This is a genomic window from Phenylobacterium sp. LjRoot225, assembly GCF_964252855.1.
Lineage (GTDB): Bacteria > Pseudomonadota > Alphaproteobacteria > Caulobacterales > Caulobacteraceae > Phenylobacterium.
In genome coordinates this window covers 2,012,075-2,066,902 of the sequence record NZ_CAXUPL020000001.1, presented here as the reverse complement: position 1 = coordinate 2,066,902, position 54,828 = coordinate 2,012,075, and the positions used below count along the sequence as shown (strand labels likewise).

At 68.1% G+C, this 54,828-nt stretch carries 53 protein-coding genes (2 of these 53 only partly in view); 23 read left to right on the top strand and 30 right to left on the bottom strand.

Translation table 11 applies throughout. From position 1 onward, the window contains the following. A protein-coding gene (locus ACSQ2B_RS09675; protein WP_436049312.1) for a PepSY-associated TM helix domain-containing protein crosses the window boundary here: on the top strand, positions 1-1,295 show its 3' portion. The gene continues 325 nt to the left of window position 1, outside the view; 1,295 of the gene's 1,620 nt are visible here — the last part of the coding sequence; its start codon lies off the left edge, out of view; its stop codon occupies positions 1,293-1,295. A 27-nt stretch (positions 1,296-1,322) separates the two neighbouring features. Here ACSQ2B_RS09675 and ACSQ2B_RS09670 read toward each other — a convergent pair whose 3' ends face one another. The 5 genes from ACSQ2B_RS09670 to ACSQ2B_RS09650 form a co-directional block, all read right to left on the bottom strand. After that, on the bottom strand, positions 1,323-2,126 hold the full coding sequence (locus ACSQ2B_RS09670) for an SDR family NAD(P)-dependent oxidoreductase (protein ID WP_436049310.1): 804 nt from the start codon (positions 2,124-2,126) through the stop codon (positions 1,323-1,325). A gap of 232 nt (positions 2,127-2,358) precedes the next feature. After that, complete coding sequence (gene upp / locus ACSQ2B_RS09665) at positions 2,359-2,988, bottom strand: uracil phosphoribosyltransferase (protein ID WP_436049308.1); 630 nt, start codon at positions 2,986-2,988, stop codon at positions 2,359-2,361. Positions 2,989-2,999: 11 nt separating this feature from the next. Then, positions 3,000-4,184: a URC4/urg3 family protein gene (locus ACSQ2B_RS09660; RefSeq protein WP_436049306.1), complete on the bottom strand. Its 1,185-nt coding sequence runs from the start codon at positions 4,182-4,184 to the stop codon at positions 3,000-3,002. A gap of 8 nt (positions 4,185-4,192) precedes the next feature. Then, entirely contained in the window at positions 4,193-5,449 is a 1,257-nt protein-coding gene (locus ACSQ2B_RS09655; protein WP_436049304.1) for a GTP cyclohydrolase II, read from the bottom strand. Between the two features lie 214 nt (positions 5,450-5,663). Continuing rightward, a complete protein-coding gene (locus tag ACSQ2B_RS09650; protein WP_436049614.1) occupies positions 5,664-6,242 on the bottom strand; it encodes an alpha/beta fold hydrolase in 579 nt (192 codons plus the stop codon). Between the two features lie 207 nt (positions 6,243-6,449). On the opposite strand from ACSQ2B_RS09650, the gene ACSQ2B_RS09645 reads away from it, so the two are divergent. Both ACSQ2B_RS09645 and ACSQ2B_RS09640 read left to right on the top strand, forming a co-directional pair. After that, positions 6,450-7,667 (top strand): thiolase family protein, encoded by a 1,218-nt coding sequence (locus ACSQ2B_RS09645; protein WP_436049303.1) that lies wholly within the window; start codon positions 6,450-6,452, stop codon positions 7,665-7,667. A gap of 4 nt (positions 7,668-7,671) precedes the next feature. Beyond that, entirely contained in the window at positions 7,672-8,082 is a 411-nt protein-coding gene (locus ACSQ2B_RS09640) for a Zn-ribbon domain-containing OB-fold protein (RefSeq protein WP_436049301.1), read from the top strand. Position 8,083: 1 nt separating this feature from the next. Here ACSQ2B_RS09640 and ACSQ2B_RS09635 read toward each other — a convergent pair whose 3' ends face one another. Beyond that, positions 8,084-8,845, bottom strand: coding sequence for an SDR family NAD(P)-dependent oxidoreductase (locus ACSQ2B_RS09635; RefSeq protein WP_436049299.1), 762 nt, complete (start codon positions 8,843-8,845; stop codon positions 8,084-8,086). 21 nt (positions 8,846-8,866) lie between these two features. Further along, positions 8,867-10,132 carry a CaiB/BaiF CoA transferase family protein gene (locus ACSQ2B_RS09630; RefSeq protein WP_436049297.1) on the bottom strand — a complete coding sequence of 422 codons (1,266 nt, stop codon included), beginning with the start codon at positions 10,130-10,132 and terminating at the stop codon, positions 8,867-8,869. 266 nt (positions 10,133-10,398) lie between these two features. Between ACSQ2B_RS09630 and ACSQ2B_RS09625 the strand changes: the two genes are divergently transcribed. The 3 genes from ACSQ2B_RS09625 (at position 10,399) to ACSQ2B_RS09615 (ending at position 12,772) form a co-directional block, all read left to right on the top strand. Continuing rightward, positions 10,399-10,923 (top strand): TetR/AcrR family transcriptional regulator, encoded by a 525-nt coding sequence (locus tag ACSQ2B_RS09625; RefSeq protein ID WP_436049295.1) that lies wholly within the window; start codon positions 10,399-10,401, stop codon positions 10,921-10,923. Positions 10,924-11,021: 98 nt separating this feature from the next. Further along, entirely contained in the window at positions 11,022-12,296 is a 1,275-nt protein-coding gene (locus tag ACSQ2B_RS09620; protein ID WP_436049293.1) for a cytochrome P450, read from the top strand. 29 nt (positions 12,297-12,325) lie between these two features. Beyond that, positions 12,326-12,772, top strand: coding sequence for a nitroreductase family deazaflavin-dependent oxidoreductase (locus ACSQ2B_RS09615; protein WP_436049291.1), 447 nt, complete (start codon positions 12,326-12,328; stop codon positions 12,770-12,772). Between the two features lie 21 nt (positions 12,773-12,793). On the opposite strand, the gene ACSQ2B_RS09610 is transcribed toward ACSQ2B_RS09615, so the two are convergent. Both ACSQ2B_RS09610 and ACSQ2B_RS09605 read right to left on the bottom strand, forming a co-directional pair. After that, positions 12,794-13,525, bottom strand: a complete 732-nt coding sequence (locus ACSQ2B_RS09610; RefSeq protein ID WP_436049289.1) for an alpha/beta hydrolase — start codon at positions 13,523-13,525, stop codon at positions 12,794-12,796. A gap of 201 nt (positions 13,526-13,726) precedes the next feature. After that, the gene (locus ACSQ2B_RS09605; protein WP_436049287.1) at positions 13,727-14,191 is read right to left on the bottom strand and encodes a hypothetical protein; all 465 of its coding nucleotides are present in this window, start codon (positions 14,189-14,191) and stop codon (positions 13,727-13,729) included. A 225-nt stretch (positions 14,192-14,416) separates the two neighbouring features. On the opposite strand from ACSQ2B_RS09605, the gene ACSQ2B_RS09600 reads away from it, so the two are divergent. Next, complete coding sequence (locus tag ACSQ2B_RS09600) at positions 14,417-14,905, top strand: VOC family protein (RefSeq protein WP_436049286.1); 489 nt, start codon at positions 14,417-14,419, stop codon at positions 14,903-14,905. A gap of 810 nt (positions 14,906-15,715) precedes the next feature. Further along, positions 15,716-16,798, top strand: a complete 1,083-nt coding sequence (locus ACSQ2B_RS09595) for an NAD(P)H-dependent amine dehydrogenase family protein (RefSeq protein ID WP_436049284.1) — start codon at positions 15,716-15,718, stop codon at positions 16,796-16,798. Between the two features lie 30 nt (positions 16,799-16,828). Here the strand turns inward: ACSQ2B_RS09595 and ACSQ2B_RS09590 are convergent, their stop codons facing one another. Next, on the bottom strand, positions 16,829-17,629 hold the full coding sequence (locus tag ACSQ2B_RS09590; protein ID WP_436049283.1) for an ABC transporter ATP-binding protein: 801 nt from the start codon (positions 17,627-17,629) through the stop codon (positions 16,829-16,831). Then, positions 17,626-18,462, bottom strand: coding sequence for an ABC transporter permease (locus ACSQ2B_RS09585; RefSeq protein WP_436049282.1), 837 nt, complete (start codon positions 18,460-18,462; stop codon positions 17,626-17,628). The genes ACSQ2B_RS09590 and ACSQ2B_RS09585 overlap by 4 nt, the downstream gene beginning before the upstream one ends. A gap of 323 nt (positions 18,463-18,785) precedes the next feature. Here ACSQ2B_RS09585 and ACSQ2B_RS09580 point away from each other — a divergent pair, with 323 nt between their 5' ends. Both ACSQ2B_RS09580 and ACSQ2B_RS09575 read left to right on the top strand, forming a co-directional pair. Continuing rightward, positions 18,786-21,269 carry a glycosyltransferase family 4 protein gene (locus ACSQ2B_RS09580; RefSeq protein ID WP_436049280.1) on the top strand — a complete coding sequence of 828 codons (2,484 nt, stop codon included), beginning with the start codon at positions 18,786-18,788 and terminating at the stop codon, positions 21,267-21,269. An 83-nt stretch (positions 21,270-21,352) separates the two neighbouring features. Continuing rightward, positions 21,353-22,753, top strand: coding sequence for a glycosyltransferase (locus ACSQ2B_RS09575; RefSeq protein WP_436049278.1), 1,401 nt, complete (start codon positions 21,353-21,355; stop codon positions 22,751-22,753). Positions 22,754-22,783: 30 nt separating this feature from the next. On the opposite strand, the gene ACSQ2B_RS09570 is transcribed toward ACSQ2B_RS09575, so the two are convergent. Continuing rightward, on the bottom strand, positions 22,784-24,889 hold the full coding sequence (locus tag ACSQ2B_RS09570) for a DUF6311 domain-containing protein (RefSeq protein ID WP_436049276.1): 2,106 nt from the start codon (positions 24,887-24,889) through the stop codon (positions 22,784-22,786). Between the two features lie 166 nt (positions 24,890-25,055). On the opposite strand from ACSQ2B_RS09570, the gene ACSQ2B_RS09565 reads away from it, so the two are divergent. The 4 genes from ACSQ2B_RS09565 to ACSQ2B_RS09550 all read left to right on the top strand — a co-directional run bounded on the left by ACSQ2B_RS09565 (position 25,056) and on the right by ACSQ2B_RS09550 (position 28,832). Continuing rightward, positions 25,056-26,648 (top strand): hypothetical protein, encoded by a 1,593-nt coding sequence (locus ACSQ2B_RS09565; RefSeq protein WP_436049274.1) that lies wholly within the window; start codon positions 25,056-25,058, stop codon positions 26,646-26,648. A 217-nt stretch (positions 26,649-26,865) separates the two neighbouring features. After that, entirely contained in the window at positions 26,866-28,068 is a 1,203-nt protein-coding gene (locus tag ACSQ2B_RS09560; protein WP_436049272.1) for a PP2C family protein-serine/threonine phosphatase, read from the top strand. Next, the gene (locus ACSQ2B_RS09555) at positions 28,065-28,409 is read left to right on the top strand and encodes an STAS domain-containing protein (protein ID WP_436049271.1); all 345 of its coding nucleotides are present in this window, start codon (positions 28,065-28,067) and stop codon (positions 28,407-28,409) included. Before ACSQ2B_RS09560 ends, ACSQ2B_RS09555 begins: the two co-directional genes overlap by 4 nt. A 45-nt stretch (positions 28,410-28,454) precedes the next feature. After that, positions 28,455-28,832: an ATP-binding protein gene (locus tag ACSQ2B_RS09550; protein WP_436049270.1), complete on the top strand. Its 378-nt coding sequence runs from the start codon at positions 28,455-28,457 to the stop codon at positions 28,830-28,832. On the opposite strand, the gene ACSQ2B_RS09545 is transcribed toward ACSQ2B_RS09550, so the two are convergent. Together ACSQ2B_RS09545 and ACSQ2B_RS09540 are read right to left on the bottom strand one after the other, a co-directional pair. Then, positions 28,819-29,001, bottom strand: a complete 183-nt coding sequence (locus tag ACSQ2B_RS09545) for a hypothetical protein (protein WP_436049268.1) — start codon at positions 28,999-29,001, stop codon at positions 28,819-28,821. The two genes, ACSQ2B_RS09550 and ACSQ2B_RS09545, sit on opposite strands and share 14 nt — an antisense overlap. Beyond that, complete coding sequence (locus ACSQ2B_RS09540) at positions 28,998-30,758, bottom strand: glycosyltransferase family 2 protein (RefSeq protein WP_436049267.1); 1,761 nt, start codon at positions 30,756-30,758, stop codon at positions 28,998-29,000. Before ACSQ2B_RS09540 ends, ACSQ2B_RS09545 begins: the two co-directional genes overlap by 4 nt. 296 nt (positions 30,759-31,054) lie before the next feature. Between ACSQ2B_RS09540 and ACSQ2B_RS09535 the strand changes: the two genes are divergently transcribed. Both ACSQ2B_RS09535 and ACSQ2B_RS09530 read left to right on the top strand, forming a co-directional pair. Continuing rightward, positions 31,055-31,801 (top strand): hypothetical protein, encoded by a 747-nt coding sequence (locus ACSQ2B_RS09535; protein ID WP_436049265.1) that lies wholly within the window; start codon positions 31,055-31,057, stop codon positions 31,799-31,801. 44 nt (positions 31,802-31,845) lie between these two features. Further along, positions 31,846-32,925 (top strand): endo-1,4-beta-xylanase, encoded by a 1,080-nt coding sequence (locus ACSQ2B_RS09530; RefSeq protein WP_436049263.1) that lies wholly within the window; start codon positions 31,846-31,848, stop codon positions 32,923-32,925. A 41-nt stretch (positions 32,926-32,966) separates the two neighbouring features. Here the strand turns inward: ACSQ2B_RS09530 and ACSQ2B_RS09525 are convergent, their stop codons facing one another. From ACSQ2B_RS09525 to ACSQ2B_RS09495, 7 genes are read right to left on the bottom strand one after another with little or no spacing between them, the layout of a single operon-like run. Further along, entirely contained in the window at positions 32,967-35,021 is a 2,055-nt protein-coding gene (locus ACSQ2B_RS09525) for a response regulator (RefSeq protein WP_436049261.1), read from the bottom strand. Next, on the bottom strand, positions 35,018-35,644 hold the full coding sequence (locus ACSQ2B_RS09520) for a chemotaxis protein CheB (RefSeq protein WP_436049260.1): 627 nt from the start codon (positions 35,642-35,644) through the stop codon (positions 35,018-35,020). Before ACSQ2B_RS09520 ends, ACSQ2B_RS09525 begins: the two co-directional genes overlap by 4 nt. Continuing rightward, entirely contained in the window at positions 35,641-37,905 is a 2,265-nt protein-coding gene (locus tag ACSQ2B_RS09515) for a hybrid sensor histidine kinase/response regulator (protein WP_436049258.1), read from the bottom strand. The genes ACSQ2B_RS09520 and ACSQ2B_RS09515 overlap by 4 nt, the downstream gene beginning before the upstream one ends. Next, positions 37,902-38,567: a chemotaxis protein CheW gene (locus ACSQ2B_RS09510; RefSeq protein ID WP_436049256.1), complete on the bottom strand. Its 666-nt coding sequence runs from the start codon at positions 38,565-38,567 to the stop codon at positions 37,902-37,904. The genes ACSQ2B_RS09515 and ACSQ2B_RS09510 overlap by 4 nt, the downstream gene beginning before the upstream one ends. Position 38,568: 1 nt before the next feature. Beyond that, the gene (locus tag ACSQ2B_RS09505; RefSeq protein ID WP_436049255.1) at positions 38,569-39,828 is read right to left on the bottom strand and encodes a CheR family methyltransferase; all 1,260 of its coding nucleotides are present in this window, start codon (positions 39,826-39,828) and stop codon (positions 38,569-38,571) included. Between the two features lie 4 nt (positions 39,829-39,832). After that, positions 39,833-40,276: a chemotaxis protein CheW gene (locus tag ACSQ2B_RS09500; RefSeq protein WP_436049254.1), complete on the bottom strand. Its 444-nt coding sequence runs from the start codon at positions 40,274-40,276 to the stop codon at positions 39,833-39,835. Positions 40,277-40,278: 2 nt separating this feature from the next. Then, positions 40,279-41,844 (bottom strand): methyl-accepting chemotaxis protein, encoded by a 1,566-nt coding sequence (locus ACSQ2B_RS09495; protein WP_436049252.1) that lies wholly within the window; start codon positions 41,842-41,844, stop codon positions 40,279-40,281. Between the two features lie 217 nt (positions 41,845-42,061). On the opposite strand from ACSQ2B_RS09495, the gene ACSQ2B_RS09490 reads away from it, so the two are divergent. Together ACSQ2B_RS09490 and ACSQ2B_RS09485 are read left to right on the top strand one after the other, a co-directional pair. After that, on the top strand, positions 42,062-42,697 hold the full coding sequence (locus ACSQ2B_RS09490; protein WP_436049251.1) for a DUF7700 domain-containing protein: 636 nt from the start codon (positions 42,062-42,064) through the stop codon (positions 42,695-42,697). Between the two features lie 118 nt (positions 42,698-42,815). Next, positions 42,816-43,187: a PRC-barrel domain-containing protein gene (locus ACSQ2B_RS09485; RefSeq protein WP_436049249.1), complete on the top strand. Its 372-nt coding sequence runs from the start codon at positions 42,816-42,818 to the stop codon at positions 43,185-43,187. Between the two features lie 36 nt (positions 43,188-43,223). On the opposite strand, the gene ACSQ2B_RS09480 is transcribed toward ACSQ2B_RS09485, so the two are convergent. After that, positions 43,224-43,442 carry a hypothetical protein gene (locus ACSQ2B_RS09480; RefSeq protein WP_436049247.1) on the bottom strand — a complete coding sequence of 73 codons (219 nt, stop codon included), beginning with the start codon at positions 43,440-43,442 and terminating at the stop codon, positions 43,224-43,226. A gap of 696 nt (positions 43,443-44,138) precedes the next feature. Between ACSQ2B_RS09480 and ACSQ2B_RS09475 the strand changes: the two genes are divergently transcribed. After that, positions 44,139-44,645: a DUF1993 domain-containing protein gene (locus ACSQ2B_RS09475; RefSeq protein ID WP_436049245.1), complete on the top strand. Its 507-nt coding sequence runs from the start codon at positions 44,139-44,141 to the stop codon at positions 44,643-44,645. A 17-nt stretch (positions 44,646-44,662) separates the two neighbouring features. On the opposite strand, the gene ACSQ2B_RS09470 is transcribed toward ACSQ2B_RS09475, so the two are convergent. Further along, positions 44,663-45,079, bottom strand: coding sequence for an EthD domain-containing protein (locus ACSQ2B_RS09470; RefSeq protein WP_436049243.1), 417 nt, complete (start codon positions 45,077-45,079; stop codon positions 44,663-44,665). A gap of 172 nt (positions 45,080-45,251) precedes the next feature. Here ACSQ2B_RS09470 and ACSQ2B_RS09465 point away from each other — a divergent pair, with 172 nt between their 5' ends. After that, complete coding sequence (locus tag ACSQ2B_RS09465; protein WP_436049241.1) at positions 45,252-46,211, top strand: Gfo/Idh/MocA family protein; 960 nt, start codon at positions 45,252-45,254, stop codon at positions 46,209-46,211. A gap of 50 nt (positions 46,212-46,261) precedes the next feature. Here the strand turns inward: ACSQ2B_RS09465 and ACSQ2B_RS09460 are convergent, their stop codons facing one another. Next, positions 46,262-46,465: a hypothetical protein gene (locus ACSQ2B_RS09460; protein WP_436049240.1), complete on the bottom strand. Its 204-nt coding sequence runs from the start codon at positions 46,463-46,465 to the stop codon at positions 46,262-46,264. A gap of 285 nt (positions 46,466-46,750) precedes the next feature. Between ACSQ2B_RS09460 and ACSQ2B_RS09455 the strand changes: the two genes are divergently transcribed. Both ACSQ2B_RS09455 and ACSQ2B_RS09450 read left to right on the top strand, forming a co-directional pair. After that, positions 46,751-47,230: a helix-turn-helix domain-containing protein gene (locus ACSQ2B_RS09455; protein WP_436049239.1), complete on the top strand. Its 480-nt coding sequence runs from the start codon at positions 46,751-46,753 to the stop codon at positions 47,228-47,230. Positions 47,231-47,322: 92 nt separating this feature from the next. Then, positions 47,323-48,192 carry a hypothetical protein gene (locus ACSQ2B_RS09450; protein ID WP_436049238.1) on the top strand — a complete coding sequence of 290 codons (870 nt, stop codon included), beginning with the start codon at positions 47,323-47,325 and terminating at the stop codon, positions 48,190-48,192. Here ACSQ2B_RS09450 and ACSQ2B_RS09445 read toward each other — a convergent pair. Further along, positions 48,164-48,667, bottom strand: a complete 504-nt coding sequence (locus ACSQ2B_RS09445) for a hypothetical protein (protein ID WP_436049236.1) — start codon at positions 48,665-48,667, stop codon at positions 48,164-48,166. The genes ACSQ2B_RS09450 and ACSQ2B_RS09445 overlap by 29 nt on opposite strands. An 826-nt stretch (positions 48,668-49,493) precedes the next feature. Next, positions 49,494-49,925 carry a hypothetical protein gene (locus tag ACSQ2B_RS09440; RefSeq protein WP_436049234.1) on the bottom strand — a complete coding sequence of 144 codons (432 nt, stop codon included), beginning with the start codon at positions 49,923-49,925 and terminating at the stop codon, positions 49,494-49,496. A gap of 206 nt (positions 49,926-50,131) precedes the next feature. Here ACSQ2B_RS09440 and ACSQ2B_RS09435 point away from each other — a divergent pair, with 206 nt between their 5' ends. Continuing rightward, positions 50,132-50,731 carry a YdeI/OmpD-associated family protein gene (locus ACSQ2B_RS09435; protein WP_436049232.1) on the top strand — a complete coding sequence of 200 codons (600 nt, stop codon included), beginning with the start codon at positions 50,132-50,134 and terminating at the stop codon, positions 50,729-50,731. 276 nt (positions 50,732-51,007) lie between these two features. On the opposite strand, the gene ACSQ2B_RS09430 is transcribed toward ACSQ2B_RS09435, so the two are convergent. The 4 genes in view from ACSQ2B_RS09430 to ACSQ2B_RS09415 are tightly spaced (at most 4 nt apart) and all read right to left on the bottom strand, a layout consistent with a single transcriptional unit that may run on beyond the window. Next, positions 51,008-51,397: a response regulator gene (locus ACSQ2B_RS09430; RefSeq protein ID WP_436049230.1), complete on the bottom strand. Its 390-nt coding sequence runs from the start codon at positions 51,395-51,397 to the stop codon at positions 51,008-51,010. A 4-nt stretch (positions 51,398-51,401) separates the two neighbouring features. Beyond that, entirely contained in the window at positions 51,402-53,057 is a 1,656-nt protein-coding gene (locus ACSQ2B_RS09425; protein ID WP_436049228.1) for a sensor histidine kinase, read from the bottom strand. Beyond that, on the bottom strand, positions 53,057-53,620 hold the full coding sequence (locus tag ACSQ2B_RS09420; RefSeq protein WP_436049226.1) for a YfiR family protein: 564 nt from the start codon (positions 53,618-53,620) through the stop codon (positions 53,057-53,059). Before ACSQ2B_RS09420 ends, ACSQ2B_RS09425 begins: the two co-directional genes overlap by 1 nt. Then, positions 53,617-54,828, bottom strand: partial view of a TonB-dependent receptor plug domain-containing protein gene (locus tag ACSQ2B_RS09415; protein ID WP_436049225.1) — the 3' portion only. The gene runs 705 nt beyond the window's last position; 1,212 of the gene's 1,917 nt are visible here — the last part of the coding sequence; the start codon falls outside the window, past its right edge — the gene reads right to left on this strand; it ends in the stop codon at positions 53,617-53,619. Before ACSQ2B_RS09415 ends, ACSQ2B_RS09420 begins: the two co-directional genes overlap by 4 nt.

Genomic DNA, 54,828 nt, shown 5'->3' with positions numbered 1-54,828 from the left:
CCGCGGCCCTGACGCCGTCCGGCGAGCTGGTGGTGGCCCAGGCGACGGCCACGCCGGTCGCAGAGTTCGTCGACGTGCTGCACCGGCAGGTCGGCCTGCCGTTCGACCACGAGGTGGCGATGCCGATCATGGGCGTGGTCGCCCTGCTCTATGGCGTCGCCCTGGTCTCGGGCGTGATCATCCTGCTGCCCAGCCTGGTGAAGGACCTGTTCCTCTTGAGGTTCGGCAAGAACTTCAAGCGCATGTGGCTCGACGTGCACAATGCGCTGGGGATCCTCAGCCTGCCGTTCCATATCATCATGGCGCTGTCGGCGGTGGTCTTCGCCTTTCACGATCAGTTCTACGACACCCAGAACCTGGTCCTCTACGACCGCAAGATCGAGCAGATCTGGAAGCGGGGCGAGCCGCCGACGCCTGCGCCGGCGCCGGGCGCGGCGATCCTGCCGCCGGCCGAGCTCATGAAGCGGGTCCAGGCCGAGGCGCCCAGCTTCCGCATCCAGACGATCGGCTACCGCACCAACGCCGAGGGCGTGACGGTCGCTCGGGTCGAGGGCTTCGATCCGCATTTCATCATGCGCGGCTCGACGTTTGGCTACGCCGTCGTCGATCCCTATTCGGGCGCGATGCTGGAGACCGCCTACATGCCGGGACTGGCCTCCGGCTGGAACGCGGTGGTCACCAGCTTCTTCGCCCTGCACTTCGGCAGTTTCGGCGGCGACGCCGTCCGCTGGGGCTATTTCGCGCTCGGACTGGCCGGGGCCTTCCTCTTCTATTCCGGCAACCTGTTGTGGATCGAGGCGCGGCGAAAGCGGATGAACCGCAAGGCCGGCGAGGTTCCGCAAAGCCGTTCGACACGTGTCCTGGGCGCGCTCACGACCGGGATCAGCCTCGGGTCCATCGCCGGGATCTCGCTGACGATCGCCGCGGCGAAGTGGCTGCCGGGCCGCGTCGCGGATCTTCAAGCCGCTCACAGCCTGATCTACTACGCGGCCTTCCTGGCGGCCGTCGGCTGGGCCTTCTGGCGCGGCGCGGCGCGGTCGGGACCGGAGCTGCTGTTCGCCTGTGCGGCGGCGACCGCGCTCATCCCCCTGTCCAGCCTGCTGGGCGTGGCGGGCCTCACCTGGAACCATGGGGGCGCTGCGCGTCTCGTCGATGTCGTCGCCCTGGTGGGAGTTCCGGCCTTCATCGCCATGGCGCGTCTGTCGCGCCGCCGCGGGCTGGAAGGTCCGCGAGACAGCGTCTGGTCGACCAAGGCGATGACCGCCGCGCCGGTCCGCGTCGGCGCCGACGCGTGAGGCGGTCAGTCTCGACGATCCCGGAGCTCAGGGCATGCTCGCCCCGCCGTTCGGGCGCAACACCTGGCCGGTGACGAACCGGCCGGCGTCCGAGGCGAGATAGAGCATGGCCAACGCGACGTCGCGGGGCACGCCGGTAAGCCCCAGCGGCGAGGCCTGGGCGCGGTCCCGCAAGCCGCGCTCGCGCAGCTCCGGGTCGATCTCGCCGTCCGAATCCCGGAAGCGGGTGTTGGCCATCGGGGTGTCGATCCATCCCGGCGCCACGGCGTTCACGCGGACGCCGAACGACCCGAACTCCTTCGCGCAGGTCCGCGTCAGCGTGTTCACCGCGGCCTTGGTCATGGCGTAGACCGAGAGCCCGGCGCCGGCCGAATCCGCGCCGGTGGACGAGACGTTGATGATCGAGCCCGCGCCTTGCGCCTGCATGGCGCGCGCCGCGGCGGCGCAACCCCAGTAGGTCCCCTTCAGATTGACGTTGGTCAGCCTGTCGAGCTCCGGCTCGGCGGTTTCCAGAACGGCGCCGTAGGTCACGGCCCCGGCGGAATTGACCCAGACGTCGAGACGTCCCATCGCCCGCACCGCCGCCTCGGCGAGCGCGTCCACCTCGGCCCGCTGCGTCACGTCCGTCCGTCGCGCGCTCGCCTCGCCGCCGACCGCTTGCACGGCGGCGACGCTTTCGGCGAGCCCGGCTTCATTGACGTCGCCCAGCACGACGCGGGCGCCGGCCAGGGCGAAGACGCGCGCCGCCTCGCGGCCGATGCCCGATGCGGCGCCCGTCACGACCGCCACCCGGCCGTCGAGACGAAAGGCTTGGTTCAGCTCGTCCTGCATCTTGTCACCTGCCCGTTTCGGTTTCTTGTGCGCGGCCTTGGCGCCGCGTTGGCGAGCCCCGGCTTCGTCGGGAAACGGCGCCTAGCCCGGGCCCAAAACCTATCGGCCGCCCGGCGCAGCGACAACCAAAATTCGGTATTCAGAACTTTAGTTCTCAATTTCCTCGGGAAGGCGAGGCGGCCCGCTCGAACTTCGGGTCACGCCGTCCTGTCGTCGCCGAGGCGCTCGCAGCCTATCGCGTGCCGTACATGCGGTCGCCCGCATCGCCGAGGCCCGGGAGGATGTAGCCGTGGTCGTTCAGCCGCTCGTCGACGGCGGCGACCCAGACCGGCACGTCGGGGTGATGGCTCTGGAAGCTGGACAGTCCCTCGGGGCTGGCGAGCAGGCAGGCGATGCGGATCTGCAGCGCGCCGGCCTCCTTCAGCCGGTCGGCCGCCGCGATCGCGGTGTTGCCGGTGGCCAGCATGGGGTCGATGATCACCACCAACCGCTCGGCGATGTCCCCCGGGGCCTTGAAGTAGTATTCGACGCAGGCGAGCGTGGCGGGATCGCGGTAGAGGCCGACGTGGGCCACCCGCGCGGCCGGAACCAGCTCCAGCATCCCTTCCAGCATCCCCATGCCGGAGCGCAGGACCGGCGCGAACACCAGCTTCTTGCCGGCGAGCGTCGGCGCCTGGATCGTGGCGAGCGGCGTCTCGATCTCGACGTCTTCCAGCGGCAGGTCGCGCGTGACCTCGTAGCAGATAAGGCTGCCGATCTCCTTCAGGAGCTGGCGGAAGCTCTTGGTCGAGGTGTCCTTCTTCCGCATCAAGGTCAGCTTGTGCTGCACCAGCGGATGGTCGATGACCGTGACGCCCTGCATAGAGTCCCCCTTCAGAAGACGGTTCCGTCGCTGATCACGGCGATGGGCGGGCCGCCGTCCGGGCGGCGCTCGCGGGCGATCTTGCGCCCCGCCGCCCAGGTGCCGCCCTCCAGCACGCAGGCCAACGGGAAGTCGGCGGCGGTGACGCCGAGCCGTTCGCGCACCCTGGGGGCCAGCCGATCGAGCAGCGCCACCGTCATCGCGCGCCAGCCCACGACGAGGGGGCTGTCCACGGCGTGGGACCGGCCGGCGTCGGCCGGATCGACCAGGGTCAGCACGCCTGCGTCGACGAAGAGGCCGCCGTTGCGGTACTCGGCCAATCCCGTCAGCCCGTCGATATCGACCACCTCGACGCCCGCGCTCTGCAGCGGTTCGATCAGGGAGTAGGCGAGCCATTGCGAGAGCTTGTGCAGCGGCACGAGGCCGTCCGTGGCGTCCGCCCGCCGAAGCGCTGGGTGCCGCCAGCAGTCGCCGAGTGCGACGCCCTCGAGCTGGAGACGTCCGGACCAGATCGGCCCCAGCCGCTGGAGCAGGACCTCGAGGATGGTCGCGGCCGGAAGCCGTCCCGCTTCGGCCCGCGCCGCCATCTCGTCGAACAGCACGCCCGGCCGACCCACTGCCGCACCCAGCCTTCGCAGCAGGGCGACGCGGCCCTCCAGCCCCACCAGCGGATTGTCGGGATTGACCTGGAAGGCCTGCGCCAGCCGCGCCGCATCCAGCCGGGCGAGCCCGCCGGCTTGTAGCGGCTGGCGCGGATCGGCCGAGAGCACGCCGGCCTCGAAGAGACGCAGCGAGGCCACGGCCAGCCCCTCGGAACGGCTGAGCTCGATGCCGGTCTCCGCATCGCGATAGCGCCAGGCCGCACCGGCGCCGGCGTCGAGCAGGACCGAGACGATGGCGAGATCGAACTCGGCCCGCGCCTTCTGGGCCGGGTCGGCCCAGGGCGTGCGGTCCGCCCGCTCCGACCAGAGATCGCGCCCGGCGGCCGTGAAATGGCGCCAGCGCGCATGGAACGGCACCTTCAGGTCCGGATAGTTGGCGCGGACGACCTCGGCGGTGAGGTCCGCGGCAGGATCGAGCCTGGCAAGATCCACCCGCCATTCGGCGAGCCCTCCGGCGAGGGCGATGTCCAGGAGTTCGTGGGCGCGCTCGCGGACGGCGGCGGCGCTCAGCAGGGAAAGGGCGGCGACGCTCACGCGGGCGATCAGAACTCCTTCAGGTCGCGCCCGACGACACGCGCCAGGTCCGCCTCAGTAGGGGCGGGCTCTGGCGTGAAGTAGCCGGCGGCCTTCTTCGCCTCGATCTCGACGGAGGCGTCCAGCGGGACGAGCCCCGGCGGGATTGGCACGCGCTCGCCGATCTCCACCCCGCTCGCGACCAGGGCCTCGTACTTCATGTTGGACATGGAGACGAAGCGGTCGATGCGCCGGATCCCCAGCCAGTGGATGACGTCGGGCATCAGCTGCTGGAAGCGCGCGTCCTGAACGCCGGCGACGCACTCGGTCCGCTCGAAATAGGTGGCGGCCTGATCGCCGCCCACTTGGCGCTTGCGGGCGTTGTAGACCAGGAACTTGGTGACCTCGCCGAGCGCCCGGCCTTCCTTGCGATTGTAGACGATGAGGCCTGCGCCCCCGGCCTGGGCCTGACGCACACACTCCTCGATCCCGTGGGTCAGGTAGGGGCGGCAGGTGCAGATGTCCGAGCCGAACACATCGGAGCCGTTGCACTCGTCGTGCACCCGGCAGGTGAGCGGGAAGCTGACGTCGCCGAGCTTCGCCGCGTCGCCGAAGATGTAGAGGGTGATGCCGCCGATGGGCGGCAGGAAGACGGAGATGTCCGGCCGCGTCACCAGCTCCGGATACATCCCCCCGGTCTGTTCGAAGAGGGTGCGGCGAAGCTGCTGCTCCTTGACGCCAAACCTGGCCGCCACGCCGGGCAGATGCCAGACCGGGTCGATGGCCGCCTTGGTGACGGCCACGTCGCCGCCCTGCTGCACGACCGCGCCGTCGATCTTCAGGCGGCCCTCGGCGATGGCCTGGCTAAGCTCGGGAAGATTCAGCCGCGCCTTGGTGATCGCGATGGTCGGGCGGATATCCACGCCCTCGGCGATCTCGCGGGCGAAGTCTGCGGCGATCCGATGTCCCCAGGGGTCGAGGGCGACGATCTTGCCGGGCTCGGACCATTGCGGATGCGGGCCGATCGGCACCACCGGATAGGTGTCGGCGAGCTCGGGCCGAACGATCGGGTCGAGAGCGCCCGCCGAAATGGCGAGGGCGCGATAGATGGAATAGGAGCCCCCATGCGCGCCGATCGCGTTGCGATCGGCGCCGGCGTTCGGCGTCGCCACAACCGGCCCGCGCTCATGCGCGGTCGGCGCGTCCCAGTGGATTGGAAACCTGGCCTGCGTCGCACCGCGCGGGTGCGAGGTCAGTCGAATATGCGTCGTCCTATTGGCGGACATGCCGCGGATAACCTCCGCACTGAAAAAAAGCCCTTCGCCTCGCGGGCTCAGGGCCTTTGAGCGACGAGTTTGCGTCCCCCATCCTGCCTTAGCAAGGGTTACGACCTTCCTGCGTCCGCCGCGTCAGCCGCTGACCCCTGCACCGGCGCAATCGGTCGAAATCTTGGCAGTCGGGCCCCCTCGAAGGTGGGCGGCCCTGGAGAGCCTCCGCCGGCTAGGAGCCGAGGATGGCTTTCGTCTCGAGGTATTCCTCCAGGCCGTGCCGTTCCGGAACCTCCGCCTGATCCTGCAGGCAGATGACATAGGTCGCCCGCTTGTCCGCGAGATGGTCGTAGCGCCAGTCGGTCTCGTTCAGCGCCTCGAGCGTCGGCCATTTGTCGAAGCCGAGCTTGGCCATGAAGGCGGCGGAATAGTCTTCGGGCATGTCGTTGCAGAACATGTCCTGCAGGCGGCCGCCCGAGAGGGTGTCGTCCGTTGCGGCGACCGCCCGCCTCTTGGTGATCATGCCGCGGATGCTCTCGCCCGGCGGCGGCGCGATGCAGGATATATAGACGTAGCGCCGGATCAGGTCCGGCCGCATCTCGGCGACCAGCGGCAGGATGGTGCCGGCGTTGGAATGTCCGACGAGCACCATGTCTTTCAGACCTGAATCGGCGAGGTCCGCGACAAAGGCCTCAGCGACCGCGCGCACCGTCAGCTGCGACGTGTCCTGATCGCGTTTGCGCCCGCAGCCCGGCAGGTCGAACGCCACGGCGCGCGCCGCGTCGCCGGCCTGTTGCTCGAGCGCCGCTATCGTTTCGGCCCAAACCTATCCGGCTTGGCCGCCGCCATGCAGGAAGGCGTAGTTGATCGCGTCGGTCATCCAGCGTCACCTTTCCCAATCAGGTTGAGAGGCGTCGATTGCGTAGCAAGCGCTTGTTCTTTAGCCTTCTTGGCGACGCGTCAATCGTCGGCTGCAATCTCTCGCCGCAGACGGCCAGGCTCGGGAGCAGGGAACCTCATGTTTGAAGCCGCAGCGGCAGGAATGCCGCCTCCGTCGCGCGACCTGAGCTGCAAGGCCGCCATCGTCGGCCTGGGGGAGACCGACTACCATCGCGACTACCAGGCGGCGCGGACCAGGGCGCCGGGGTACGAGCTTCCCACGCCGGAGAGCCTGGCCTCGAGCGCCTTCGAACGCGCCCTGGCCGATTCCGGGCTTCGTCGCGAAGACATCGACGGCCTCTCGGTCTCGTTCATCTACGGGGGGCCCAGCGGGGACGAGATGGCCCAGCTTCTGGGCGTGCGGCCGCGCCACGTCATCGAGGGCGGCGGCATCATGGCGGGACCCCTGCCGATCGCCTGCGCCGCCATCGCCGCCGGCAAGTGCGACACCGTGGCCATGATCTACGCCGCAGCCTCGCGGGCGATCGGCCGGCAATACGGCGGCCGCACCTATGACGGCGACGCCGCGCCCTCGTCCTACTACTACTATCACCCTTGGGGCTGGAGCTCGCAGGCCGCCCACTGGGCGTTCGTCTGGAGTCATTACCAGGCGACCTACGGCGCGAGCGAGGCGGACCTGGGCGCCGTGGCGGTGCAGCTGCGCAAGCACGCCCAGGCCAATCCCAACGCGGTCATGCAGGCGCCGCTGTCGATCCAGAGCTATCTCGACTCCCGCTACATCGTGCGGCCGCTGCACCTGTTCGACCTCTGCCTGGTCAACGACGGCGCGGTCTGCCTGATCGTCCGCCGCGCCGACATGGCGCGCAACCTGCCGCACGCGCCGGTGCTGGTGGCCGGCTGGGGCGAGGCGATCGCCAAGGGCGACAAGCTGCACAACCTGGTGCGCGAGCGGCTGCGGCCGCAGTTGCAGGAGGCTGGCGACCAGGCCTTCCGCATGGCGGGCTTGACGGCGTCCGACGTCCAGCACTTCGAAGGCTATGACGCCTCCACCATCCACCTGATCAGCCAGCTCGAAGGCCACGGCTTCGTCGAGCCGGGCGCCGGGCTGGAGTTCTGCAAGAGCGGCGGGATGGCGGTGGACGGCGCCCTGCCGGTCAACACTGGAGGCGGCATGCTCTCGGCGTCCTACATGCACGGCTGGAACCACGTCGCCGAGATCACCCGGCAATTGCGCCACGAGGCGGGGCCGCAGCAGGTCAAGGACGTCGAGGTCTCGATGTTCTCGCTGGCCCAGACGGACCGCTCCCATCCGATCGTCTTCGTTCGGGGAGGCTGAGAGCATGGCGCAAAGACGACCCGACCGGACGCGCGGACCCGAGCACGACGCCTTCTGGGCCTGGTGCGAGACGGGGGAGCTGCGCCTGCAAGGCTGTGCAGCCTGTCGCAGGATCGCTTGGCCGCCCGTCCAGGCCTGCGAGTCCTGCGGCGGCGGCGAATTCACCTGGGAGCGGATGTCCGGCCGCGGCAAGGTCGTGAGCTGGTGCACCTTCGAGCGCGACTACTACAACGGCGCGCTGCCGATCCCCTGGGACACCATCCTCGTGGAGCTGGAGGAAGGCCCGCTGTTCGTCAGCAACCCCAGCGGCTTCAGCTGGAAAGACATCGCGCCGAACATGCCGGTGAAGCTGGCCTTCCTCGACTGCGAGGACCAGGCCGGCCGCTTCAGCCTGCCGGTGTTCCAACAGGCCTAGATCAGGCGTTCAGCCCGCCGTTGACGCTGATGATCTGGCCGGTGATCTTGCTGGCGTCGGGCCCGCAGAGAAACAGCGCCAGGGGCGCGATATCCTTCGGCGTGGGCAGGCCGAGGCCGGCCCGCTGTGACGCTGTCTCGCCGCGTCCGCTGGCGGCGTGCCGCTCGAAGACCGGCGTGTCGGCGACGTAGCTCGGCGATATGCAGTGCACGCGCACGCCGTCCCGGGCCGCCTCCATCGCCAGGTTCCGCACGAAGGCCATGATGCCCCCGAAGACGCCGGCCAGGATCGATTGGCGCGGGGCCGCGAAACGGCCGGCGTCCGAGGCGAAGGCGACGATGGCGCCGCCCTGCTTGGCGAGGTGGGGCAGGGCCGCGGCGCAGAGCTGTTCGAAGACGCCCAGCACGTACTGGGCCATCAGCCCGAAATTCTGCGGGTCGGTCTTGCTGAAGACGCCGGTGGTGCCCGGCGCACCGGTGATGGCGCAGTGCACGACGGCGTCGAGCCGGCCCGCCGCGCCGGTGACCTTCTGCACCACGGACTCGATCACGCCCGCCACGCGGAAGTCGCCGGGCGCGGCGATCAGCTTCGCCTCTGGCGCCAGCGCTTGCAGCCGCTGGATCGCATTGGCCACGGTCTCGGGCCGGGAGCCGTGCACCGCCACGACGGCGCCGCCGGCGGCCGCCTGGCTGGCGATCTCGAAGCCGATGCCTCCGGTCGCGCCGGTGACCAGGATCACCGCGCCAGGCGTCAGATAGGGCATGAGACTGTCTCCATGCAGGCGCTATCGCGCAGCGGTTTCCGTTCGCCCCAGCGCGATGGCGCCGCTCGCCGCCAGCTCCGCGACATGGGAATCCTCATAGCCGAGAAGCGCTTGCAGCACCTGTTTCGTGTGCTGGCCGAGAAGCGGCGGGACCTCATATCGCACGGGTGTTTCGCTGAACTGGAAGGGTTGGGCGATCACCGGGGCGACGCCCGCCGTCGGGTGCGGAAGGCCGAAGACCAGGCCGCGTTCGCTCGCCTCTGGCGAGAGGAGGGCTTCGCCGGGCGTGCGAACCGCGCCGCAGGGAATGCCGGCCCGCTTGCAGCGCTCGGACCAGACCGCGCTCGGCTGGGTCCGGAAGATGGCTCCGATGTCCGCGAGGAAGGCCGCTTCGTTGCGCATCCGCTCGGCGAGGGTCGCGTATTGGGGATCGTCGAGCCACTCCGGCCGCTCCAGGACGTGCGCGCACAGGGCGCGGAACATCTTGTCCTTGCCGCAGCTGATGGTGATCTCGCCGTCGGCCGTGTCGAACTGGCCGCGAGGGCCGGCGGACTGGCGCTCATACAAGGCCGTCTCGCGGCCCGAGGTGAGAAACTCGCAGCCGACGTACGAGAGATTGGCCAGGGTGCTGTCGAACATGGCGATGTCGACATGCTGGCCCTTCCCATCGCGCGTCCGGGCCTGCAGGGCCGCCAGTATGCCGATGGTCGCGTTCAGCGCGGTGCTGATGTCCGTGTAGGGGATGCCGCCCAGCACGGCCGGCTGTCCGGCGTAGGCGTTGAGGGCGAGGGCGCCCGCCTCGGCGCTCAGGGGTGAATCGTAGCCCGCGGCGTCGGCGTTGCGGCCGGTCCGCCCATAGCCCGAGACCGAGCAGTATATTAGCTTCGGAAACCGTTCGCGCAGGCTGGCGTAGTCGAGCTGGAAGCGGCGCATCACCGCGCCTGTGAAGTTTTCCACCAGCACATCCGCCGTGGCGATGAGGTCCGGGACAATCTCCCGTCCCGCCTCGCTCTTCAGGTCGATGGCGACGCTCTGCTTGCTGCGGTTCAGCGACAGGAAGAAGGCCGTCTCGCCGCCGAGCTCGGCGCTGGGGCGAATCGCGCGGGTGTCATCTCCGCCCAGCGGATTCTCGATCTTGATCACCTCGGCTCCGAGGTCGCCCAGGATCTGGGTCGCGAACGGGCCCGCCAGAACCCGCGTGAAGTCTATGAGCCGCACCCCTGTGAGCGGGCCAGGTCCGGACGGCTGTTCAAGCCGCATCGGCAGAGTGGGTGCGGATGGGGTCACAGGCTGCTCCTCCGGTCAGTAGGTCACCAAGCGCTTGCTAAGGCAATGAGGCGGCTGTGGAGGGCCCGGGCGCCAGTGGCCCGGAGCTTGGGCGGGCTTGGTCATGGCGGTCGATCCGACAGCAGCAAGGCTTGCGCTCATCCGCACAAGCAAAGTAACTGACGTCTACGGCAATTATGGAACAGCACATTCCACAAAGTAAACCCAGTTCGTCGCCGCCGACGGACGCGCGCGTCCGCCGGAACAGGGCGGCGCTGCGCCATTCCATGCTGGAGCTTCTGCAAGCCAGGCCTCTGGAACAGATCACGATCGGCGACATCGTCGCGGCCGCGGGCATCGGCTACACGACCTTTTTCCGGCATTACCCTAGCAAGGACGCCCTGCTGGAGGATCTGGCGGCGGAAGAGATTGGCTGCCTGTTCGATCTCACACTGCCGCTCTTCGATCCGGCGGACTCGCTGGAGGCTTGTCTGGCCGTCTGCACCTATCTCGACCAGCGCCGTCCGCTGTGGCGGGCCCTGCTCACGGGCGGGGCGGCGGGGACCGTGCGCGAGGAATTCCTGCGCCGGGCCCGCGAGGCCGCCGTCGGCCGACCGCAAGGGGGGCGGCTCCCGGTGGATCTGGCGCTCGTGCTCGCCGTCACCATCACCATCCAGGTCCTCGACTGGTGGCTTCGCCAGGCCGAGCCGTGGCCCGCCGCAAGGGTCGCCGAGATCATCAGCCGGTTTAACCGCGAGCTGGAGTCGTCCGACGGCCTGGCGGGCGCGGACCCGACCGAGGCCGGTCCGTAGCGCCCGCCGGCCGGCTCACGACGAGGCGGCGCGGACCGATTGGACTTCCGTTATGGAATACATTATTCCATAAATCGCCGCGCGCGATGAGGAACGCCATGACCGATGTGCTGATCGCCGACGATCCGCTCTACGAGGAGCTCTACGACATCCGCCGTGAAGCGGCGGAAATGGGCAATCTGGTCGAGGAGGACATGAACCCGGCCATGGGCGCGCTGCGCGATCGCGGGGCGGTGCAAAAGGGCTTCCTGCGCGACCTTCTGGGCCTGGAGCGTTACCAACGGCACGCCGCGGCCCAGGGCGGAGAGGGCTACACCTGCCTGAGCTTTGAGCTCTGCGACGCCGCCTTCCGCGACTACGACCGGTTCTCGTCGAAGGTCTACGCCCGACAGGCCGACGAGGGCGGCCTCGGCGTCCTGGAGATGGACGAGCCGGCTCACCGCGCCTACCGCGCGACGATCCAGCCGATGTTCCTGAAGCCGAAGACGCTGACCTGGTGGCGGGAACGCTGGATCAACGACGTCGTCGGCGCGCTGATCGAGAAGCTGAAGGCGCACGATCGCGCAGACCTGAACTTCCAGCTCTGCGCCCGAGTCCCGGTCCACACCATCACCCGCGCGATCGGCATGGACGGCGACGACTCCCTGGTGTTCCGCAACGCCCTGCTGAAAAGCGGCGCCCCGCGAATTCCGGCGGCGGAACGGCGGGCGGCCGGCGAGTCCGTCGAGCGCATGCTGCTCGAGCTGATCGCCCAGCGCAGAGCCGAGCCGGCGGACGATGTGGTCAGCGGGCTGGTCCAGGCGGAGCTGGAGCTTCCGGACGGCGCCAGGCGGCCCCTGACCGACAGGGAGGTCATGGTCAACGCGCGGGTCCTGATGCTGGCCGGCGGCGGCACGACCTGGCGGCAGCTCGGCATCACGCTGTGGGCGCTGCTCAGCCGCCGCGACCAGCTCGAGGCGATGAAGGCCGACCGCAGCCTGGTGGACCGGGCGATCGAGGAGTCCCTGCGCTGGAACCCGACCGACCCGGTGTTCAGCCGTTTCGTCGCCGAAGACGCTGAGCTGGGCGGCGTCTTCATGCCGAAAGGCTCGGTGCTGGAGATCTGCCTGGGCGCGGCGAACCGCGATCCGGCCCGGTGGGACCATCCCGACGACTACGACCTGCACCGCACGCCGAAGGGGCACATCGGCTTCGGGATCGGCGCCCACCAGTGCCTGGGCATGAATGTGGCCCGCAGCGAGATGCACGTGGCCCTCAATGCGCTGGCGGACGCCTTCCCGAACCTGCGTCTCGATCCCGATGCGCCGGCGCCCTACCTGACCGGCGGCCTGGAGCAGCGGGGCGTTTCCGCGATACCGGTTCTCCTGACGTGACGACGGACCCATCCGGAGGTGACAAAGAGATGAGCGATCCGAGACCCCCGTCGGCCTTCCCGCCGATCGACGTCAGCCTTCGCGGCGAAGACCATGTCCGCCTCTACCGGGAAACCCAAGGCGAGCAGGGCTATATCTGGAACGGCGCGCCGATCCTGCTGCTGACCACCCGGGGCCGCAAATCGGGCGAGGCCCGGACGATCCCGATCATCTACACGCCCCACGGCGCCGGCCATGTGATCATCGCCTCGAAGGGCGGTTCGCCGACCCATCCGCTCTGGTACATGAACGTGCTGGAGGATCCGCACGTCCAGGTGCAGGTGAAGGCGGACGTCTTCGACGCCGTCGCCCGCACCGCAGAGCCGCCTGAGCGCGAGCGGATCTGGGCCGAGGCGGTCAAGACCTGGCCGAGATATGACGAGTATCAGTCCCGCACCTCACGCCAGATCCCGGTCGTCGTGCTCGATCGCGCTTAAAGCTCGTCCCGGACCGCGGCGTCAGTTCGGCAGGAGGGGGCCGATCGGCGGTCGGGTCGCCGCCTCAATGACCCGTTCCGCACATTCGGCCGGCTGGCTGAGGAAGGGCGAGTGCGAGCTGTCCATCCACAGGGGCTCCACCCCGAACCTGGTGATCGACCGCGCCACCTTGGCCTCGCCGCCGCCGGCGCGGTCCTGCCGGCAAAGAATGAGGCTGCGCGGCGGCTGGGCCTGCCAGAAGCGCGGGACAGAGATGGGCTCCAGCATGGGCCCGAGCGGCTGCGGGGTGAGCTTGCTGCAGGCCCACTGGGCCAACTCCGGCGCACAATCGTGGAAGAAGAAATTGATCGCCGCCTCGTCGGAGACGAATCTCATCGCTCGCCTGTCCTCGGTCGGCGCCACCATGGAGGCGTGTGTCGAAATATCGCCGGCGCCCGCGGAGGTCATCGGCAGGCCTTCGAGCGGCAGACCCGCGGCGAGGTAGACGATGTGCCGGACCCGATCGATCGCCGCATCGGCGGCCACGGTGGCGATGAAGCCTCCCATCGAGTGCGGGACGAGAACGTCGCCGGGCTCGATGAGCTCGACCACCGCGTCGCGATAGCCGGCGAGGCTGGCCTCTTCGTGGGCGCGGGTCCCGTGGCCGGGAAGCTCGACCGCTACGGCTTGATGGCCGCGCGCCTCCAGCTCCGGGATCAGCCGTTCCCAGCACCATGCGCCGTGAAAGCCGCCGTTGATCAAGACGAAGCGCATCCCCGTTTCCCCTCCAGCTTGTCTGTCGCTTCGGTTGGCCCGAACGGAGCCGCGCCTTGCAGCCTGGTCAAACTATGGAATATGTTATTCCATAACCCATGTCTATTTCGCCAGTTCGGCGCACTGAAGCTGCAAGGGCGCGCCCTGAATTCCGCCGGCGGGCGGCTGGGCTTCCGGCGGGTTCGGTCCCGGCCGAACGCCTTAGCCGCGCTCGCCGATCAGGTCGGCGAGCCACTCCTGGAAGGTCGGCCACAGCGGCGGCCGGCTCACCGGGATCGGTGTGGGAACGACGCGCGGCACGACCACCGGCGGGCGGTGGGCGATCGGCGTCACCGGCTTGAGCCGCGGGGCGACGCGCTCGACGCGGCACCACACCTTCTGCTGCTGGGACGGGAACGCCCGGTAGTCACTGCCCCCCCGCGTCCAGGTGTGGTTGTCAGTCGCGCCGCTCGTGTAGACGTCGAAAGTCCCGACGTCGCGGCAGCGCGCGGTGTCGACGAACTGGCTGGAGCCGGAGTGGGCCGGGCTCGCCGCGGCCAGGGCGGCGATGAGGATGGCGGCGGCGCGTCCCAGGCCGAGCCATCGCTGCTTGTCTGGATGAAAGCTGACCGTCTTGGCCAGGCCCCCGGTCGCTTCAGCCTTGCAAATGGGTTGCTGTCGAGCCATGCCCCAGATCCCCCGGCGCCTGCGATTGGCAGGGTCCATGGGCGGAACTGGTAGCGGCCTCGCATCCCGGCCAACTGCTCGAAAGACATGTCATCCGCGGAGTCGCGCTGGGTCATCTGGTCGCAGATGGGGCCAAGCTGGAGGTTCAAGGCTTAAGCCCATCACGGCGTGAACCGGGGACCCAGGAACACGTTTCGAGACGGACCAAGGCAAGGGAGAAGGACGATGGCCGGCAAGATGACGAACTGCCTGTGGTTCGACCATGGCGAGGCGCGCAAGGCGGCGGAATTCTATGCGAGCGTCTTCCCTGACAGCCATGTCGGCGCGGCGATGGCGGCGCCCAGCGACTTCCCCGGCGGCGCAGAAGGGCTGGAGCTGACGGTGGAGTTCACCGTGCTCGGCACGCCTTTCATGGGGCTCAACGGCGGTCCAGAATTCAAGCCGAACGAGTCCGTTTCGTTCGTGGTCGAGACGCAGGACCAAGCCGAGACCGACCGGTACTGGGACGCCATTGTCGGCAACGGCGGCGCGGAGAGCGCGTGCGGCTGGTGCAAGGACCGCTGGGGCTATTCATGGCAGATCACACCCCGTCAGCTGACGGAGGGGGTCACCGATCCGGACAAGGCGGTCGCCAAGCGGGTGTTCGAGGCGATGATGACGATGGGGAAGATCGACGTGGCGAAGATCGAGGCCGCGCGGCGGGGCGAGGGCTGATCGAGCATCCACAGAGCGGCGGGCGGCTTCACTTCGGGGTGGAAGGCGGACGTTGACAGGAACGGCTCACGGCTCAACCTCAACCTGGGCCGCAAGCGGCGGCCGTTCCCTTGAGGCTCGGATGAGCGGAGAACACGAAGACGCTCGACCCGAATGGAACGAGGACAAAGCTGCGGACATGATAGATCGCGTCGTTCTAATCGGATTGACGCGTCTGTCGCCGGATGGCTCCGAGCAGGAACAGATGTTTGGAACTGTAAGCTCTGCAGATCGAACACAGGGCTTCTGCGTCGAGCTCTCGGGCTCGCGTTCTGGTGAGAGGTATTGGCTGCCGCCTGACTTGCGCGCCTTTTGCGAGGCGCCGCCTGGAGAATACCGGCTCCGCAGCACTGGCGAGATCGTTGTCGACCCGGATTACACCTGTACCTGGACGATTGAGCCACCAAGCCAGTGATGTCCGGGTTGGGTCCCCTAGCCGAACTTCCGAACTCTGCTTGTCGGGGGTGGGCGACGGCCTGGCGTTCACTCGCCCGCGCCATGTGGACGCGCCTCTCGACGAAATCTGCTGCATTTGATGGCTCGGAAGCCAAGTCGTAACGGCTGGCCAGCGCCAGAAGCATCTCAAACCCCGCCCTCCGAACTCCCGATATTCGGCTCACTCTGGCGGCGCCCGACGCACCAAGTGAATTGACGCATAGGCTCATCGAATTGCAGCTTGGCGTCTGGGGCGACGACGGTCGGTCTCACCTCGATAGAGCGCGCTCGGTCGGTTATCCCGGCGCGGAAAAAAACGACAGGGAGAGGAAGACTATGAGCGCAGAGGCGAAATCAGTGCGGCTGCCCAGTCCGGACCGCGTCTACCGGGTCGCCCAATGGGCGACCGGGCGGATCGGGGTGATGAGCCTGCGCGAGTTGATCCGCAGCCCGCAGTTCGACCTAGTCGGAGTCTACGTCCATTCCGAGGCCAAGGACGGCAAGGACGCCGGCGAATTGTGCGGCCTGCCCCCTGTCGGCGTAAAGGCTACGCGGGACATCGAGCAGATCATCGCCCAGAAGCCCGACTGCGTGGTGGCCGTCCAGGACGGGTGCAATCTCGACGACGTCTGCCGCTTCCTCGAGGCCGGGATCAACGTCGCGACATCGCGAGTGGACTTCCTTGAACCCGAGCGCATGGACCCGGAGGTCCGTCGCCGCACTGAAGAGGCCTGCCGCAAGGGTCGATCCTCGATCCACGCCACCGGCTCCAGCCCAGGCTTCAGCTCGGAGGCGCTCCCCTTGGTCGCGGTCTCGATGTCGCGCCGCATGGCGTGCATGACGATCGACGAGTTCGCCGATATTCCGCTGAGCTGCCCCGACGTCCAAGTGGTCGAGGGCATGGGCTTCGGACGGGCGGCGGACGGGGCCTTCGACCCGGACCTCCTGCACCATCACGCCCATGGCTTCGAGCAGTCGGTGAACGTCGTCGCCAAAGCCCTTGGGATCACGCTCGACGGCATCGAAGTGTTCGGCGAGATGGCCGGCGCAAACGAGCGCTTCCTGCTGCCCGGCGGCACGCCGATCGAAAAGGGCGCGTTGGCGGCGCAGCGCGTCACGATCGCCGGGATGCGCGACGGCCGGCCGATCATCCGCTTCCGGGTCAACTGGTACTGCACGACAGACATCGACCGGGACTGGGCACTGCGTGAGAACGGTTGGCGTCTGGTCGTGGAGGGCGACACGCCGATCGAGATCAACGTCACCTTCCCGATGCCAGTGTCCGATCCACAGTTCTCTCCGGCGATGGCGGGCATCACCGCCTATAGCGTGGTCAACACGGTGCCCTTCATCGTCGAAGCTGATCCAGGCGTCCGCACAACAGCGGAGCTGCCGGCCATCATCCCCCGGATGATCTGAGGGGGCCATTGAGTCCACCGGGCGCCGGCCTCAGGCGGCGAGCAGCTCGTCGAGCTTGCGGATGTCGGTGACGGGGGAGGCGACGCCGCCGTCGAGCCGCATGACCTTGTTGCAGTAGAGCCGCAGCAGGTCACGGTCGTGGGAGGCGAGCACCAGGATGCCGGCCCGTTCCACCAGCTTCAGCAGGCGCTTGTGGGCGAGCTGCTGGAACTCGGCGTCGCCGACGGCGATCCACTCGTCCATCAAGAGCACGTCGGCCTCGACGGCGGTGGCCGCGGCGAAGGCCAGCCGGGCCTTCATGCCGGCCGAATAGGTCTTCACCGGCATGGCCAGGAAGGCGCCCAGGCCGGTGAAGTCGGCGATCTCCTCCAGCCGCGCCTCGATCTCGCGCGAGGTGAGGCCGGCGATGCGGCCGCGCAGGCGGATGTTGTCGAACCCGGTGGCCGAGGGGTCGACGCCGAGCGAGAGGTCGAGCAGGGCGGCGATGCGGCCCTGCACCTCGACCTGGCCCTTGTCGGGTTCATAGGCGCCGGACAGCGCCCGCAGCAGGGTGGTCTTGCCTGAGCCGTTGTGGCCGACCAGGCCCAGCCGGTCGCCGGCCTTCAGCTCGAGGTTCACCCTCGTCAGGGCGGTGACGTCGGTGACGCCGGCGTGGGAGCCCAGCCGGCCGCCGACGGTCACCGCCGCCAGCCGCTTCTTCAGCGACTTGGCGTCGACCCCGTAGACCGGGAAGCGCAGGGTCAGGTCGCGGCAGGAGATGGAGACCGGCGGCGCCTTGCCGGGGCCCGGCGTCCAGGCCTTCAGCGGCGCGGTCTTCAGGGCGGGCTTCATAGGAAGTGGACGATCCGGCGGCGGGTGACGGCGAACAGGCTGAACGTCAGGCCCCAGCCGACCAGGGCCATGACCGCCAGGAAGGAATAGGTGTGCGGCGCGATCGGGACGCCCAGCAGCGGCGCGCGGACGGCTTCGAGCATGTGGTAGAAGGGATTGAAGGCGAGCACCGCATGCTTGGCGCCCGCCAGCCGCTCCGCCGGCCAGAACACCGGCGTCACGAACATCGCGAACTGCATGACCGAGACCACCAGCTGGGGAATGTCGCGAAAGCGCGCCGAAGCGATGGCGATCAGCATGCTGATCCAGGCGGCGTTGGCGACCAGGAAGACCAGGCCGATGGCGGCGCCGGGCAGGTTGGTGTGGCGCCAGTAGCCGTAGAAGACCAGCACCGCGACCACGATCACCAGGTGGTGGGCGAGGTTGATCAGGTTCCTGAGCACCGTGCGCCAGACGAAGGTGAACATCGGCAGATTGGTCTGCGACAGCATGCTGGAGGCGGAGACGAAGGTGTCGCAGCCCTCGGTGATGATGCTGCTGATCGTGCCGAAGAAGACGATGCCCAGGGCCACCAGCGGCAGGAACTCGCCGAGCGTGACGCCGAACAGCTGGGCGTAGACCACGCCGATGCCCAGCACCATCAGCCCCATGGACAGGGTGATCCAGAACGGTCCGAGGATCGAGCCGCGGTAGCGCGACACCACGTCGTGCGAGGCCAGCGACCAGGCCAGACCCAGCCGGCGGGCGGAGTTCCTGAGGTCCTGAAACGCCATGTTGAACTCGAACAGCGCGCCGCGCCGCCCGGTCCGCAACATGTGAGTCGCCGTGTCCATCTGCTCTCCGAAGCGGCCGCTGGTAACAGCTGCCCTATGTCCGTGCAAGGACGCCCCGGTCCGCCGCAAGCGGCAGGCTGCTTGAAGGCGCGGCTGTCCGCCTCGGGTGTCGCGGTCGAAAACCGCCTATGCTAGAGGGGCGCCGCAAGACCTTTGCGAACCTATCTCGGTGACGACGGCGTCTCATTTGGCAAGTGCATCTCCAGGGCTTCACGCGATCGCCGCCCCGTCAGCGTCACCGGACCGGCGCTTCCATCGACACGCGATCAGCCAATGGCGCGCTCGAGAGACGGCGAGCGCACGCCGCCGCGTCCGGAGCTGATATGGCGAAACACCCGGCGGAGACCGTCTCGCGGATGCTGGCCGCCTTGCGCGCCTTGATTTTGAAGATTCGCGTCTGGTTCCGCACTCTGGGCCCGTCGCGGATCATCGGCAGGTCGCGACTGTTCGACGCCGACTGGTATCGCGCCGCCAATCAGATGGCTCCGACGCAGGACGCGCTGCGCCATTACCTGGCGGGGCCGCGGGATCGCCGCCCGAGCCCGTGGTTCGACGCCTCCTGGTACCTGCAGACCTATCCCGACGTCGCGTGCAACGAGATCCATCCGCTGGTGCACTACATCAGCTTTGGCTGGCGGGAGGGACGCAATCCCAATCCGTCGTTCGCTACGAGCTGGTATCTGCAACGGCGTCCCGAAGCGGCGGCGGGGCCCACGCCGCTGGACCAGTATCTCGCCTCCGGCGTCGCCCAGTTCGACGACCCCAACCCTGACTTTGACGCGGCCTGGTATGCGGCCAATTTCATGCAGGGCGACGACCGCGGACTCGACCCGCTCGGACATTTTCTGCTGATCGGGCAGCAGGCCGGCGCGCCGACCCAGCCCGCCTGGCGAGACAGCCTTGGCGCGCCGGTCGAGCTCGCGCGGCTGGAGACCTTCAAATCTCTCGGCCCGGCAGACCGCCGGATCGTCGTGCTGCTTACCGCGCAGGCTGTTCAGGGGCGTCTCGCCGACTGGGTCCGTCCCTTCGTCGAGGCCCTGAACCAGGCCGGCGCCCAGGTGGTCCTGCTGGTGGAGACGGACACCGTCTTCACGCCGGAGCCGGATCTCGTCGCGGGGCTGGCGGGGGGATATGTGCGTGAGGCGCGGGGGTATCACTATTCCGCATGGGCGCACCTGCTGCGAGCTGAGCCGCTGCTGTTCTCGGGCAGTGCGCTCCTGCTGTGGGACGAGGCCCTCGCCGCGCGGGTCGAGGTCGCCGCGCTGAGCGGGTTTCTGCGGCGCGTGGAGACCAGCGGCGCCGACGTCCTGAGCCCGGAGGACCTCGGTGGCGTTCCAGGGCGCCTCGACGGGCGCCTGCTGGCGCTCAAGGCGCGGGTCCTGGCGTCGGCCGCCCTGCATCGCTTCCTGGGCGCGTGGACCTGCCAGGAGGCCGGCGAGGCCGCCATCCGCACCGATTTCGAAACCCGGATGGCGCTCATGTTCCGATCGGCGGGCCTGCGCCTGGAGGGGTTGAGCGAGGATTCGACGCCGGAGGCGCTGAGCTTGCTTGGCGGCCCGTCGAGGGCGGACGACGTCGGCGCGACGCCGTGTGGTCTGGCGGCGCGGTCATCGGCGACTTCGGCAGGTCTGCTTCCCGTCCATTCGATCGGCGCGCCGCAGCGGCCATGGAAGGTCGCCTTCATCGGTCCGTGGAACTTCGCCACCGGCCTGTCCCAGGCCAGTCGGGGATATATCTCGGCCCTGTGGCGGACGGACGCCCGGCTCAATCTGCTGCCGGTCGAGACCGCCTTCCATGTGCATACGCGCGTGACGCCGACGCTTTCCGTGCGTGACTTCGAGGGCGCGCCGGACGCGGTGATCGTTCATCTCAACCCCGACGCCTGGGGCGCGCTCACGCCGCTGCAGCGAAACGTCATCGACCAGGCCCGCGTGCGCATCGGCCTGTGGGTGTGGGAGATGGGGCATGTGCCGTCCGCCTGGCGGCCGGAATTTGATGCGGTCGACGAAATCTGGACGCCGAGCCGTTACTGCGCGGAGGTCTTCGCCGCGCAGACGGACCGTCCGGTGTCCGTCATCCCGCACGTCGTTCCGGCGCCGCCGCCTGCCGAGCGGGCGGGTCGCAGCGGCGTGCTGCACGATCTCGACTTGCCGGCTGACGCCCGGATCATCCTCTACGTCTTCGATGGCGCCAGCTATATCGAGCGGAAGAATCCGCAGGCGCTCGTGCGGGCGTTCGCCGCCACGGATCTGGCGGCGCGAGGATGGCGTCTGGTGCTGAAGACCAAGAATCTGATGGATCAACCCAAGGCCGGGGCCGCTCTCGCCCAGCTGGTGGCCCAGACCCCCGGCGTGTCGATGGTCGAGAAACAGCTCAGCCAGGATGCGTTGGCCGCGCTTTTCGAGGCGGCGGACATCTTCGCCTCTCCCCATCGGTCGGAAGGATTCGGCCTGACCGTCGCCGAGGCGATGGCGCGCGGGAAAAGCGTCGTCGCCTCCGACTACGGCGGCGTTCGCGACTTCCTCGACTCCGACTGCGGCTTTCCGGTCCCGGTTCGCACGGTGCAGCTCGGCGAAGAGCTGGGCGCCTATCCCAAGGGCGGATTTTGGGGCGAGGTCGATGAGGCGGCGTTCGCCGCGGCGCTCAGCGACTGCGCGCGGCGTCTCGAGGCCGGCGACAACCAGCTGGGGGAGCGCGCCCGTTCACGGATCGGGGACCTGCTCTCTGCGCAAGCGGTCGCCGGCGCCATGACGAGCGCTCTGGAGGCGGCGCTGTCCCGGCGCGCCTCGCGCGTGGCCGCCCAATGAACACGCGCTTCTCGCCCACAGCGCCGCGGAGCCTCGGCCCTCCGCCGCCGATCCCCTTTAGCCAGGCCAGGTGGTCCGGGCGGTTGAGACCGGGTCTGCTGGCGCCCGCCGCCGCCGCGGGGGCGGAGACCGACCTGCTCAGCCTCGTGCCGGACGATCGCGATCACTGGCTGGTCCTGGCCCAGGCGGACGCGCTCATGCCGCACCGGTTCCACAGCTTCGTCGAGGCCCAGATCCCGAGCCGGCTCGACGTCGACATCTTCTACGGCGATGACGTGGCGCTCGGCGAGGTCTCGCTGGATCGGCGCGTGCGCCTGAAGCCGGCCTTCGACATCACCCAGCTGGTCAGCCACGACTACATCGGGGCGCCGCTGATCGTCCGCGGATCGGCGTTCCACCGGCTGGGCGGCCTGCGCCCGCAAATGGGCGAGGCGGCGCTCTATGACCTGCTGCTCCGGGCGCAGGCGCTCGGCCTGGGCGTCGAGCGCATCCCCCACGTACTGCTGGCCTGGCCGGGCGCGCGGCCGGAGATCTCCATCGCCGACCGCCGCCGCGCTGTGCAGTCCTGGCTCGCCGGCCGGCCCCTGGAGATCGCGCCGGGACGCACCGCCGACAGCCTGAGCGTTCGCCGACGGTTTGACGCCTACCCGGCGGTGAGCCTGATCGTGCCCACCCGGCAGTCCGGGCCCGAGGGCGGAAAGCCCTTCGTCGTCGAACTGCTCGACAGCCTGGCCTTGACGGACTGGCCGATGGAGAAGCTGACGGTCCTCATCGGCGACGACAGCGCCGACGCCGAGGTTCTGACGCCGTCCCGCTGGCCGTTCGCCGTGACCCGCATTCCCACGCCGAGGCTGGCCGGAGAGCCCTTCAACTACGCGGCCAAGATGAACCGGCTTTGGCGCCTGGCGCAGACCGAACACATGGTCCTGATGAACGACGATGTGACCATCTGCTCGCCCGACTGGCTGAAGGCGCTGATGACCTTCGCCATGGATCGCGATGTCGGCGGGGTCGGCGCGCGGCTGCTGTTTCCAGACGGGCGCCTGCAGCATGCCGGCGTGGCCGGCGGCCTGTTTGATGTGGCGGCCCATCCCTGGTTCGGGGCGCCGGGGGCGGAAGCGGGATACCAGGACTGGACCCTCGTGCAGCGCGAATGGTCGATGGTCACGGGCGCCGTCTTCGCGACGCGGCGCGCGGTCATGGAGGAGGTGAACGGCTTCGATGAGCGCTTCACCCTGGAGTTCAACGACCTCGACCTGTGTCTGCGCCTTCGGCTGATGGCCTATCGCATCGTCTACACACCGTTCGCGGAGCTGACGCATCGCGAGAAGGCGTCGCGCGGTGAAACCCTGCCGGCGGGCGCGGACGTCGCCTTGTTCTGCAATCGCTGGCGCGAACTGCTGGACGGCGATCCGGCATATCATCCGGCCCTGGCCCGTGACCGGATGGCGCCGTCGCCCTGCGAGGGCAGCGACACGCTGTAGAGACGTTCGGCGCTTCGAGGCCCAACCTCCCTACGGCGCGAGATCCAGTCGTACGGAGTGCAGTCCGACGCCCAACAGGCGACTGTCCGTGGAGTTTCCCAGGGCCCTCGGCGCGAGAGGGTGGTCGACCTTCAGAACGACGTGCAGCAGCGGTCCGGGCGTCAGCTCGCGCGGGACGCTGACGCTGTGCTCGGCGGGCTCTGCGGTCAGGGCCCAGCGCCCGAGCGTGCGCCCGCCCGCGATCACCGACACCGTCTGGCCTTCGGCGGGAAAGGCCTGGGCAAGGACCGTCAGCCTAAGGTCGCGTTCCGGCCGCTCCGCCAGCCGGACGATCAGCTCCGGGGCGGCGCCGTCCGACCAGACGCCCCAGCCTTCCGGCCGGCTCCAGTCGCGGCCCAGCATGCATTGGAACTTGCGCGGCTGGGCGATGGAGATCGTCGTGCCGATCGGGAAGGGCTGAGGCGTCGGCGCAGGACGCAGGAGGAAAGGATAATGGGCGTCGGCCGGCGGGATCACCATGACCTTGTTCACCAGCTTGAGGCGGGCTCCGTCCGGGCCGGCCGGAATGCACCTGCCGGTCAGCACATAGAGATGCCGCGGATCGAGCTCGCCCCGCAGGAACCGGCTGCGCGCGGCGGTCTCGAACGCCTTCTGTTCGGGATTCACCCGGGCGGTGTACATCACGTTGATCGGCCGCTTCAGCGATGTGGCGCGCCAGGCGATTTCGTAAAATAGCGTCTGGTCGGCGTGCGGGTCGGGAGGCTGGAACTCCACGACGTCGGCGCTGGCGATCAGCTGCTCCCACTTGTGGCTTGTCGTGCGCTGCCAGGGCTGAGGCGCGGCCGCCGCAGCTGTCAGCGTCCGCATGGCGACCGCGAATCCGGTCAGGTCGAAAGCCTGCAGGACCAGGGCCGCAAGGCCTATGCCGAGGGGCAGGGCCTTGGGCAGGGCGAAGACCAGCTCCAGCGCGATCAGCATGAGGACGTAGGCGCACGGCCAGAACAGCCGGCCGGAGGCGCGGAAGGTGCTGGTCAGATGGAAGGGGATCCAGTCGTAGGACAGGTCCGCCACCACACGCCCGTGAAACTGGATCTGGTCGGAGAGAGCCAGCGCCAGAAGCACGAACAGCGCCGGCGCGAGCCAGGCGGCCCAGCTCATCCGCCGCAGCCGCTCGCGGGCCGCCGGCGACGCCAGGGCCCCGAGCGCAGCGGCGACCACCAGCAGGAGCAATCCGGCGCCGAGGTACTGGAACCCCTCGAAGATCTGTCCGTCGCCTTGCGGCGCCACGGGCAGGAAGCGCGAGAACCCTAGCCTGCCAGGGTTGAACAGGGCGTCCAGCGGCATCGAGAAGAAGCCGAAGCCGTCGGCGTCGCCCTGGTAGCCCCCCAGGCCGGCCGTCGCCCAGATCGCCGCGACCGGCGCGACCGCGACCGCCGCCGACCGGACCGCCAGCACGCCGAGCCCGGCGAGGGCGCGGCGGCGCAACAGGGAGTAGGCGCGCCGCAGCAGGTCAGAGCCCCAGATGCCCGCATTCATCAGCAGCAGGTAGGGGTGGACCAGCGCCGAAATCACCAGGATCGCGCCGTACCAGAGGTCGCGGCGGCCTACGCGCTCGACGTTGAGGAAGACGTGCAGCGACAGCAGGATCGTCCAGTGAGCGCATAGGTTCGCGTGGCCCATGCGGTTGAACAGCGTCGGCATGAGCGTGAGCAGGGTGGCTCCGAGCAGGCGAAGCCATCTGTCCTTCGTCGCGTGCTGTAGCAGGAGGTAGCCGACGGCGAACTGCAGGAGGATGCAGCTGAGGAGCCACGCGCCGGTGAACTGGAAGGGCGTCGGCAGCACGGCCGAGAACGGTTTGAGCAGCAGGGACAGCAAGGGGTTCGAGTCGGTGAAGGTCACCGCCACCCCCGAAGGCCAACTCAGCAGTTTTGTGGCGGCCAGCGGCCAGCGCCAGTCGTCATGGCGAAGTGCGTTCCAGCCGATCACGTGGGCGCCCCAGTCGCCATCCAGCAACCAGACGGCATTTGTCGGGATCAGGATCTGCCAGTGGAAAAAGCACAGGAAGATCCCCAGCGGGATCGTCACCGCCGCCACGTAGAATAGAAGGTCGCCGGATTTACGCCCCAGTCCGTTCATAGGGTCCAATCGCCAGAGGTTGCGCCGTCGTAAAGCTCTAATGTGGTCCGCCGCCCCGACTGGACCTGCGAGACGTCCTCCAAGCTCACCGTGTTGTGCCGCGGCGGCGGGGCTCGGCTTGAGGTGGGGCGCGGCGCGCCATAGTTGAGTTCGGTGATATTTGCTCGTGAATTTTGCAACGCCCGGCGGCCGCGCTGTCGCTCTGATGCTCGCCGTGCCGGTCCTGGCCCTGGGCCTGTGGACGTCATGGCATTTCACCTTCGGCGTCTGGCGGGCTGACGCCGACGTCTTCGTCACGGTCCAGCTTTGGAAGGGCGTCCGCGAGTTCGGCCTCGGCTTCGTGCGCACCTGGTCCTACACCCAGGACAACTGGCTCTTTTCGCTAATTCCCCTGTCGTCCCTGCTGTTCGAAGCCTTCGGCGCCGATCTGAGGACGGCCGTGCTGATCGGCTGGCTGATCTTCGTGGCCTCCGTGGCGATGACCGCTTGGCTCGCGTGGCGGCTGGCGGGCGTTCGCGCCGGCCTGGTGATCGCCTGCATCTTGATGTTCGCCAGCCTGCCGGCCCTCGGTCAGGCCGGATACTTCGCCTATCCCATCAGTCACAACCTCTCGATGGCGTGGGGTCTGCTGACGCTGATCCTGGCGCTGCGCGCGCTCGAGCGCAGCGCCATCGCTCCGGCCCTGGCCGCCGCCGTCGCGGTCTTTATCAACGTCGTCTCTGATCCCTGGGCCGCGGTCGCCGTGGCCGGGCCGTTGATCATCGCCAGCGGCGTGATCGCCTGGCGAAACTGGAACAGCCCCGTCGGCCGCACGGCCTTTGTCCTCGCGGCGGCCTCGGCCGTGGCGCTGCTGCTGGTCCAGACCCGACTGTTCGGCCTGCTCTCCTTCCTGCCGAAGAGCCACTTTGCGTTCGCCGACCTCGCCACCATGCGGCTGAACATCGGCTGGGCGCAGCGCTCGCTCGGGACTGTTTTCAACATCATTCCCGGCGCGAACCTCGCCACCACGCCGCCGCGCCTGTTCGGCGCGACAATGGCGCTCCTGCTCTTCGGCTGGGCCATGGCGGCGACGACGTTCGGCCTGGCGCGCGCCTCCGTGGGCCGCCAGCTGGTCGGGGCGGTCGCCGTGCTCTCCATCGCGGGCATGACCGCGCTCTTTGTGCTCAGCCGCTTTCCGCCGACCCTCGCCGTCGGTCGCTTCTTCCCGAACCTCTACTTTCTGGGCTCCCTGCTGGTGGTTCTGCTTGCGGCCGAGCACTGGCGGCGTTGGCCGGTCCTGCTGAAGGCGGGTCTCGTCGCCTACGCCGTCCTGTTCGCCGTCTCAGGCATCGTCAGCGCGCCGGGCCTCTTGAACGGCAAGCGCAAGCCCGCCGGGTACGAGCACGCCCTCGACCTCGCGGCGGTTCTCAGTTCGCGAGGGCTTGCCCTGGGCTACGGCCCGTTCTGGGGGACCAACAGCCTGTTGATGGACACTCTGACGGAAGGACGGGTGACGATCCGTCCGGTCAGCTTCATGTCGGGACGTATCGACCGTCGCCCCATCCAAACCTCCAGCCTGTGGTTCACGCCGGCTGCTGAGCCGAAGGGCGATCCGCGTCGCTTCCTGGTGATCCTGAACGACGGCGAGGAATGCCCCGTCGTCGAGACCTGCGTTCAAATGGCGCTCCGCCAGTTCGGCCCGCCGTCCGAGCGCTTCCCCTACGGCGAGGGCGTCATCCTGGTCTGGCCCCGGCCGATCGCGCCGCAAATCGGCAAATAGTCAAAGGGCGCGCGAGAGCGTCGGCCGCGACGCTTCCGCGACCTTCTGCGCCAATGTCTTGGGGCGAAATTGAGACTACAGATTATCCACCTGGGGTAGCGATCTTCGCCGCCGCCCTCGCATTCCGTGCGAAGGAAGCATGTCCAGACGCGATGGTCTCATTGCCGACGTGACCCTATCCTCATCCGGCGGGACCGAGGCCGGTGGAGCCGCGCGCTTGAACACGGACTGGTTGAGACCGTCGCCGTCGAGCCGGCCCTCGCCCTCACCCGTGTCCGTCCTGGTGGCCGACGACGATCCGATCGTGCGCGAGCTGATCGCCGCCCAGATCGAAGCCCTGGGATATGAGGTGCGAACGGCTGAGGACGGCCGGGCGGCGGCGGCGGCGGCTGAGTTGAATTGGCCAGACGTGCTCGTGACGGACTGGTCCATGCCCGGCATGGACGGGATCGAGCTGATCCGTCACCTCCGCGCCCGCAGCGCGCCTGGGCGCTACCTGCACGTGATCCTCATGACGACCAGTTCGGCGGCGGAAGCCATTGGCGCGGGGCTCGAAGCTGGGGCTGACGACTATGTTCCCAAGCCCCTCGATATGATGCGGCTGCGGCTCGGGCTCGCCTCTGCGGGGCGGCTGGTGCACTTGCAACGCCAACTGCAGCGGAAAAACCAGCGGCTCGGGCGGGCGCACAGCCGGCTCCGCGACGCCTTCCGCATGACCCGGCGCGACCTCCAGGCGGCCGCCGCGTCGCAAAGACGCCTGCTGCCAAACCCTCGGCACGAGGGACCGATCCGCTTCGATTGGCTGTTCCTGCCATCGAACGTGATCGGCGGGGATCTGTTCGACGTCGCCCCGCGGCCGGGCGGCGGCGCCTTCGCCTTCCACATCGACGTCGCGGGCCACGGCGTGCCGGCGGCTCTGCGCTCGACCTTTCTGCACGACCGCCTGTTGCGAGGGGCCGGTTCGGGCGACCTCCGCTCGACCGCCAAGGAGATCTCCGACGCCCTCCTGGAGGATGCGGCGGACGACAGCTACTGCACAGCCGCCCTGGCGCTCTTCGATCCGGAAGGCGCGCTGGCCCTGCTGCTGGCAGGCCACCCGGCGCCACGCCTCCTGCGGCGAAACGGCGGGATCACTGCGCTGGAGGAGGGTGGGTTCCCGCTCGGACTCATCGACGCGCCGGTCCCGGAGCCGATGACTCTCGCCTTCGAGTCCGGCGATCGCCTCTTCCTCTATTCCGACGGCCTCGTCGACTGCGGGAGCGAACCCCTTGGCGAGGAAGGGCTCGACGCTCTGATCGAAGAGACTGCGGGGCTGGAGCTTTCGGTTGTGATTTCGCGTTTCCAATCCGCTATGGTTGAGCGCAAGGGCGCGGCCTTCTCCGATGACGTTTCGCTGTTGGTGATCGAGAACTCCAGATGAAAGCTCCAGTTTTGGCCGCCGAACGGCATGACGAGGTCGCCGTTCTTTCGGTGCTTGCGTCTCGCCTCGACGCCGCCGCGGCGCCGCGCTTCCGCACCGAGGCGACGGAGGCGACGGGGAACGCCAGCCGGGTCGTGCTGGACCTCGCCCTGGTGGAGTTTGTCGACAGCACCGGGCTTGGCGCTCTGATCGGCCTGATGAAGAGCGTGGCCCCGACCGGCGTGTTCGTGCTGGCGGGCGCCGGGCGTCAGGTCATGAAGCTGCTGAGCGCGACCAAGCTGGATCGTGTGTTCAACATCGAACCCGATCTCAGCCAGGCGCTGAGCAGGGCCAGGCGCTAGAACCACTTGCGCCGCCATTTCGCCATCCGCTCCGACGTCACGGCGGTGACCGAGCTGGCGGCGAAATTGCGCGCAGCCTGCGCCGATTTCGGTCTGGATGAAGTTGCGGCGGGCGATCTGGAGCTGGCGGTCGTTGAAGCGGCCACCAACGTCATCGTCCACGGCTATGGCGGCGCTGACGACGGAATCCTCAAGGTCGGCGTGCGCCGGGACGACGGCGAGGTGCATGTCGAGCTCACCGACGCGGGCGCGCCCATCCCGCCCGGCGCGCTCGAAAACGCCGAGCTCCCCGACTTCGACGACGATGTCTCGGCCATTCCGACCTCGGGTCGAGGCCTCGCCTTGATCAAGGCCAGCGTCGACGCGTGGCGCTATCTGCCGTCGGCGGGACGCAACCGGCTGATCCTCATCAAGCGGGGTTGATCGACGCCGCGCCGACATGCGTGGTCGCCGGGCGCCCGCAGGCCTTCGGATCGAGACGCTCCAGCCCCATGGCGATCGCCGCCGCGACGATGAGGCCGAGGATGAGCATGATGTGGCTGCGGGCCTTGCTGAAGCCGCCGGTGTTGGTCTCGTAGTGGTCGTCGCTCATCGCGCTTCCTCGAGCTTGGCTGGGGTGCGAACAGGTTCGTCTTCGGCCGGGGGTTTCCAGAAGGCGGCGCTCACCATCACGCTCATGATCAGGCAGTTGTAGAGGGCCCAGATCGCGTTCGCGAGCAGGCCGCCCAAGGTGAAGCCTTGGTGGCCGAGCGCCAGGCGAACGGCGCAGACGGCAATCGCGACGAAGCTCGCGACCATCACCGCCGTCTGCGGCCAGACCAGCGCCAGATGGTTGCCTTCCTGCCGGTCCTTGGGCGTCACCGGGAACTTGATGGTCTGCTTGCTCAGCACGGCCCAGAGCGCGCGCAGGGAGATGGGAAAGGAGGCGAGATAGGAGGTCTTTCCCTTGTATCCCGCGACCCCCCAGGTGCCGAACATGAACGCCAGCTCGTTGGTGATCAGGAACGGAAGAAGATGAATGAAGAAGTCGCCGGTGTAGGCCGCGACCGGCGCGATCCCGAAGCAGAGGTAGACGATCGGCGCGGCGAGAAAGGCGAGGTTCCAGACGGCGCCCAGGTAGCCCCAGAAGGTCGCGCCGTACATCACCCGCTGCCAGAAGGTGAGGCCGGGCCCGAACATGACGTCAGAGTGGAAGAGGATGTCGAGGCTTCCCCCGGCATATTTGAACCTCTGGATGGTCCAGCTGAGCAGATCCTGCGGCGACAGCATCTTCGACTCCACCTGCGGATGGAGCAGCGACTTCCAGCCGCGCTCGCGATCCTGGTGCAGGACGAGCGAGGTGTAGATGTCCTCGGAGACGTGAAACTTGTAGGGCGTCAGCTCGGTCGCGACGGCGGCGTCGATCCCGAGATAATCGCTCAGCTCGGGGGCGAGCCGGGCCTCGCCGGTCAGGCGCCGCGTGACCTTGTTCGCCCGATCCGTCTCGCGATGAACGGCGGCCGCGTAGGCGCGCACCGCTGCGTACATCACCGCTTCACGACGATGGATCGAGGCGGCGCCGCAGCAGAAGACGGCGTTCGCCCAGTTCCGCCGCCGCATGATTACGTCGTAGAACATCTTGGGATCATTGGCGAAAGGATCCTCGCCGACCCGGATCTCGCCGACGAGCCGCTCGATCAGTCCGCCTGAAATCCGCCCGATAGCCCCGGCCTTGCGCCCCCAGTGGTCACGCAGCCTCACGCCCTCCGGAATGTCGTAGAACCATTGCGGCGTCTGGACGAAGGCGACCTGGGGGTCCCGGAAGTAACCCAAGGTATGCTCGACGAAGCCGGGGAACAGGCGGGTGTCGGCGTCGCAGATGACGATGAAGTCGCCGCTGGTCAGCTCCATGGCGTTGCGCAGGTTGCCGGCCTTGTAGCCAAGGTTGTTGGTGCGGGTGATGTAGCCGACCCCCTCCTCATCGCAGACCTTGCGCATGGTCTGCCGGCGCCCGTCGTCCAGGACATGGACCTGCAGATCGATGGGGTGGGGATAGCGCAGCCGCTTGGCGTCGCGGATGCTGAGGCGGACCAGCTCCTCGTCCTCGTTGTAGGTGGCGATGAAGACGTCCACCGAGATCGGCCGGTCCGCCGGCGCCTCCGGGTCGCAATTCTGGATTGTGATCGGCGGTGAACCCGCGCAAGGTTCCCCGCTCTTCCAAAGGTTGGCCGTAAAAAGAAACAACCCGAAGTAGGCCAGCGTCTCGCACGCGGCCATCGGAATCGAGAACCAGGGAGCGTCCAGATTGAGGGAATGCGTCCAGCGCCAGGCGATATACCAGCCGCCGAACGTCAGGTTGGCCGCAGCCAAGAACTGCCAGAGGGCCTCTCGCGCAGCCGAGTTCGGTAGGGGCGCCGGCGGTCGCCGATGCTCGAACTTTTCGAAATAGAAGCGGCCCAACCCAAACCCCCCAGGCGAGCGATCCGATGACCTTTGCGCCCCCACCGCCCCGACGCCTTGCGCCAGGCCTCGCCGCGATCGCGATTTCGACGCTGGGGTCACCCACGTTAGCTCAGGACACGGAAAACGCGACTATATTGCAAGTCGCACACGCGTCGGTTGGTTCCGTGCCGGCTCCGCCATCGTCGGATAGCCCGGCGCTGCAGGTGGAGCCTGAACCGGGCGAGCACTTCTATGTCACCCCGGGATTCCGCATACCCTTTCGGCGCGGCGGGGCCGGGGCGGTCGCCGAGGGCGATCGGAGCGGATCGAGCCCAGCCGGCTTCATCGATTTCCGCTTCTCGCCAAAGGAGAACTGGTTCGCCAACGTCACCCTCAACGCCTACCCGGATGGGCGCAAGCGGTGGGAGCCGGACTTCACCTACAGCTTCGGCTACGACGACTGGCGGCCAAATACGTTCAGCCTGGTCTACGCCAACTACACCAACAGTCGCTTCGACCCGCAGCCAGGCGAGAAGGTCACCCGGGTCGAATACGGCACCATCTCGGCCAGCTACAAGTTTCGCCTGCCCGACTCCCTGCGTTTGCCGACCGCCGACGTCGGCGACGAGGGGCGTATCAACTGTCGCGTCGGGTACCACTTCACGCCGCGCTATGAGCTGGAGACCGGCCCCGACCGTTGGGGGCGCCATACTTCCAGCATCGGCTGCCGAACACCGATCTGGCGCCGCCTGTTCGCGGACGTGACCTCCTACCAGAAACTGGGCGGCCGTCGGCGGCCCTGGGACCCGGATTTCACCTACAGCTTCGGCTGGTTCGACTGGCGTCCGAACCGGATCTCGGTCGAGTACAGCAACTATTCCGGCAACCGCTATCCAGGACGAAACCATGCTCCGGACACCGGCCGCCTTAAGGATGGGTCAGTTGTTGTGAGCTACAAGCTTGCATTCTGACGCGCGAAACCGGCGGTGACAGTCGATGGCGCATCGAGCGTGTGGTGGGTCAAATTAACAGGCGCTCTTTCCTCGCCGTCTCGGCGGCGGCGCTGACGCTGCCGGATCACGCAAGCTCCACCGAGCTTCCGGCGCTGGGTCCGCTCGCCCGCGCTGCAGGCCTGGAATTCGGCTCCGCCGTTGGCCCTTGGCTCTGGCGCGAGGCGGACTTCCGCGCCGCCGTCCTGCGGGACTGCACGGCGATCGTCCCGGAATACGAATGGAAGTGGGACTACCTGACGCGCGCCGGCCGCAGGACCGACCTTGAACCCATTCGCCGCTATCTCGCCTTCGCCGAGAAGAACGGCCTCGCCCTGCGCGGCCATACCCTCGTCTGGCACGGCGCCATGCCGCATTGGTATCCGGCCGCTGCGGACCGGCAGGAAGCTCTGACGTTGATGACCGGCCACGTCACCGACCTGGTCGGAAGCGCCCGCGGCCGGGTCCGCCGCTGGGACGTGGTCAACGAGGCGATCGAGCCGGCGGACGGCGAGCCGGACGGGCTGCGCCGCACTCCGCTGCTGGCCCAGATCGGACGGGACTATATCGAGATCGCCTTCCGCGCCGCGGCCGCGGCCGATCCCACGGCGCGGCTCGTCTACAACGACTACGGACTCGGCGCATCCTGGGGCGCGGCGCGTCGCGACGCCGTCCTGCGGCTGGTCGAGCATCTCGTCGAGCGTGGGGCGCCGATCCATGGCGTGGGCGTGCAGTCGCACCTCGCCGCCGGCGACGGCTACGACGGCGACGGGCTCGCCGTCTTTGCGGCGCGGCTCCGGGAGATGGGGCTGGAGATCCTGGTCAGCGAGCTCGACGTCTCCGACACGGCCCGGCGCGGCGCGCCAGACCGCGAGGTTGCGGCCATCTACGCCCACTATCTTGCCACGGTGGTCGAGATTCCGAACCTGACGGCGATCCACACTTGGGGCCTCAGCGATCGTCACAGCTGGATCAGGGCCAAAGCGGGGGCTGAGAACGAGCGGCCACTGCCGTATGACCGCGCGATGCGGCCGAAACCCGCTTGGGAGGCGATCGCCGGCGCGCTCAGGCGGCGTGCGGCCGAGCACGGTCGCCTGACCTCGTGATCGCCGTCGCGACCGAGGCGCGCGGCGGCTGGAAGCGGATTCTACGCCGCTCGGTGGGCGCCGACGTCCTTCGGTCCCCGGCCGGCGGTGTGCAAGGAAACCGCCGCGATCAGGTCGGCCGGCATCAGCGGCTTCGGCAGGTCGCCGGTGAAGCCCGCCTGCAATCGCGCCGCGGCGCTTGAGGCGTCGATCCCGGCCGAGAAGGCGAGGATCGGGACATTGGCGTTGGGACCGCCGCCCTCCCGGATTGCACGCATGGCGCCAAGGCCGTCGAGCTCGGGCATGCGCAGGTCCATCAGGATGAGGTCGAAGCGCGTATGGCTCGCGGCGGCCACGGCGTCGAGGCCGTTGGTGACCTCCCTGACCTCCCCGACGACCGGGTCGAGCACCGCTCGGACCAGCTCGCGATTCATCGCATGGTCGTCGGCTACAAGGACCCGCGCCTCAGACCGGACCATCGGAATGACCGGCCTGTCTTCGACGTTCGACGCGACGGACGGCGACGCCGGGATCTCAAAGAAGAAGCGCGCCCCCTTTCCGAGCTCGCTTTCCACCCCGATGCGCCCGCCCATGGCTTCCACGAGCCCCATGCAGATCGCCAGACCCAGGCCGGTGCCCCCATGGCGGCGTGTGTCGCTGCTGCCGACCTGGGAGAAGCGCTGGAAGAGCAGGGTTTGCTGGTCTGGCGAAATGCCGGGGCCCTGGTCCTTCACCGAGACGGTAAGCCGCTGGTCGGCGGCCCGCCAGGCGGCGGCGAGGACGATCTCGCCGTCGTCGCTGAATTTCACCGCATTGCCGACCAGGTTCAGCAGCAGCTGCCGCAGACGGTTCGGGTCCAGCGACAGGCTCGGCGGCAGGTCGGAGGTCGTGAACCGCAGCGCTACACCCTTGGCGGCCGAGGCCTCGGAAAACAGCTCCAGGGTCTCGCGGCAGACCTCGGCGGCGTCGGAGGGTTCGGGGCGGATCTCAAGTTGGCCGGATTCCAGCTTCGAGAAGTCGAGGATGTCGTTGACCGTCGCCAGCAGGGCCGCGCCCGCATTGGACGCCTTGCGGATATAGGTCCGGCTCGCCTCGGTGAGGTCTGGCTGGTCCATGGCCAGTCGCGTGAAGCCCAGCACGCTGGTGAGCGGCGTGCGCAGTTCATGGCTCATGTTGGCCAGGAATTCGCCCTTTACCGCAGCGGCGGCCTCGGCCTCTTGGCGGGCGACGCGCAACTCCGTCTCCAGTGTCTTGCGAAGGGTGTCGTCGCGGGACACGTCCACGAAACCGAGGGCGCGGCCGTCGTCCCCGCGAACCAGGGTCGGGTTGCCTTCGATACAGATCCACCGCCCGTCCTTGTGACGGATCCGGTATTCGACCGGCTTGCCGTCGGCCTGGTCGCCCTTAATCATCCGTGCGTATCGCGCGAAATATGGACCAGCGTCGTCGGGGTGGAGGAGATCGGCGATGTTGCGGCCAACCAGCTCCGGGGCCGCGTAACCCGTAACCCGCTCAACGGCGGGCGACAGATAGAGCATGGTCCCTTCAAGGTCGGATCGCGAGATGATGTCGGTCGCGGTGTCGGCGAGCAGGCGATAGCTGGCTTCGTTCTCCGCCAGCGCGATCCCGGCGGCCATGAGCCGCCGCTGGCTGTCGCGCAGGGCGCGATAGGCCTCGTCGCGCTGAATCTGGGCCTGATAGGCCATCGAGTGGTAGCGGATGCGGGCGACCAGCTCGATGGGGTCGGGCAGCTTGACCAGATAGTCGTTGGCGCCCAGCTTGAACGCCTCGCTCTTCACCAGGGGCTCCTCGCGGCTCGACAGCACCACGATGGGGGCGCCGGCGGTCGCAGGATCGGCGCGATACTGGCGCACGAGATCCAAGCCGCTGACATTGGGCATGATCAGGTCCTGCAGAATGACGGTCGGCCGGAAGTCCCGGGCGACGGCCAGCGCCTGCCGCGGATCGGCGCAGTAGTGGAACTCGGCGTCCGCCTCGTGCAGCAGGACGCGGCGGACGGCCTCGCCGACCATGGGCTGATCGTCGACCAGCAGCACCCGGATGGTGGAGGCGGTCGCAACGGCCAGATGATCGGCCATCGAATTGGCGGTCGTCACGGTTCGTCTCCTGTCGCCATCATGGGAAAGGCCCTGGCCAGCCTCGCGGCGATGCGGTCGAGCGGCAGTATGTCCACCGCCGCGTGCGCGGCCGCTGCGGCCTTGGGCATGCCGTAGACCGCGCTCGTCGCTTGGTCCTGGGCGATCGTATGAAGGCCCTTGAGCCGCAGGGCCTTCAGACCCAGCGCGCCGTCGGCGCCCATGCCGGTGAGCAGAACGCCCACGGCCTTGCCTGACCATCGCTGGCAGACGCTTTCAAAGAAGACGTCGATCGAGGGGCAAAAGGCGAGGGTGCGGGGCTCGGCGGCATAGGCCAGCCGGCCGTCCGCCCGCATGGTCAAATGCCCGCCGTGGCCGGCCACCAGGACGGCGCCGACTTCGGGCCGCTCGCCCTCCTGCGCCAGGCGCACGGGCAGGTTGGATTGCTCGCCAAGCCAGGTCGCAAGACCGTCGACGAATCGCTCGTCGACGTGCTGGACGATGACAATCGCGGCCGGAAACTTGGCCGGCAGTCCCTTCAGCAGCACCGCCAGGGCCGCAGGTCCGCCCGCCGAAGCCCCGATCACCACCAGCGGCGGCCGCTCGGCCGCGCCAGGCGCCTTTTGGGCGACACCGATCCTCATGCCGCAGCCTCGCCGATCAGGTCGACGACCGCATGCAGCAGGGCGTCGTTTTGGAAGCTGCCCTTGGTCAGGTAGTAGTCCGCGCCCGCTTCCAGGCCGCGGCGGCGGTCCTCCTCGCGATCCTTGTAGGACAGGATGACGACCGGCAGGGACCTGAGCGCGGGATCGCCGCGCATCAGCCGGACCAGCTCCACGCCGTCCATGCGGGGCATGTCGACGTCGGTGACGACCAGGTCGAAACCGCCGCCCCGCACGGTGGCCCAGGCGTCCATCCCATCCACGGCGACCTCGATCTCGTAGCCGTGATGGTCCAGCAGCTTGCGCTGCAGTTCGCGCACGACGAGGGAATCGTCCGCCACCAGGATGCGTTTTCGGAGGGTCTGGCCGGCGACGTCCGCCTCGCCGCGCACCTTGTTCAACCGGTCCGAGGCCGCCAGCTTCTCCATCGAGCGGACCATGTCCTGGACGTCGACAATCAGGACGGGATCGCCGTCAGGTGTCAGGGCCGCGGCGCTGATGTCGCGGATCTTGCCGAGTCGGGGGTCGAGCGGCTGGACGACCAGCTCGCGGCCGCCGAGGAAATTGTCGACCACCAGCCCGTAAAGGTCGTGCTGGTCGCCGAGCACGATGACCGAGAACTCATCGCCCGTCGGTTGGCCGGCGAGACCCAAAACCTGATGGGCGCTGACCAACCCGACCTGGCGTCCGTCGAAATCGAAGTGCTGACGGCCCTCCAGTATCTTGATCTCCGCACGCCGCGCCGTCACCGCGCGGACCACGTGGGCCAGCGGGAAGGCGTAGGGTTCGCCGCCGATGTCCGCCAGCAGGGCGCGCACCACCGAGAGGGTCAGAGGCAGCTGCAGATGAAAGCGGGTTCCGGCCCCTGGCGTGGTCGAGACGCGGATCGTGCCGCGGACCTGTTTCAACATGTCCTGGACAGCGTCGAGGCCGACGCCGCGCCCGGAGATTTCCGTCACCGCCTGCTTGAGGGTGAAGCCGGGCAGGAACAGGAACTCCAGGAGCTCGGGTTCGCTCAGCTTCGCGGCCGTCTCGACGCCGGCCAGACCGCGGCTCACCACCGTCTCGCGCAGGCGGTCCAGGTCCACCCCGCGCCCGTCATCCGAGACCACGATCTGCAGCGCGCCGGCGCTGTGGTGGGCCTCCAGGCGCACGACGCCCTCGGCGGGCTTGCCCGCCGCCAACCGCTCGGCAGGCGTCTCCAGGCCGTGGTCGACGGCGTTGCGAAGCAGGTGGACGAGCGGCGCCTCCAGCCGTTCCAGGATGTCTCGGTCGATCCTGGTGGTCGAGCCGTCGAGCTCCAGCCTTGCCTGCTTGCCCAGGGACCGCGCCAGGTCGCGCACCATCCGCGGCAGGCCGAGGAGCCCATCTCCGAGCGGCTGCATGCGGCAGGCGAGGGCGTGGTCGTATAGCCTGTGAGCGACGCCGGTGGCCTGCCGGTCGGAGGCTTCCAGCTCCGCCAGGCGTTCGGCCAGGAAGCTCTCGCATTCCCGGATGCGGTCGCGAGCCTCTGTCACGGCGCCTTGGATGCGGGCGTCCAGGGACTGCGGCGGCAGCGCTTCCGCCAGGCTTTCGATGGCGCGGCCGGCGTCGCGCTGCAGGCGCTTCAGACGCAGCATCGACTGGCCGAAGGGATGCAGGCGCCGCGACCCCACCAGACTCTCGCCGGCCAGGCCGACCAGGCGATTGAGGTTGTCCACCGTGACCCGCAGCGCGCGATCCGGGCCGTCCTTTTCGATCGCACCTTCCCTTTCAATCGGGTTGAGGTCGCGCGGCCTGGGGCTCGGGGACGGCGCCCAAGCATCGTCGGATGGCTTTCCCGGCGGCGGGCGCGGCGCCTCCAGGACGTGGGCCAGTTCGGCCACGAAACCGGCGACAGACTGGCCGCGACGTTCGCCCAACGGATCGGCGGAGAGATTGGGCGACGCGGCGATGCTCAGCATCAGGTCGACGCCGCGCAGCAGCAGGTCGATCGAATCCTGGTCGAGCGCGATCCGCGCCTCCTGGGCGCCGACGAAGATGTCCTCCATGGCATGGGCCAGGCTCACGGCGGCGTCGATGTCGACGATCCTGGCGGCCCCCTTTAGCGAGTGCGCGGCGCGCATGCAGGCCTCGAGGTGGTCGGCGGATGTCGGATCGCGCTCCAGTGCGAGCAGGCCGTCCGTGAGGACCTGGGTCTGGCTCTCGGCTTCCACGCGGAACAGGTCGTGCATCGAGCACTGGCTGAGGTCTGCGCCGATCATGTCACGCCTCGATTCAAGGCTTCGAGAACCCGGCGACTGTCCAGGCAGCCGACAACCCGATCGGACCAGGCGAAGACGCCCGTGGTGTAGCTCGCTGCGGCCTTGGCGACGGTCGCTGGAACGGCCCGCAGGTCGGCGGGGTCATAGCTGTGGATGCTCTGGACCTCGTCCACCGGAAAAGCCAGCCGGCCTGCGGCATGGCGCAGGATGATCAGCCGGCGGCAGGCCAGGCGATCCTCCGCCGGGCCGGATGCGGCGGCCTCCTCGAGGCCCATGATCTTGGCCAGCGACAGGCAGATCAGGAGCTCGCCGCGAATGTTGACCAGGCCGAGGACCCCGCCGCCCCGCCGGTGCGGCAGGGTATGGATGGCGCGTTGATCCGCGACTTCGTCGAAGGCCAGGGTCGACAGAGCGAACCATTCCGGCCCGATGCGGAAGACGATCGCCGACCTTGTCTCGCTCTTGCCGACCGCGTCGGCCTGCTCGAAATGGCGGGTGCGGTCCGTCAGGTAGCCGGGCGGCGGGTCCCGGTTCAGAAGGTCGGCCGCGGCCGCCGAATAGACCGGGCAGTTACGGCAATGGGCGTGCTGGGTGAGTTCGGGACAGGAGGAGTCCCCATGCACGCCGATCCGGTTCCAGCAGTCGTCGATCTGCGGACCCATGCTACAGCGCCTCCTTCCGCTTGAGGCGCAGAGCGCGAGCGCCGACCAGCTTGGCGCCGGCCAGATCGCCCTGGCGTTGCAGCAGGAGGGCGAGGTGGTCCAGGGTCTCGCCGTCGGCCGGATCGAGGTAGAGCGCTTTGCGGTAGCAGTCGGCGGCCCCGGTCAGTTCACCGGAGGCGTCACGCAGGACGCCGAGCAGACGCCAGGCCTCGGCTGAGGGCGCTTCGCCCCGCAGGTGTTCCTCGCAGGCCTTGGCGGCGTCGATCAGGCGGCCCTGGTCGGCGAGACGGCGGATGTCGGCGATGGCCGGCCGCGTCGCCGACGCCGCGGTTGACGCCGGACGGGGCTGCGCGGGACGGGGCGGCGCGCCGGCGAACGGCCCCCGCCGCGACGAGGCTAGCGCGGGCGCGCTGACCGCGCGCGGCGCTGCGGGGCGCGGTGCGGAGCCTTTGAGAGCCGGGGCGGCGGGAACAGCCTTCCTGAAGGCGAAGGCTAGCGGTATCCGCGCCGAGACGAATGCGGCGCCGAGCAGCAGGTTCGCCTCGCCCGGCCCCACGAACAGCACGCCTTCCGGCGTCACGAGGCGCCGCAGGATTTCAATCGCACGCCGCTGGGTGTCGGCGTCGAAATAGATCAGCAGATTGCGGCAAAAGACGACGTCATAGCCTTCCGCGGCCCCGACGCCGTCGTCCGTCAGAAGATTGGCCTGCTTGAATCGAACCGAGGCGCGCGCGGCGTCTCCGATCCGGAAGCCGCCCGGCGCCGGCGCGAAGTGGCGGTCGCGGAAGCCGAGATCGGCGCCGCGGAAGGAGTTCTTGCCATAGACGCCCTCCCGCGCCTGCCCCAGGGCCTGGCCGCTGATGTCCAGGGCGTCGATGACGAACCGCTCCACCGGCAACCCCGCGTCAATCAGGGCCATGGCCATCGAGTAAGGTTCTTCGCCGGTCGAGCACGGCGCGCTCAGGAGCCGCATGGGGGGCTTGGCCGGATTGGCGATCCAGTCCTTGGCGGCCAGGGCGGCGACGGTGACGAAAGCCTCGCGGTCGCGGAAAAACCAGGTCTCGGGGACGACGACGGTCTCCACCAGCGCCTGCAGTTCCAAGGGCGAGACGCGCAACTGCTCAAGATAGGCGGCCGGCTGAACCAGTTGGCGCGCCGACATCCGGGTCTGGACCGCGCGCGCCACGGCAGGCGCGCCGATGGAGGCGACGTCGAGCCCCATGCTGCGGTTCAGGATCTGCTCGATGGACTTGAGGGGCATGGCCTCAGGCCAACAGCAGTTGCGACGGATCACGGTGGCGGGGCAGCAGGTGATCGAGCTCGATCCGCTGGATCGCGCCGCGCGGCCCGAGGGCGATGGGACCCAGATAGTTTGCGCTCTGATCCGCCCGGTTGTTCGCGATGAAGTCGTCGGGCTCGATCCGTTGAATCTCGGTGGCGTTCTCAGCGATCAAGCCGACCAGCTCGTCGGACTGTGCGCATCGCGCCAGGATGATCCGCGTGCTAAGCCGCCGTTGGGAGGCCCTGCCCAGGGTCATGGCCGCCAAGTCGAGGACGGGCACGATCTGGCCGCGATAGTTGATCGCGCCGGCGTCTCGCGCCGACGCGGACGCGGTCCGCAGGGCGTCCACCAGCGGCAGGATCTCGATGATCCGCGCCGCCTCCAAGGCATAGGCCTCGCCATCCAGGCGGAAGATCAGGTGCAGCATGGTCAGGCCGCCTCGAGCTTGAACTTCGCAACGCTGCTGCGCAGTCCGCTGGATACCGTGTTGAGGTCGTCGATCGCCGAGCTCGACTGCTGGAGCGATTCCACCGTCTGCTGGGCGGCTTCCGTCAACTGCAGCAGGGCCTGGCTGATCTGCTCGGCGCCGGTGGCCTGGGCCTGCATACCGTCGTTGACCGTCTCGAACTCCGGCGCCAGCGCCTGGACCTGCTGGATGATCTGCGACAGCTGAGCGCCGACCTGCTCGACGTTCTGCATGCCGTGGCGGACCTCCTCGGAGAACTTGTCCATGCCCATCACCCCGGCCGAGATTGCGGTCTGGATCTCCTTGACCATTTGCTCGATGTCGTAGGTCGCCACCGCCGTCTGGTCCGCCAGCCGGCGGATCTCGGTCGCCACGACTGCGAAGCCGCGGCCGTATTCGCCGGCCTTCTCCGCCTCGATGGCGGCGTTCAGCGAGAGCAGGTTGGTCTGGTCGGCGACCTTGGTGATGGTGGTCACCACCTGGTTGATGTTGCTGGCCCGGTCGTTCAGGACCGCCAGCTTGGCGCTGATGGATGCGGCCGCCTCGGTGACCTGGTGCATGGTCTCCTCCATCTTGACCAGGCCGCTCTGGCCGGCGCCGGCCAGGCTCGCGGTCTGTTCGGCGACGGTGGAGACCTCGCCCATGGTCCTGACCAGTTCGCGCGAGGTGGCCGAGATTTCCTTGGAGGTGGCGCCGATCTGGATCGTGGTCGCGGCGATCTCGCTGGCCGTGGCCTGTTGCTGCTTCGAGGTGGCGGCGATCTCGGTCAGCGAGGTGTTCACCTGTATCCCGGAGGCCTGCACCTGTCCGACCAGGCCGGTCACCTCGTCGACCATCCGGTTGAAGCCCTCGGCCAGCTGGCCGAACTCGTCGCGCCGCTCGACCGCCATGCGCTGGCTGAAATCGCCCTGGCGCAGGAGGTCCATCACCCCGAGCAGGCGCTGCAGCGGCCCATTGATCGCCCGTTGCAGGAAGTAGGCGCAGGCGAAGGCGGCGACCAGCGCCGCGCCGAAGACCAGCACCACGTTCCGCTGCGTCGCTGCGACCTCGGCCACGACCTCGCCGACCTTCGCCTTGGCGTGCTCGTTGTTCCAATCGGCCACCACGCGGACGGCGTCCCTGGCCTTGAGATAGGTCTCATCCCGCTCTGCTGGGCTCGCATCTTGGGGAACCGACAGATGGGCCGCGATCGCTGTCTTCGCCGCCTCCAGGTTGCGACGATCCGCATCGGTGAAGACCGTCGCCTGGTAGGCCCCCAACAGGCGCTGGAGATCCGCCGTGCTCGCGGCCAGGCGCGCACCGTCTTCGTTGCGCAGCCGCGACCGCTCCGCGTGGGTGTAGTTGTCCGCCAACGCGCCCTTGAGCTCGCCGCTGACCTGGAGGCCCGCGATGGAGTCGGAGAGCAGAGCCGCGGCGTGCCGCTCGATCTGCTCCAGGCGAACATAGGTCAGCGCGCCCATTACGGCGACGAGCCCGATGATCAGGCCGAAACTCCCAAGGATGCGGTGGCGGATGGTCAGGTTCTTCACGGGCCAGCTTCCCAATTGGCGGGGAGCCCGGGCGAGATCGCCGAGGCGCCTCGGCGTCCTTGCGTGGAAGGCCGCCAAGTCTCCGCACAAGTTGCCAAGATAAGGGTAATTTCGCCTCGCCGTAAGCGGGTGTGTCAGCGAGCCGCAACTCCCGGTTTCGGTCGGTGGTGTCGCCGGCGCAGTCAAACCTCTTTGAGCAGCGTGCACGTCGGTGCGATTGACAGACTTCCTCCATCGGCACGCAATGGCGCGACCGGAACAGGAAGCATCGGAGCGCGGCATGTCAGACGTTCTTGCCCCCGCTGAGCCGCGGCGGGCGACCCCAACCCCCTTAGGGAACCTGCAAAAATTCTTGCCGCTTCCGGTGATGCCGCATCATGCGCAATGGTTCGAGGCCGGCCCGGTGACCTTCGGCGTCGAGGCGCGTGTGCTGGACAATAAGCAAGGCGAGGTCGGCGAAAAGAGCGCCAGCATTCATATCTTCAATGCGGATCGTTCCGAGGAATATGTCCGCTTCGACTGTTTCCAGCGCTTTCCGCACTATCACTACATCCTGAACGCCGAGCAGCATAACATCGCCTGGGGCTACGATACCGAGGCGAACGGTCCGATGCTTCCCTGGGCGCTGAGCACGATCCGCAACCGCCTGCCGATCCTTCTGCGCCGGGCCGGCGCCGTCGAACTCGCCGAGCGGCTGGAGCGGGAGGGGTTCGACACCTCTGTCGTCGACAGGATCGAACGGGCGATCGCCGATTGGGAGCCCGCCCTTCCGGGCCCCGAAATGCTGCAGGAAACCCTCGACTGGTACGCGCGCTGGAAGAGGATCCATCCACAGTTCAACACCGAGACCTAGGCGGCGGCTGTCCGTCGCTGAACCGCAAGGCGCTTTATCGGTTTCCGAGGGAGCAGCACTCGCTGCGGGCCGCGATCCTGCCGCCCGATGGGAGCGCCGCTGCACCTGGAGCAGCGCCATGGGCGTCAAATCTCCCCACGAACTTATCATGTCGAGCCGGGTGACCGGCACGCCGGTGCTGAACCGCGAGGGCGAGCGCATTGGCCATGTGGAGGACCTTTCCATTCACAAGGTCTCCGGCCACGTGATCTACGCGATCCTGTCCTTCGGCGGCTTCCTGGGCATCGGGGAGCGGTTCCACCCGCTGCCCTGGTCGGTGCTCGACTACGACCCCGACCGCAACGGCTTCGTCGTCTCCCTGGAGAAGAAGATCCTCGAGGATGCGCCTTCCCTGACCCGGGAGGAACTGGAGGCGCTCGGGGCGGGCGACACCTGGCGCACGCGCCTGTTCGACTACTACGGGCGTTACGGCGCCGTACCCTACATCTGAGCGGCGAGGCGAAGATCAGCTCAGCAGGAGCCCAACCTAGATGGCCGTTGCAGGGGCGAGCAGCGCCGCCAGCGCGGCGGCGGCCGCGACGATGGCGGCGGCGCGACGACTGTCTCGTCGGCTCAGCACCTTGCGAGCCTTCTCGTGCGCCGCGTTACGGCGCTCCGACGAGAGCGGAAACAGGCGATCACTCGCCTTGGCCACGTCATGTCGGGAGACGTTTAGATCTCCCCGAGGGGTCGGAACCTGGAACATCGGCATTCCTCGGCCTGGACACGGTCGACTCGCCGCAATGGGTGGCCGGGACGCGCTAGCGGGAGCGTGCGCGTGCTCGGGCTCTGAGCGCGAGGCCGATGACGACCCCGGCAGCCGCGGCCAATCCGGTCACGGCCAGGGGACGACGCCGAGCCTGTGTCGAGACGAAGCTTTGCGCGCGCTCTACCTGCGCCCGGCCGGTGCTCGCGGCTATCGCCGTGCGGTCGCGGAGCGTCCGGGTCGCGTCTATCCGAGCCACCTCAGCCCGATCTTTCAACCGCCTGAGGCGCTGCGCCCAGATCGACCCTTTCGGGGCGGCGGCGCCGTCATACATCTCCTGTGGAAGGCGCGCGTCTTCGTGCATGAACCACCTCTTGCCTGCGAGAGATGGAAAACGGACCAAGGTCGGCTGTCGTTCCCCCGCCGATGGGAAACGCCCCCCGCGCCGCGTCGCGCGGAGGGCGTCCCTTGAGGCGGCGGTGCGCCGCCGCTGGCGCGCGGGGCGATGTGGGGGCTCGTTGCCAGCGCGCCACCTGTTTGATGGACCTGTTGCGGCGGTCTGACTCTGGCGAATGATCATAAGGCCACGCTTTCGGACAGTCGCGTTCGCGCTCACCGCGCGCTTTCGAGATCCGGAGACGGGACGCAGTGCTGTCTGTAGAAGGCAGGCATCTTTGACGCGCCACGGGAGTCGCAATGTCGCTTTCAATGTACCAAGCCTCGGCGCCGGTCTTCACCCAAGCCCTGAAGGGGCTTCTCACAGGACTGGATAAGGCGGCCGACTACGTCGAGCAGCGGAAGATAGATCCCGCTGCGCTGCTCCAGGCTCGGCTGTACCCGGACATGTTTCCCTTCCAGCGCCAGGTGCAGATTGCGACTGACTTCGCGAGGGGCGGGACGGCTCGCCTCGCCGGGATCGAGCCGCCGCCCTATGAGGATGTGGAGACGTCCTTCGCGGAGCTCCGGGCTCGCGTCGAGGCCACGTCGGCCTTCCTTGCGACCTTCGAGCCGTCACAGATCGACGGCTCAGAGGACAGGGACATCACGCTCACGCGCCGGGGCGAGACCAGCGTTGTGAAGGGTCAGCCCTACCTGCTGCTGCAGGTGATGCCGAACTTCTATTTCCATGTGACGACCGCCTACGCGATCCTGCGCCACAACGGAGTAGAGCTCGGCAAGCGGGATTTCCTCGGCGTGTCTTAGAGCGTGACAGCTGACGCTCAGGCCCGCTGCAGCCTGAGCGTCTCCGCGCCGTCGCCCGGTCCGGTGTCCCGGGCGTCGCATTTGATCAGCAGGGTGGCGTCGCGATCGAGGAAATGCTCCTCGTCCTCGTAGAAGACCTTGCTGATGACAGGATCCGCCAGCAGCCGGATGATCTCGTCGTAGGCCGCCTCGTCGGGCATGACCCACTCGGTGACGCAGTCGTAGTCCCAGGGCTTCGGCCCGAAGCCATGGCCGCCGTCCTCCCCGGTGACGCCCCCGCCCCAGGTCTCGACCTTGTAGTTGCGCTTGTACTCGAGCAGCCTGTGCCCGAAATACTTCTGTCCGAGGACGGAGTGGCTCGTCTCGTAATGGTCTTGGAACTGCTCGAACGTGATCCCGGCCTTGCGCTTCAGAAACCAGAGCACCTTGTACATGCGATCCTCCCCATCTTGCCCCGGAAGGCGTCGGCAAATTTTGTGCGGCGCAGCGGCCGGGCAGGGGGCGTCGCCCGCGCGCGCCCGCAGAAATTAGAAGCGGGTCCGATGGATATGACAATACGCTTGGCGTGGCCTGGGCGAGCCGGGCGTTACAAGGGAGGTCGGCGCCATGGAGGTCCTCGTTATCGGCGCGGGGTTCGGCGCCCATGTCATGGCGCCCGCCTATGCCCGGGTCGGGATGAGCCCCAGGGTCGTCTCGCCACGTGACGGCGAGGCCTTGAGCCAGGCCCTGGCCGGGAGGCTCGACCTGGTCTCGGTCCACTCCCCGCCGTTCCTGCACCACGAGCACGTCATGATGGCGCTGGACCGGGGCTGCGCGGTGCTCTGCGACAAGCCGTTTGGCCGCAACGCCGAGGAGGCGCGGCGGATGCGCGACCGCGCGCATGACCTCGGCCTGCTGCATTTCGTCAATTTCGAGCTCCGCTGGAAGCGCACTCATCTCAGGCTCAGGCAGCTGCTGGACGAGGGCGCCATCGGCGCGCTGCAGCACGTGAGCTGGACCATGTTCGGCGACGGCCTGCGCGGCCAGAAGTACGGCTGGCTGTTCGACGCCGATCGCGCCGGGGGTTGGATCGGGGCGTACGGCGCCCATGCCATCGACACCCTGAGATGGCTGACAGGACGCGAGATCGTCCAGTGTGGCGGCGTCGCCAGAACTGAGATCCCCTCGCGGCTGGACCAGGACGGCGTCGCGCACCCCGCCACGGCGGAAGACGCCTTTTCCGCCTGGTTCGTGATGGATGACGGCTGCACCTTCAATTTCGACACGGCCTACGCCGCCGCGGTGACGATGCCGGAACGCCTGGTCCTGCTGGGCGCCGAAGGCGCGATCGAGGTGGTCGACGATCAGGTCCTGACGCTGCGGCGGCCTGGCGGGGCGGCGGAGACCTTCGATCTCGGGGCGCCGGCCGGGAACGCCTACGCTCAGACCATCGATCCCTGGCTGGCGTCGGTGCGCGACGCGCTTCGCGACGGCCGGCAGATCGTCCCCAGCTTCGACGACGGCGTGGCCACGACCGAGGTCCTGGACCAGCTGCGCGCGGCGGTCTGGATCGCGCGGCGAAGCTAGGTCTGACCCTGCCCATCGCCCTTCCAAAGTCCGAGGCGGAACATCAACGACTAGCCGCCGGCGAGCGTCTGCAGTTCGCTCAGCAACTGTTCGAGACCGCTGATCAGCATCTGGCACCGGTTATGAGCCTCGGGGTTCATCTCGAGGAGGTAGCCCGAAATGCCGAAGACGCTGAGCTTGAGCAGTTCGGTGTAGATCCGGACCTCCTCCTCTCCGTCCCCGTGGTGCGGATGTACGAGCCGGTCGACAGCCATCCTGACTAGCACGCGCCGATTATGGTCCTCGATTGTGCCCATCTGTCTCCACTCTCTCGGCCCCAGCCCTGCCAGGCTAGCGGTGGTCAGCTCGCTGTCACGGCTCCGCTTGCCTGACCCCAGCGCAAAAGTGAGCCCTTCTGAAGGCGTTCGTTGGCGATGCTCCATCTGAACCGTAGTGGCAACCTGCCGCGGCTCTTGGACAGCACGCCGCAGGGTTGCGCCTTATTACTTGAAGTAGAAGAGGGGGGTGCAAAGCCCTGAAGCCGGAACCGGAACGGAACCATGCAGACGCTCGCAGTGATTGAACAAGCACGTCCCGCCCCGCGGTCGGCAAATCCGATCGGGCTCACCCTGGCGGATCTCAACCATGCACGGCCCTCGGAACTGCTCGCCTTCCTGAAGCGCGAAGTCGCCGACCTGACCGCCTATTGCGCCACCCTGAAGGGCGCGCTCTCCGCGGCGGGCATGACGTCCACCCCAGCGCGCCATCCCCTGCTGGCGAAGTTGAAGCCGCAGGAGGCCGCGCTCGTCGGCATCCTCTTCTCGGCCTATCCGAAGGTCCTGCATCGCTACGACATCCTGGAGGCGCTGCCCGGGCGCGATCAGGTCGAGGAGCGCGTCGCCAGCCTCGTCGGCTGCAAGGTGGCTCACGTTCGCAAAGCGCTCGGCCACGACGTGATCGAGAACGTCCGCGGCGAAGGCTACCGGCTGGGCGCAGCCTTCCATCGCGAACTCGCCGCGACGGAGCGAGCCGCCGCCTGACATCCGATCTCCGGGGCGAGCGATTGTGGTGCGCCTCGGCGGCATCTCATGACACCGTCAGGCGTCTCCCGACCAGCGTTCGGACCCGACGGATGAAAAGGCTGATCGACGGTTTCGCCTTGTGGGCGTTTCGAGCGCTCGCCAACGCCATGTTGCTCGCCGGCATGGCCGTGTTCGTGGCCGGTTTCGCTGCTCACGGACTTTCGACTGGCTGGCCGGCGATCGCCAATTTTCTCGCCATGCTGTTTCAGGTCGGCGGCGTCTTCATTGTCGCCGGAGCCTTGGCGATCTACCTCACAGCCTCACGTCGCACCCTGCTGCCGAACGAGGGCGGCCAGCCGCGCCCCGGCGGAACGGAGCCCGGTGGCTGGATCTTCGGACTGGCCGCAGCCCTTGCGGCGCTCCCGTTCTGGCTGCTTCTCGCCCTTCGCCCATTCCTCGCCGAGTGGGCCCGACTGATCGACCTCATGGAACGGTCGGGGATCTGGGAAGGCACCAACGCCAATGGTTCGGGCCTGATCCTGGTTCCCATCGCCGCTGCGCTGACGCCGCCGTTTTTCGAGCTGGCGGCCATGGCCCTGTTCGTTGCGGCCTCATCGCTCTTGCTCGCCCTGCTCGTCACCCGCAGCCGCCGCTTCCCCCGCCTATATCTGGTGAGCGCCATCCTGCTGTCGGCCCTGGTGTTCGCGAGCATGCGCGGCGCGGCGGAGGCGACGTCGATGGCGGCGGCTCTGCGTCCCCTGTTCGACGGAGCGACCGAAGTCGCGATGTTGAGCGATGGTCTCGACCGCTATGTCGCATTCGTGAACGCGCCAATCCCGATCCTGCTCGGAGCCTTGGGCGGCTATCTGGTCTGGACGCCTGCGATGGTCCTGTCAGCGCGGGTGCGGACGACGTTCGCCCCGGTCGTGCAGGCGCCGGACATCGTGTCGATCACCCACCATCCGCGTCATGACGGCTGACGCCCGTGTCCGAGCCGAGCGAACTCGCGATCGTCGCCATCGCCTCCAACACCTGCGTCCAGGTTTCGGCTGAAAAGCGACCGGGGAAAATCACGAACCCCTGCGGCTGCCACAGCACCTTCAGCCACTCCCCCTCGACGCTGAGCTCCAGGTTGCGGTCGTCGAGCCATGATCGCGCCTGTCCCGCCGCGCCTTGCCAGGTTTGGGCGAGGAAGGCCGCGGCGCCGAGGCCGCCCTGCGCGGACGTCCGCACAGCCAAGACGAGGTAGCCCGGTGAGTAGCGGCTGCGTTTGAGCTGCAGCCGGACCGCAACCTCGCGGCCGCGAAACAGCCCGCTGGCGTAGGAGCGGCCCGAAAGAAGGCTGAATGGCCCGCGCCGGACGCGCGCCTCCGAAAGCAGATGGGCGAATTCGCCCAGGAATCGCTCCCCTGGCGCGATGAGCATCCAGAGCGCGATGCCGACGGCGACGAGCAAGACCGGTGTGATGGCGGCGCTCCCCAGGCCAGACGAAAGGGCCGACCCCATCCTGCCATGGACGGGCTGTTGCGGTCGTCTTCCGACGGCGACAATCGTCTTCGCCTAGCGGTTGGGATCAATCGCCGCCACGCCGTCCGCCCTGACGGACCAGACCGCTGTCGAGGCGGCGGCGACTCGCAGCCAACGCCCCTGAGGATCCTGGCGCAGAACCTCTACGGCGTGACCTCTCGTTTCCTCGATGGTGGCGACTTCAAGGGCTGTAGCCAGGGCCTGCGTCGGGTCGCCAAAAGCCCCGATCTCTCGGCTGGCGCCACGAATGGTCCACCGCTGAGCCCTGGGCACGATGAAGAAGCGATACTGCGACACGTCAGCAGAACGCCCAGCCCGCCCGACGGTTTCGCTGTTCCGAAGGCGCGGACCTGAGAAAACGCGCCAGCGCATGGACACCGGCCGCGGTCGTTCTGCGAGTGCTTCAATAGGATGGCGGTATCGAGATCCGCCTATGGGTGATGCATGCGATAGTCGGAGAAATTAAGCATACAACGTCAGTCGTCATTCAGGTTGACGTGGGAAGTGTGGCTATGAGTTTCTTTTGGCCCACTCGCAGAGCGTCGGCGGCGACCTTCCGGGTTCGCCTCGGGCGGCTGCTTCATTGGCTGTTTTTGATCCTTGGCGGCGTTAATCTGTGCATCGCCGCCGGCGCCGCGCTGTCTGGCGCCGTAAGAGACTGGAGACTTTTGGCCATCTGGCCGGTGAGCTTCGCCCTTTTCGCCGTCGCTGGACGCGGTCTCCGCTACCTGCTGGCGGACGAGTAGTCCGCCGCCTAGCGCTTGCGGAACCGTTTGGCTTCCGCCTCCAGCTTGGAGACCCAGGCCTCCGGCTCGTTGCTCTCGGCCAGGAAGGGCAGCGTCCCGGCCACGCCGCGCACGGCCAACCACAGCGGCCCGCAAAAATGGCCCAGCACGCGCAGCGGCCGCCGCTTGTCGTCGGTGACGTCCCAGCCCTCGCCCTCGAACGCGGCGACCTGCACGGCCGGTGATTTCAGCTCAATGTCGTCCCAGCCCTGGGGCCGCGCCACCGCCTCGGCCTCGTCCGCCGTCAACCCAAACAGGGCGGTTGCGCACGCATCGATCTCCGGAAACTCGGCCCGGGCCTCCGGCTCCGCGAAGTCGCGCTTCAGGATCGCCCGGTACTCCAGATCGTTCACGCCAGGCAGGTCAATCAGGCGCCGCAGCGCGTCAGGCTTGCTCGTCATGCGCCCGGCCTACCGCGTATCGCCCACCCTGGCGAGGATTGTGGGCGCGGTCGTCCGCCGCCCACGCCACCGACGCGTTCTGGAAGGGTGCGACGGTCAGCGGGAGAACTAGGAAGTTGGAGCTCTCGATCCTAGAATTTGGCTGAGCCCCACACGCCGACCGCGGCGCGGCTCAAGATGGCGCGCACCTCAAACCAGGCTTCCCAATGCCCCCCTTCCAGATTGACCTCGAAAAGGTGCGCGAGTTCTCCAGCGCGGAGAGCTTCTACACTTGGCTTGGCGCGAACTGTGGGCGAGAGAGCGAGGTCTGGATCAAAATCCACAAGGTTGGTTCTGGGCTGAAGTCTATTACGCCGGCACAGGCTGTCGACGTCGTGTTGTGCTGGGGCTGGATCGACGGAGTGCGCAAGGGTTTCGACGAGAAGAGTTTCCTGCAGCGCTACACCCCGCGGGGCAAGAAGAGCATCTGGAGTCAGATCAACGTCGACAACGTCGCCCGGCTGATCGCCGAGGGGCGGATGACCGCACAGGGGCTGAAGGAGGTGGAAGCGGCCAAGGCTGATGGCCGATGGAACCGCGCCTACCAGAGCGCCAAGGAGATGAAGATCCCGGACGATCTTCAGGCGGCCATCGACGCCAGCGCCAAGGCCCGCGCGATGTTGGCGACGCTAAACGCCCAGAACCGCTATGCGCTCGCCTTCCGAACCCACAACATGAAGACTGAAGCCGGCCGGAAGAAAAAGATCGCGACTTTTGTCGCCATGCTCGAACGCGGCGAAACAATCTACCCGCAGAGCAATGCGTAGCCCGCCGGCCGGCGACGTACGCTCACGCGAGCGCGAAATGTCGGCGTCGGGACCATGTGCGTTCGGCCTAACCCATTCACGCAACGGTGTTTTCTTCGGGTGGAACGGCCTGTTTCGCTCGCTCTTGAATCCTTTGCCGGGGCCGTCCCAGAGCCCCCCTAGCCCGATCCTCATGGCGGCCAATGACCCCCCTCCAGAGGATCACGGGGCGGTCCCGACACATCGCCAGCAGGCCGTCACCGATCTCGAGCATCGCCCGCGCCGCGGCTGCCCGACCTATGGCGTGACCTTCGGCGTCCGCTCAAACAGCGAGGCGAGGGTTTTCTCCAGCACCTGAGGTTCGTAGGGCTTAGCCAGCGCCGGCAGGTGCGAGTAGGACTCGGCGATGCCGCCGATCCCGTAGCCGGTCGCAAACATGAAGGGGATGCCCTTGGCCGCCAGCGCGTCGGCCACGGGATAGACCTTCTCGCCGCCCAGGTTGACGTCGAGGATGGCGCCGTCGAGCGCCAGGGCCGGATCGGCGAGGAGGGCCAGGCCCGTCGAAACCGATCCGGCGACGTTCACCACCACGCAGCCGAGGTCCGACAGCATGTCCTCGACCATCATGGCCACCAGGGTCTCGTCTTCGACGACGAGCAACCGCGCTCCTGTGAGGGTTTCGATCATGGGATCAGGCCGCCATCTGGATCTTTCGGGAGAGGGGCAGCCGCATGCAGCAGCGCAGGCCTTGCGGCGCGAAGATCAGTTCGACCTGTCCGTCGAATTCCCGAGCGAGCCCCTTTTCCACCAACCGTGATCCGAAGCCGCGACGCGTGGGCGGCGACACTTCCGGGCCGCCTGATTCCGTCCAATCGATCTCTACGGCCGCCGGATCATGGAGGGAGTCCGCGCTCCACCTGACCTCCACCCGACCCGCCGAGACCGACAACGATCCGTACTTGGCGGCGTTGGTCGCCAGTTCGTGGAAGGCCATCGTCAGACTCACCGCGGCATTGGGCCCCAACTGCACGCGAGGCCCGGAAAGATGGATGCGCTCCGCCTGTCCCTCGGGGGCGTGGGGCGCCAGCGTCCGTACGATGACCTCCTTCAGGTCAGCGCCCTCCCAGGCGACCTCGGTCAACAGATCGTGCGCCCGCGCGAGCGCCGCGATGCGCGAGAGGAAGGCGCGTTCGAACGTGACGGCGTCGGTGTCCCGGGCGGACTGCAGGGCGATCGACTGTACGGTCGCCAGAGTATTCTTCACCCGGTGGTTCAACTCGTCGAGCAGCAGGCGTTGGTGCTCGTCCGCCTTCTTGCGGGCCGTGATGTCCAGCGACACGCCGGTCATCCGGATGGGCTGTCCATCGTCGTCATAGGCGGCTCGGCCGCGCATCAGGACCCACCGGGTCTCGCCGTCCGGCGTGATCGTCCGATATTCGCTCTCGAGGTCCGTGCGCTTGGCGATTGCAACGTCCATAGCCCGCTTCTGGCGCGCCCGATCCTCCGGGTGCACCCTTGCGACGAGGCTGGCGTAGCGGTCGAAGGCGTCGTGAGCGCCAAGTCCGAAGTTCTCCCGGAAGAGCTCGGACGCCATCATCCGGCCCGACGCGAGGTCGAGCGCCCAGTTGCCGAGCCGGCCGGCGCGCAACGCCAGTTCCAGCTGCTGTTCGGATTGGCGCAGCGCCGTGCGCCCGCGTTCGGTGGCGATGGCGAGCTGGGCTTCGGCCTCGGCCTTCTGGCTGAGCCGCAGCGCCTCCTCGGCCTTCGCCCGCTCCATCATCTCGACCCGGAGCTTGCGATGGGCTTCGGCGAGCGAGGCGTTGGAGACGCCGAAGACCGCGATGACCAGCGACGCCATGAGGATCAGCACGCCCACGGCCGCGTAGCGCGCCGCGCGACGCGGCAAGGGCTCGACAATCGTCCGCAGATAGACGGATCCGAGCCGGCTGCTTCCCTGGAGGACCGGCGCCGTCACCGTCAGGCTCGATCCGTCGAAGACCGGCGGCCTTACGGTGTTGACGACGGGCGGGCGGGCGCGCGCAGCGGCCGACCCGGCGACGAGCAGATCGCGTGTGTCATAGACGCCGACCACCTCCACATCTCGGTTGGCGCGCAGGGCGTTGACGTATTCCGCGGCTGTTGCCGGGTCGTCGAACGCCAGAGCGCCGGAGACGCTGCCCGCCAGGATCTCCGCCTGGACGGTGGCCTCGCGCAGCTTTTGGCCCCTGACCTGGGATTCGTTGGCCACCGCCATGGCCACGCCGGCCAGCAGCAGGGCCACGGCGACGCCGACCGCAAAGCGCGGCGTCAGTCGCATGGGTGCGCGGAGCTTCGGCCAGGCGGGCATCACGAACTCCCGGAGTCCGGCCTCACGGAGGTCGCAAGGCTCAGGAGCTTGGAACTGATCGTCAGCCGATTCGCCGCGGCGGCCCCGGTATCGATGTCGAAGCGCACACGGCTTCCCTTGAGAACGAACTGGATGACGGCGCCGGCCGCACCGCCATCCGCGACGGTCAGGGTCGGGGCGCCGCGCACCGCGCGCAGCGCGTCAGGCGGGCTCTGGTTGCGAGAAGCGCCGACATAGAGGATGTGGCAGCCGCTGTTCCCATCCACGTGGTCCAGGCGCCGGACCACCATTGGATGGCCGAAGATCGATTGGCCGCTCACCGCCTGGTCCAGGTTCGCGCCGAAAGGGTCCCGACCGAGGACGCACACCGCGAACGGACTCGAGGGCGAGGGAAAGGCCGAAGGCGGCCAGGCGACAAAGGGCGCAAACTTCTGGAGGTAGGCCGCCTTCACGGCGTATTCGATCGACCTGTCCTGGGCCTGGGCGACGCTTTCGAGGCCTAGCGTCGCCAGGATCGCGGCCAGGCCGGCCACGCCGCTCGTGCAACGCCGGGCGAGGTTCAACTCCCGAACCTCCAGGTGACGTCGACGACGACGCTGCGCGCAGTTTCGACGCCGCTGGCGCCCTGTTGCACCCTCGATCTGATCTCGCCGAACTCGGGATGGTGGTCATGTAGGAGGTTGAAGCCGGTGATTGACAGCTCCAGCGAGTCCGTAAGGGCCCAGCCCACACGTCCGTTTAGCTCTGTATAGGCGGGCGAAGCAGGGGCAGGGAGAGAACCCACCCTTCGCAGCTGCAGGTCCAGGGATCCGCCCTTTGGCAGGGCCATGCTCGAGCGGATCGAGGCCTGATACTTTGGGTCGTTTCCGGCGGTCTGAAGTCCGCCCACGCCACTGCTGTCGGGCTTGAAGCGCAGGTCCTTGCGCATCCAGTTGGCGCCGGCCGACAACCGCCACCAGTCGCGGACCTGATAGGCCCCCCAGGCCTCGATCCCATAGGTCTCGCCTTCCATCCCGTTGCCGATCAGGACCGGCCGGCCGCGGCCGCCCGGCCTCTCGAAGGTCCGAAGCTTGTCATAGACGTTGTAAAAGGCTGAGACGGACAAGGAACTGCGCGCGGTGGGCTGGCCGCGATAGCCCAACTCGTAGGCGACCAGCTCCTCCGGTTGAAAGCTTTCCGGCAGGATGTCCTGCGGTCCCCGCTGGTAGAAGTCGCGATCGAACCGCGTCGGCGCGCGCACCGCGCGTGAGACCGCCGCCCAGAAGAGCGTGGTCTCGCTGGCCTTCCAGGAGAGCCGCGCGCTCGGCAGCGGTTCCAGACCGCTGTAGGGTTCGTGTTCCAGCTTCAGCCCGACCGTGAGCTTGAGCGCCGGCGACAGCGCGATGGTGTCCTGGGCGAACAGGTTGGCGAAGTCGAGGCTGCGGCTTTCCGGACTGAAGAACTGGATGACCCCAGGCTGCGAGATGTTGTCCGGGACGATCGGGAAGCGATCCTCGGTGCGGCGATAGCCCCCGCCCCAGACGATGTCGTGCGCGGCGCCCAAGCTGAAGCTGTGCTGAACCTCCAGATCATAGGTGTGCAGGAAGTCTCCGTAGACCCCCGGCTTCCGGCGTTCGAAATAGTCGTAGTAGGCCTGCACCTGCAGGCTCGCTCCCTGGTCCAGCTGGCGGGTCCAGCGGGCGGTCAGGTTGTGGCCGGTGACGACTTGGGTGTTGCCCCGGACCTGTTGCTGGGAGCCGTCGTAGACATCGCCCTGGAGGGTGAGGAGGTC

What these genes read in the sequence shown, in the direction of transcription:
- ACSQ2B_RS09435 (WP_436049232.1), top strand. Translation starts at nt 50,132, where the DNA reads ATGCCCCCCTTCCAGATTGACCTCGAAAAGGTGCGCGAGTTCTCCAGC.
- ACSQ2B_RS09600 (WP_436049286.1), top strand. Translation starts at nt 14,417, where the DNA reads ATGGCCGGCAAGATGACGAACTGCCTGTGGTTCGACCATGGCGAGGCG.
- ACSQ2B_RS09545 (WP_436049268.1), bottom strand. Translation starts at nt 29,001, where the DNA reads ATGAGCGACGACCACTACGAGACCAACACCGGCGGCTTCAGCAAGGCC.
- ACSQ2B_RS09635 (WP_436049299.1), bottom strand. Translation starts at nt 8,845, where the DNA reads ATGCCCTATCTGACGCCTGGCGCGGTGATCCTGGTCACCGGCGCGACC.
- ACSQ2B_RS09625 (WP_436049295.1), top strand. Translation starts at nt 10,399, where the DNA reads ATGCTGGAGCTTCTGCAAGCCAGGCCTCTGGAACAGATCACGATCGGC.
- ACSQ2B_RS09670 (WP_436049310.1), bottom strand. Translation starts at nt 2,126, where the DNA reads ATGCAGGACGAGCTGAACCAAGCCTTTCGTCTCGACGGCCGGGTGGCG.
- ACSQ2B_RS09655 (WP_436049304.1), bottom strand. Translation starts at nt 5,449, where the DNA reads ATGTCCGCCAATAGGACGACGCATATTCGACTGACCTCGCACCCGCGC.
- ACSQ2B_RS09510 (WP_436049256.1), bottom strand. Translation starts at nt 38,567, where the DNA reads ATGGGTCCGCAGATCGACGACTGCTGGAACCGGATCGGCGTGCATGGG.
- ACSQ2B_RS09475 (WP_436049245.1), top strand. Translation starts at nt 44,139, where the DNA reads ATGTCGCTTTCAATGTACCAAGCCTCGGCGCCGGTCTTCACCCAAGCC.
- ACSQ2B_RS09595 (WP_436049284.1), top strand. Translation starts at nt 15,716, where the DNA reads ATGAGCGCAGAGGCGAAATCAGTGCGGCTGCCCAGTCCGGACCGCGTC.
- ACSQ2B_RS09505 (WP_436049255.1), bottom strand. Translation starts at nt 39,828, where the DNA reads ATGCCCCTCAAGTCCATCGAGCAGATCCTGAACCGCAGCATGGGGCTC.
- ACSQ2B_RS09640 (WP_436049301.1), top strand. Translation starts at nt 7,672, where the DNA reads ATGGCGCAAAGACGACCCGACCGGACGCGCGGACCCGAGCACGACGCC.
- ACSQ2B_RS09605 (WP_436049287.1), bottom strand. Translation starts at nt 14,191, where the DNA reads ATGGCTCGACAGCAACCCATTTGCAAGGCTGAAGCGACCGGGGGCCTG.
- ACSQ2B_RS09430 (WP_436049230.1), bottom strand. Translation starts at nt 51,397, where the DNA reads ATGATCGAAACCCTCACAGGAGCGCGGTTGCTCGTCGTCGAAGACGAG.
- ACSQ2B_RS09645 (WP_436049303.1), top strand. Translation starts at nt 6,450, where the DNA reads ATGTTTGAAGCCGCAGCGGCAGGAATGCCGCCTCCGTCGCGCGACCTG.
- ACSQ2B_RS09450 (WP_436049238.1), top strand. Translation starts at nt 47,323, where the DNA reads ATGAAAAGGCTGATCGACGGTTTCGCCTTGTGGGCGTTTCGAGCGCTC.
- ACSQ2B_RS09580 (WP_436049280.1), top strand. Translation starts at nt 18,786, where the DNA reads ATGGCGAAACACCCGGCGGAGACCGTCTCGCGGATGCTGGCCGCCTTG.
- ACSQ2B_RS09470 (WP_436049243.1), bottom strand. Translation starts at nt 45,079, where the DNA reads ATGTACAAGGTGCTCTGGTTTCTGAAGCGCAAGGCCGGGATCACGTTC.
- ACSQ2B_RS09555 (WP_436049271.1), top strand. Translation starts at nt 28,065, where the DNA reads ATGAAAGCTCCAGTTTTGGCCGCCGAACGGCATGACGAGGTCGCCGTT.
- ACSQ2B_RS09585 (WP_436049282.1), bottom strand. Translation starts at nt 18,462, where the DNA reads ATGGACACGGCGACTCACATGTTGCGGACCGGGCGGCGCGGCGCGCTG.
- ACSQ2B_RS09610 (WP_436049289.1), bottom strand. Translation starts at nt 13,525, where the DNA reads ATGCGCTTCGTCTTGATCAACGGCGGCTTTCACGGCGCATGGTGCTGG.
- ACSQ2B_RS09485 (WP_436049249.1), top strand. Translation starts at nt 42,816, where the DNA reads ATGGGCGTCAAATCTCCCCACGAACTTATCATGTCGAGCCGGGTGACC.
- ACSQ2B_RS09590 (WP_436049283.1), bottom strand. Translation starts at nt 17,629, where the DNA reads ATGAAGCCCGCCCTGAAGACCGCGCCGCTGAAGGCCTGGACGCCGGGC.
- ACSQ2B_RS09615 (WP_436049291.1), top strand. Translation starts at nt 12,326, where the DNA reads ATGAGCGATCCGAGACCCCCGTCGGCCTTCCCGCCGATCGACGTCAGC.
- ACSQ2B_RS09620 (WP_436049293.1), top strand. Translation starts at nt 11,022, where the DNA reads ATGACCGATGTGCTGATCGCCGACGATCCGCTCTACGAGGAGCTCTAC.
- ACSQ2B_RS09455 (WP_436049239.1), top strand. Translation starts at nt 46,751, where the DNA reads ATGCAGACGCTCGCAGTGATTGAACAAGCACGTCCCGCCCCGCGGTCG.
- ACSQ2B_RS09425 (WP_436049228.1), bottom strand. Translation starts at nt 53,057, where the DNA reads ATGCCCGCCTGGCCGAAGCTCCGCGCACCCATGCGACTGACGCCGCGC.
- ACSQ2B_RS09570 (WP_436049276.1), bottom strand. Translation starts at nt 24,889, where the DNA reads ATGAACGGACTGGGGCGTAAATCCGGCGACCTTCTATTCTACGTGGCG.
- upp (WP_436049308.1), bottom strand. Translation starts at nt 2,988, where the DNA reads ATGCAGGGCGTCACGGTCATCGACCATCCGCTGGTGCAGCACAAGCTG.
- ACSQ2B_RS09515 (WP_436049258.1), bottom strand. Translation starts at nt 37,905, where the DNA reads ATGATCGGCGCAGACCTCAGCCAGTGCTCGATGCACGACCTGTTCCGC.
- ACSQ2B_RS09480 (WP_436049247.1), bottom strand. Translation starts at nt 43,442, where the DNA reads ATGTTCCAGGTTCCGACCCCTCGGGGAGATCTAAACGTCTCCCGACAT.
- ACSQ2B_RS09465 (WP_436049241.1), top strand. Translation starts at nt 45,252, where the DNA reads ATGGAGGTCCTCGTTATCGGCGCGGGGTTCGGCGCCCATGTCATGGCG.
- ACSQ2B_RS09460 (WP_436049240.1), bottom strand. Translation starts at nt 46,465, where the DNA reads ATGGCTGTCGACCGGCTCGTACATCCGCACCACGGGGACGGAGAGGAG.
- ACSQ2B_RS09440 (WP_436049234.1), bottom strand. Translation starts at nt 49,925, where the DNA reads ATGACGAGCAAGCCTGACGCGCTGCGGCGCCTGATTGACCTGCCTGGC.
- ACSQ2B_RS09520 (WP_436049260.1), bottom strand. Translation starts at nt 35,644, where the DNA reads ATGAGGATCGGTGTCGCCCAAAAGGCGCCTGGCGCGGCCGAGCGGCCG.
- ACSQ2B_RS09500 (WP_436049254.1), bottom strand. Translation starts at nt 40,276, where the DNA reads ATGCTGCACCTGATCTTCCGCCTGGATGGCGAGGCCTATGCCTTGGAG.